This is a genomic window from Bacteroidales bacterium (genome assembly GCA_035299085.1).
GTDB lineage: Bacteria > Bacteroidota > Bacteroidia > Bacteroidales > UBA10428 > UBA5072.
The window spans coordinates 1-57,671 of the sequence record DATGXG010000009.1 but is presented as its reverse complement, the minus strand read 5'-3'; the positions used below and the strand labels follow the sequence as shown (position 1 = coordinate 57,671).

Here is a 57,671-nt window from a genome sequence, read left to right as displayed (position 1 = left end):
AATGGCACTCTTCTGCTGAATGCAGAAATTAGTCCTTCCGATGCAACGAATAAATCAGTATCCTGGTCTGTTGAAAACGGAACAGGACAAGCTTCTGTCAGTACCTCGGGATTACTTACAGCTATATCGAATGGTACGGTTACAGCCAGGGCAACGGCAAATGACGGTTCAGGAGTATTCGGAACTCTTTTGATAACTATTTCAAACCAGGTGGTTTCGGTTTCTTCAATATCAGTTACCGGTGCTGGCGGAGCTTCTATTATTACTTCGGATAACGGAACCCTGCAACTTACAGCAACAGTTTTACCCGAAAATGCTACCAATAAAACAATTACATGGTCTGTCCAGAATGGTACAGGGCAGGCTACCATAAATGCATCCGGTTTGGTTTCAGCTGTCAACAATGGTACAGTTACAGCAAGGGCTACTGCAAACGACGGTTCAGGTATATACGGTACACTTACAATTACCATTTCAAATCAGGTAATTCCCGTGTCCGGAATTACGGTTACCGGGGCAGAAGGGGCAACAACCATTTCAACAGATAATGGTTCACTTCAGCTCAGCGCAAACGTTACTCCGGCCAACGCTACCAATGCAACCGTTACCTGGTCAATCCAAAATGGTACCGGTCAAGCTGCAATCAGTACTTCCGGATTGGTTACAGCAGTATCTAATGGCACTGTTACAGCAAGGGCTACAGCTAATGATGGTTCTGGTATGTATGGGACTCTGACACTTACAATTTCAAACCAGGTAATTCCTGTGACCGGTATTACGGTTACCGGTTCCGGGGGAGCAACAACCATATCAACTGACGACGGCACTCTGCTGCTTACCTCAGCCGTTGTACCGACAGACGCCAGCAATAAAACCGTTACATGGTCAATACAGAATGGTACCGGGCAAGCCACTATAAGTACATCGGGTCTGGTTACAGCAATTAAAAACGGAATAGTAACAGCACGGGCCACAGCAAGAGATGGTTCGGGTGTATACGGAACACTTACAATTACTATTTCAAATCAAATCATTCCCGTGACCGGTATTACTCTTGCAGGAGCCGGGGGGGCAACATCAATCTCAGCCGATAATGGAACACTTCAGCTCAGTGCATCCGTTATACCGTCTGATGCGACCAACAAGACAGTCACATGGTCAATCCGGAACAATACAGGGAAAGCTACAATCAGTGCATCCGGTTTAGTTACGGCAGTTTCAAATGGAACAGTTACAGCGACGGCCACATCAAATGATGGTTCTGACATATCCGGATCTATGACAATTTCTATAACTGATCAAATCATATTTGTCAGCAGTGTTACTGTTCAAAGCGAAAATAATGTGTCTGAAATTTCTTCAGCAAACGGAACCCTTCCTCTGTCAGCATATCTCCTTCCTGGTGATGCAACGGATAAATCAGTTACATGGTCAATACTAAATGGTACAGGAGTTGCCTCAATAAGCGCAGCCGGAATCGTTACTGCAATTGCGGATGGTAACGTGACTGCAGTTGCCACAGCAAATGACGGCTCCGGAGTAAAGGGTACTTTTGAAATTTCAATTTCAAACCAGATTATTCCCGTAGATAGCATAATGATTTCATGTGTGGGAGGATTGCATGAAATTAAAACAAAGAATGGAAGTGTTCAATTAAATGCTATCGTTATGCCATTGAATGCTACTGACAGAACTGTTACCTGGTCTGTTCAAAACAGCTCAGGAATAGTCTTGCTTTCATCTGATGGTTTGGTAACTGCAATGTCAAACGGCACTGCAATAATAAAAGCCCTGGCTAACGACGGGTCCGGGAAATTCAGTACCATCACTTTAACAATAACGGGGCAAAATGTTGCAGTATCATCTATAATAGTATACTCTCCCAACTTAATAACTAATATTGACTCAATTAACGGAGAATTGCAGCTCTTAACAAATATCTATCCGGCTAACGCCTCTAAAAAAGAGGTAACTTGGGCAGTTGAAAAAGTTTCGGGAAGCGCAGAGATAGATCAAAATGGCCTTTTAACAGCGCTTGATTATGGTATGGTCAGGGTTCGGGCCACTGCAACCGATGGCTCCGGAACTTATGGTATACTTAATATTCAAATAAACTCGCCAACGATAGTTTCTGATCCGGATGAAACCAGAATTAAAATTATTTACTCCTCTGCCTTTCTCAGGGTGCTATTTCATGATCGTAAAATGGATCAGGTAAGGATATGCTCAATTGATGGAAAAATCCTTAAACAATTTGGTCCCGTTTACGAAACGCTTGAGATAGATCGCTCACTTTTACCTGCAGGTGTTTATCTTTTAATTCTATCTGAAAAAAAGTCATCCAGAGTTATCAAATTTATTTCTCAATAGTATTTGAATAACAGCTTCTTATTTGATAAACCTGTCATTTTTTTTGACAGATAATTTCTTTTAAAAACTGTTAAAAACTACTTTTGAGAGATAAAATTTATTCCAATATGAAAATCTCCAGAAGTTTCCTTTTTCTATTATTTATAGCAATAAGTGCGACTGTTGCAGCAATGAGTCCCCCTCCGGGAGGACATCATGGTGGCACTGTAAATACACCACTTGATGGTGGTTTGTTATCAATATTGGGCATTGCAGGTATTGTTTACTACCTGTTCAGAAAAAGAAACAGTAAAAAAGAATAATAATAACCTCTGGACCGGAGGTTTTTTATTAAGGAATGTTACTTCGAAAACTTCCAGGATCTGAAAAACAGATCTTAATCACTTCACTACTAATTTTTAGTATTGGATGTATTGTAGTATTTTTATTCGGTTTTAAAGGCATCCTGGATTTTATAGATCGTATACTTAGACCATACAGCCTTTTAATCCAGTTTATATGCAACAAGTTTTTTCAGTTTACTGGTCATAATATAAACTTAATTGATAACAAGGTCTATTCCAAAGGAATTGTTTTTGATTATGAACCGCAGATCTTGTTTAAAAAAATATTTCTGGGAGGATTTCTTCTTATTTGGTTAACCGCGTCAAAAATATCAGCTAAATTTTACTTTACATTTTTACTTCTCTTGCTACATTTATTTGTAGCATCAACTTATGTTATCACTGGTATTCTGCATATATCTGAAGGACTCTCCGAGAAGTTTCAGGGAAGCTTAACAGCTATTGCTTTTTGCATGGTAGGAATAGTTCTCCTTTTCTGGTACTGGTTAAATAAATACGCATGGAATACTACAAATAAAAAATTATTGGAAAAAAAATTTACGGAAATCATCACTGTGATCTTTGGTTATTCGATTATAATTTTTTTACTCGAATTCTTAAAATTTAAATATTGGATAGCTTTTTTATTCGGGACATCAAAACTAATTCTTCAAATCTTAGGTTATAATGTAATTCTGAAACCCTCACTGCTCATAGGCGACAATGGATCAATATCCCTTGGAAAGCCCTGTTTAGGGCTTATAACTATGTACATTTTTGCAGTTTTCGTATATTTTACTGCTAAAAGGAAACAAGACGCTATTAGGTACATACTAATCGGTATTATTATACTGAACTTTGTAAACATAATACGTTTTGTCTTGTTATTTATCCATTTACAATGGTTTGGCGATTACAGGTTAACCATGGATATTCATGATATTTACAATTATGTTACATATGGCATCGTGTTTATTCTGTGGTTCATATGGATTGAGAAATATGTCAGGAGAAAGGATTTACTGAAAACTCATTCGAAGAATCAATTACTAACTTAATCCTAAGATTTGTCATAGTTGTCAAAAATATATGTCGATTTAAAACTCTTGGACGTTAAATCGAATAAATTGCAACGTCCTAAATCACACCCAAATGGTTGAATATTTTTCACAGCGCTTTACCCGGTTAAAAATCGATATTTTTTCGTTTGTCAGGAAACATTATGTCCCCCGATGGATGGTGTTTATCATGGATAGCACCTCAGTTTTTTTGACATTCTGGATGGCCTATTTATTGCGTTTTAATTTTGTCAGTAGTGCTTTCCATCCTCAATTGGCATTATTTCACGCTTTACTTACCACTGGTATCTATATCATTCTTTCGTTTATGATAAGGCCATATTCAGGTATGATCAGACACACTACTATCATCGATGTGTTTTATGTCTTTCTGACCACTTCACTCACTTTTATCTGGCTTTTGCTTATTAGTATAGTATCAAGATCTTTGAACTACCCGGTTATATTCCAGATACCGATATCGATTTTAACAATTCACTATGTTTTGATAACTTTCTTCCTTTTTGGTGTACGTATTAGTATTAAAACATTTTACCACCTGATTACCAGTACTACACAAAAAAAACAACGTGTGCTGATCTATGGTGCCGGCGCTATGGGAATCATTGTTAAGCGTGTTTTAATGAGTGATATCAAAGGCTCATTTGTAATAACAGGCTTTGTTGATAAAAATCGAAACTTGCAGGCAAAAAAAATAAATGGAATACTTGTTTATTCACCCGAAAACATAAACAAGGAGTTTCTTGAAAAACACAGTATACAAACACTTGTCTTTGCTATAAAGGATATTTCTTCTTCAGAAAAAAGCGATATTATTAAATGGGCAATCGATCTTGGACTTGAAGTACGTGATACGCCGGCGGTTGACAAATGGCTGAATGGTGAATTGGAAATGAGGCAGATCGAGAGAGTGAAACTCGAAGACCTTTTAGGAAGGGAACCTATTGCACTTAATCTCAAAAAGATAGGTATTGGACTGGCAGGTAAAACAGTTTTGGTAACCGGTGCAGCAGGATCAATAGGGTCAGAAATCGTCAGACAACTCACCAAATTCAAAATAAAATTACTCGTATTAACTGACCAGGCCGAAACACCAATTTTTCACCTTGAAAATGAACTAAAGACTGCATACAGTCAATGTCCGGTGAAAATAATTCTGGCTGATGTATCCAATATGCAAAAAATGGAAAGCATTTTTAGGGAATATCAACCCGAAATTGTTTTTCATGCCGCCGCTTATAAACATGTTCCTATTATGGAACAGAATCCTCATGAAGCCATCAGAGTTAACATAGGCGGCACAAAAGTGGTCACCAATCTCTCGCTTAAATATGCAGTGAAGAAGTTCGTTATGATTTCTACTGATAAAGCTGTGAACCCCACCAACGTTATGGGTGCTTCCAAAAGGCTTTGCGAGATGATTGTGCAGCTGAAATCACAGAAATCAGACAGCAAAACCCAGTTTATTATTACTCGGTTCGGGAACGTGCTTGGTTCAAATGGTTCCGTCATTCCAATTTTCGAGAAACAAATCCGTGATGGAGGACCAATTACAGTTACTCATCCTGAAATTATGCGGTATTTTATGACTATTCCTGAAGCATGTCAGCTTGTACTTGAAGCCGGCTTTATGGGAAAAGGCGGTGAAATATTTGTATTTGACATGGGCAAACCTGTCAGAATTGCTGATCTGGCCCGTCAAATGATTAGACTTTCTGGTTTTGTACCGGATCAGGATATTAAAATTGAATATACAGGATTGAGACCAGGTGAAAAGTTATATGAAGAATTGTTGACCGATGGTGAAAACACAAAACCAACGCACCATCCAAAGATAAAGATTGCTGATGTCAAAATTCTAGAAGCTCCTGGCCTATTGCTTCAGGTTGAAAATATGGTAGAGTCACTATATTCAATGTCAAAACAGCAGGTTGTGGATGCATTCCGCGAACTGGTGCCTGAATACAATTGTATTAATGAAGAATACAATCATTCACTTATTAACTCTGAAAACAGCGAAGAACCTTCCGAAGAAAAGAACGTAAGAGACAACGCCTATAATGTTTTGAAACGTTTTGTAAATCCTGATTAGTTCTGGATAAATCACCAAATCTGCCAGGTTTTGAATCTAATTATGTTTAACTCGATTGACAAGGATATTGCAGACGCCTTTGAAGAAATACGTTATATCCGTAAGAACCGGGTGCTGTTTATATTTCTCGATATAAATTCTGTCTGCTTCAATGCTCTCTTTGTCACCAGGCATATTTAAGGCAACATATGGCGCTATACAACCCGGCTTAAGACGAATCCTTTCAGCCTTCAGATCATCCGGAAATTCATTATAACGAGTCGCACTAAGAGGCCGAACACCCACAAGTTTCATTTCACCCCTAAATACCTGGAGAAGTTGCGGGAATTCATCAATCCACAATTTTCTTAAGAGATTGCCCGACCTCGTAATTCTGAAATCATTTGCCGGTTTGCCGGCTTCATTATAGCCGTTTCTCCTGATAACATAATCCTGTATATACTCTGAGTATGGATGCATAGTACGTATTTTCCACACTTTCATCAGGCATCCGTTCCTTCCGACGCGTGGAAGCGAGATTATCGGATAATAGGAAGATTGCAGCTTAGTCATTGGAGAACTAACTTTCTTCGCAACAAAATAACTGATTCCATCTATTGACCGTATATCTACAATGCAGAAACCGCAGTAAACAAGTCTTCCCAATAATTCGGACGTTGACATGCAATGACGCCGTCCATTTGTAAGACCATAATATATCCTGTCAATATATTTTAACCTTGGTATAATACGATTTATAATGAAGTCAACAAACCATACCACCTGACCTTTTGTCCTGCCAAATCTCTTAAGAAAATTGATTTTTCGGTCGCCATATGTTTCTATCTTGCCTATATACACTCCAAATTTTGGCAACAACGTATTAACCGAACGGAAAAGTTTGTTTATTCGCTGAGTGGAGTTTATTTTACTCAGATTGATAATACTAGAGACTGAGTTAAAATCTACATTATCAATATATGAAGATGTATGGGTTGATAAAATTGTATTTCTATAATGCTTTTTCAGATTTACGAAACCGGTAATATAGCTTAAAACTTCCTCACTTGATTCATTAAGTATACATCTTTCCAATGCATTATAATCATCTATTTCTTTGATTAATAGTGATATTACCGTTTCTCTAATATTTGAACCGAATTGTTCAAACTTATTTCCCCAGCTTAAATTATGAACGTACTGAAAATAATCTGTCATTAAGGGTTAATTTGGAATGTAGGTATCCAAAGATAAATCGGAAATTAATTGCCCTATTAATTAATTAATCAATGATAACGTTTATTTGATAAACGTATAATTATGATTGATAAACGATATTATTTAAAATACAACCTTGCATTCTGATGAACTCCCCGATCGGTTAACACCTGTTCCACTGTCATCCACCTGAAACCGGTATGCTGGTGACGAAGGTTAAGGTTGGTTTCATCAAAGTTTCTTATTTCATAGGCCAGGTTGATGTAATGTGTATCCAGACCGGGCTCATCAAAAGTGTTCTCGCCGGGATAAAAATGTTCAAAGATTCCATAGAATTGACTATCGGTTAATTGCAAAACCTGTCCCAATTCATCCCCTGTAATCCGTTGAAAAGCTTTTTCAATGGTCTCATTCTTTCTGATTCTGCCTCCCGGCACAAACCATGTATTCCTGGCAGGAGAATTGTTCCTGAATCCCAGGAGCACTTCGCCCCTGCTATTCTTAACTATCAAATCAATGGCAATAAGCGGTGAATTCCTTATTACACCTGTAAAATCCTCCCGGGATAAGAATGAAGTACTTTCCATGTTAGTTTTTAGATTTTTTGTTATTAAAAATATTAACTACTTTTAAATTTAACAGTATAATATATCCAAATTCCACTACTATGGATACTCAAAATAAAAGGGAAAAATATACTGAATATACTGTTTTTGCAACTATTGCAGCAGTTCTGCTGTTCATATTCTCACTGTTTATAGCCCTTTCAGCCAGCAGGGAGGCCGACTTCTCATTCAAAGGCATCCAATGGCTTTTCAGAAATAATCCCGCAAGCTGGATCATAATTGCATTTACGCTTCTTTTCCCTGCTTCAGTTTTTTTCATCAGTAAACGATTCGTAATCAAACTTGAAGAGAAACAAACAATTATTGATAAAGAGCAATCCCGGATCGAACATGTGATGGAATTCAACCATCAACTGACACACGGCAATTTCAATGTAGACTGTAAACTCGAAGATAACGATGCTCTTGGCGATACGCTTGTCGATCTGAGGGAAACTCTTAAAACCAACGAAGATAACAGCCAGAAAATCCGAAAGGCGGAAGAAGAAAGGAATTGGATCGCTGACGGACTTGCTCATTTCAGTGAAATCCTCAGGAATTATATTCATGAGCCGGAACAGCTCTCATTTCATGTGATCAAGGATCTTACCAAGTATGTGAACGCCGTTCAGGGTGGATTCTACGTTCTTGACGACAGTGATTCCTATAACAGGTTTTTCAATCTGAACGCATTTTTTGCATACGACAGGCGCAAATTCGCCGACCAGAAAATAAAATGGGGAGATGGGCTCATTGGTACATGTGCGCTTGAAAAGAAAACCATTTACCTCAAAAATGTTCCACAGGAATATATCACGGTGACTTCAGGACTTGGAGAGGCTAATCCTGAAAGCCTCATTGTGGTTCCCATGATTTATGAGGATGAGATCTACGGGGTAATGGAATTTGCATCTTTTTCCAAGTTTGAACCCAACCACATCAGTCTTCTTGAAAAAACAGCTGAAAGTGTAGGAGCCACTCTTTCCGCCGTGAAAACCAATATCCGTACCGCCAGGCTGCTCGAAGAATCAAAGGCTCAAACCCAAATCCTCACTTCGCATGAAGAAGAAATGAGGCAGAATATGGAAGAATTGCAGGCTACCCAGGAAGAATCAGTCAGGCAAACCCAGCGCCTGGTGATGCTTGAAGATACATTGAAGAAAAATATTATCCAGGCTGAATTTGATCCCCAGGGATTGTTGCTTTCAGGAAACCAGTTGTTTTATTCAAAGTTTGAATACAGCTCCGATCTCAGGATTGAAGGAAAAGACCTGAAAGAACTGATCGATGAAGATTACCGTGAAGAATTTGCCCGGATATGGAGTGAATGCCTTTCAAACGGAATTCCATATAAAGGATATCTTAAGCATGTTACGCGTACCGGTAAAGAATTATGGTCCATGGCATCATTAAGCACTATTCTTTATGATGACAACTCGGTTTCAAGAGTAATGTATCTTGGCATTGATGCAACGGAAGAAAGAAGACAGCTCGAAAAACATGAAGTTATAGCCGATTCTGTTAAAGCAAGCGGAATTAGCCTGTCATTGGATATAAACGGAAATATACTGGACTGCAATAAAAATTTCACGGACCTCGTGAAGATTTCTCAGAAAGAAGCCCGGTCGATGGTTATTTTTGACCTGATAAATCCGGTTGAGACAGAATCTTTTAACCGGCATTGGGATACCATCATTAACGGAAATGCCCATACAGGAATTATAAAAGCGAAATCTTCAAAGGGAGATGACCTTTGGTTGAAAGGGACGTTCAATGTTACTCATAACGCTTCACATGAAACCGAGAATATCCTGTTTACCGGGCAGGACATCACTCATGAAAAGCATCTGGAAGCAGAATTACATACAGCTCTGGACACGCTAAAGAAACAGGAAAAGCAGATCAGGGAAGCTGAAAAAGAACTCGGTAATAAGTTACGTGAGACCCGGAATGAACTTATGGCTCAATATAAAGAGGTTGAAAAAGCAAAGAACCTGAATGAAAAAATCCTGGAAGAAATTGCCGATGCCGTGGTGACTACGGCTCATGATAACCGGATTGTATTCTTTAATAAAGCTGCTGAAAAGTTATGGGGTACCAAACGTGATGAGGTGGTTAACCAGGATGTCAGCATTCTTTTTCCTGAAATCCTTACCGAAAAGGATGAAATACTTGGAAGCTTTACCAGACCAGGCGAACAGAAGATAACAGGCATTCGAAGAAAGTCGCATATAATTGATAAAAACGGAAAAGAAAGGCACGTGTCAGTCATGCTGACAAAGGCACGTGCGGAGGGTGAAAATGCATATATGGCAATATTTCAAATAACGGATAAATAAATGGCATCGATTTCATTTTAAACCTGTCCATAAACATGGTATTGGGAAATAAAAAAAAGGAAATCACAGAACTAAAAGCAAGGTTAGCTGAAAAGGACAATGAAATTAACCGGCTCCGGGAGGTAATTGATAAGATCTCCATAGACGAAAACTCGTTTTTCAATCTTAAGTTTACTCTTAAACTGCTTGATACCGGCGGAATAGGTATAATAACCTACGATGGTGAAAAAGTATGGTTGTCGCAAGCGGCAAAGGAAATACTGGGTTATAAAGGTGAAGCACATATGTCCCTCGATCAGATCCGTAATTCTGTTTTACCCGAGGACAGGCAAGCATTCGAGAAAACCCTGAATGACATCTCCCAGGGATTCAAGATTCCGGAAACAGAAATGAAAATCGCACGGGCAGAAGGAGAAGGCCGTGAATTCAGAATGATCTCATTATCCTTTTTGCCCGTTGGCACCCGGAACGATTCATTCATTGCCACCATAAAGGATATTACCAAACAGGATAAAATAAAAAAGGAACTCATCCGGTCAAGAGATAAGGCCGAAGAATCAGAGAAACTTAAAAATACTCTTCTTACCAATATCTCTCATGATATCCGGACTCCTATGAATTCCATAATCGGTTTCAGCGAGTTGCTGAACATTGGCAATCTCCCGTACGACAAAAGAGTTGAGTATGTGAGAACCATTAAAAACCAGGGAATCCTTCTCCTTAAAATGATTGATGATGTGGTTGAGCTTACAAGGATGGAGACCGGAAAAATCACTATCCGAAAATCACCCTGCAACCTTGAATTGCTGATGAAAGAACTCCTGTCCTCTTTCAACCAGTATAAGGCAGCACAAAATAAAGAGCATCTTGATATACGGATTACCTATCCGGAAATCAAGGGAATTACCATTTACACTGATCCCGGCAGACTTCAGCAACTCATATGGAGCCTTATCAGCAATTCGGTGAAATTCACCGAAAAGGGAGGTATTGAGATCGGTTATAAACCCATAAGCGAACAACGAATTGAATTTTATGTGAAAGATACCGGTATCGGACTTTCACGCGATTTGCAAAAAAAATTGTTCAGCAGGTCCTCTGAAGAAGAAGTTAATGGCAAATCAGAAGGGTCAGGACTTGGATTGAACATTGCTAAAAATCTTATCCGGCTCATGGGTGGTAAAATCTGGGTTGAATCAGAACTCGGTCAGGGATCTACATTCTTTTTTACGATTCCCTTTGAGGCAGTTCCCGAATCCTATCATGTGCTGGCCCCTGAAGAGGAATATGTTATACCTTCCTACATGTGGAAAGATAAGGTGATTCTTGTTGCAGAGGATGATGAAATCAATTTTAAGTTTCTTGAAGCTGTACTTCATGATACTTCGGCGCAGGTATTGCTCGCCAGGAATGGCATGGAAGCAGTTGAACTATGCAGAACCATAAATAAAATCGATTTAATCCTGATGGATATCAAGATGCCTGAAATGGACGGTTTCGAGGCAACAAAAATGATCCGACAATTCAATCGGAAAGTTCCGATTATTGCCCAGACTGCTTTTGTAATGCAGGATGACCTTGTCAAATGCCAAAAACTGGGTTGTAACGATTATATTACAAAACCTATCGATATTAAAGAGTTTTTTGAAAAGGTGGATGGGTTTTTGAAGGAGAGCTGAGAATGAATAATGAAATAATGAAAAAATGAATGAGAAGGCTATAAGCTAGTGGCTAAAACAAAGCCTCCACCAACTGCGGGTAATCTTTTCTTTCTACATTCTTCATTCTTCATTCTTCATTTTTCATTCTTCATTCTTCATTCTTCATTCATTTAACATGCCACAAGACCTTCAGCAGTATGGAATCATTTACAGGGTGAACCGGATCAAGGTAATTTACCTTGTTTTTTGTGAATTCGTTGGTTGTATCCATGTTGTAAAGCGGGCCCAATTTTCCGATATCAGTTATAAAATGTTGCTGTTCCTTCAAGAGACCGAAATCAGCAACTCTTTTCTGCCAGTCGATATGATTGGGGGGCATAAAAAACACAAGCCTGATGTCTTTCTTATGGCAGTAATCCGCGATCTGAATTAACTGTTCATGATAGTTGTCAGGGTACTTATATTTCTGATAGTATCTTGTGGCAACTTCCTCCAATTCATAATTCCAAAATTCATCTTTATTCATATCGGGTAAACCTACAGTCATTTTCTTTGAAAAAAACTGCTTGCCAATGCATTTAATGGTGCTGATGAATGTAATTTTACTGAAAGAATAGGTGAAGAAATTTTTCATAATAGCTGAAGCCTGCTTTACATGATTGTTGGTTTCAAAACCGTTGTAAAGATTAAAGCTAACACCTATGTATACTTCTTTTAAGTCAACTATTTTATCAGCTATCCAGAACGTTTCAATCATATCGGAAAGAGTTCCGCCCGGATAACTGAAATTATAATACCTGTTACCTGTAATTTCTGTTACATGGGCGCTTTGGATTTTATTCGCCCTCGAGTCCCCCAGGATAATGCAGTGTGATGTATCATGCTTGTATTGCAGCATCTTCCATAAGAAGGGATCCATTTTTTCTGCAATCTGTAACTTTATGTCATACGAAATCAGATGGCTTTTATCGGCAAAGTTATACGGATCCACTATGTATATAAAGCCCATGTATAGCGGAAGAGGGATGAGGTAAACCAAAAACCGGATTAAAAATTTTCTCATCGGGTTTACTTTAGAACTGAAAATAAATAAAGGTTCGCTGATCGCCAAGATATATAAGGCAAAAGAAACTGATTATCCAATATAGGCTCCATCTCAATGGTTTAGGATAATTGCTGATTTCAAGTCCGTGTTGTTTGTCCCGCTGTATATATTCAATTATTATCACAGCCATAATGGCAATGGTACCGTCAATCAGTGTTGATGTAATACCACGTCCTCTCAAATCAAGTATGGAAATGGTAAACAACCCGTGAGTAAACATATTGTTAATGTAACTCAGGGCTTCATTTACAGATGACGCTTTGAAGAATATCCAGGCAAAAGCAACTACAGCCAGGGTAACAATTGATTCAGGAATAGTAATGGCAAGGCTGTCCGCTTTAATACCGGCCTTTTTAAGCATTTTCTTCCTGGGGGCTTTTTGCCACTGATACAGGATCAGCATGAACCCATGGATCATACCCCAGACAATGAAAGTGAAATTGGCTCCATGCCACAAACCTGTAAGGAACCATGTGATAAGGCTGGCGATTATGTATATGTAAAGGTCAGCTTTCATGAAGAACACTTTTTCACTGTGGAGTCCCGACGAAACAGCAAAAGATATGGGCAGAAAAACATAATCCCTGAACCAGGTTGTAAGGGATATGTGCCACCTTTGCCAGAACATGGCTATATTGGTTGAGAAATACGGAAAGGCAAAATTTCTCATCAGGTCAAATCCGAATAACCGGCCTATTCCTATTGCAATATCCGAGTATCCTGAAAAATCACCATAAATCTGGAAGGCAAAAAACACAGCTCCCAACGCCAGGACGCTTCCGTTCAATGTGCCATGGTTAGCGAAAATGTAATCAGCATTAACCGCACACGTATCAGCAAGCACAATCTTTTTAAAAAGTCCCCAAAGAATTTGCCTTAGCCCGTCAGCGGCTTTATATTGATCAAACTGCCGTTCAGTGCCGATCTGTGGCAGCAGGGTAACAGGCCGCTGGATAGGACCGGCTAAAACAATCGGGAAAAAACCAAGCGTCAGCAATACATCAATAACATTCCGGTTTGCCTGTAACTTTTCTTTATAAATGTCGATAATATAACTGATTGACAAAAAGGTATAGAAACTTATACCTATCGGTAGGATTATCCTTGTGGATGATCTCGGCAGATGATATCCCGTAAGAGATACAAGGTTAATAAAACTGTCAATGAAAAAATTATAATATTTGAAAACGCAAAGAGTCCCGATATTTGCTATTAGAGCAGCCAGCAGCCAGAATTTCCTGCTTTTCTCAGGCCGGCCGGGTTCAACAGCAATTCCTGCAAAATAATTAAGAATGGCTATGCCAAAAAGCAGGAACAGGAAGCGCCAGTCCCACCAGGCATAAAAGACATAACTGGCAGTGAGCAGAAAGGCATTCTGTACCTTAAGTTGCCTGTATACGATGAACCAGTAGATGACAAAAACTACAGGCAGGAAAACAAGAAATTCAATTGAATTGAAAAGCATGTAAAAGGTTATTTATGATACTGCTTAACAAGCGCCACAATGTTGTTCACACTATCAAAGGCCTCAGGAGTGGCCTTGTTGGATGGAATTTTAATTTTAAACCTGTTTTCAATGAATACAAGCAACGATACCATTGAAAATGAATCGACGAATCCCCCCGAAATCAAAGGAGTATCATAAGTGATCTTAGCATCGTCATCATCAATGTATTCGTTGATAACATATTGCAATATCAGATCTTTTGTTTCTTTTTCATTAAAATTTTCCATGTGGTTTTTTGAATTGGTTTAATCATCTTCAAGTGTGGATATATCTCCTGTATCTTCATTCCATTCTTTGGCGTGCAATACTCTTCGCATTATTTTTCCGCTTCTTGTTTTGGGTAATGATGCGACAAATTCAATATGCTGAGGCATCGCAAAGGAGGAAAGCTTTTTGCGTATAAAGTTCATTATTTCGAGTTCAAGATTCTGATCGGATTCACACCCGGGCTTCAAGGTTATAAAAGCTTTGACAACTTCCATGTTGATATCATCAGGTGTTGAAACAACAGCAGATTCAGCTACTGCAGGGTGCTCCAGCAAGGCAGATTCAACTTCAAAGGGACTTACAAGGTGTCCGCCTGTGTTTATCACATCATCATCCCTACCGATGAACCAGAAGTATCCTTCATAGTCAATTGATGCCTTATCACCTGTGAGATACCATCCGTTTACAAATTTCCTGTTATATACTTCAGGATTGTTCCAATAAGCGCGCATAAGTGATGGCCAATCCGGTTTAAAAGCAATAAGTCCGGGCTTCCCGGGCTCATAAAATGGTTCATATGATTCCGGATCCAATACAGTTGCTGTAATTCCCGGAAATGGTTTCCCCATTGACCCTGGTTTTACTTTCATTCCCGGATAATTAGAAATCATAATCGATCCGGTTTCAGTCTGCCAGAAGGTATCTAGAAATGGCAACCCGAAATGCCTTTGTCCCCAGATCACAGCTTCAGAATTCAAGGGTTCACCCACACTGGCCAGGTTCCGCAGTGAAGAAAAGTCGTGTTGTTTAATAATATCATCCCCCGCTTTCATTAGGGAGCGAATCGCTGTGGGAGCGGTATACCATACTGTGATCCTGTTTCTTTCAATAAAATCATACCATGCATTGGCAGAAAATCCCGAATCAAAAACACACTGTGTTATTCCTAGGCTCCATGGTCCGATAATGCCGTATGAAGTTCCGGTAACCCATCCCGGGTCGGCAGTGCACCAGTAGATATCATCGTCCTTAAGATCAAGTATCCATTTGGCTGTCAGGTACTGTGACAAAATGGATTTATGAACATGCCTGACCCCTTTCGGTTGCCCGGTGGTTCCTGATGTGTAATGCAATACCGAAGGATGTTCAGGATGGCTTGGATAAACTTCAATGGTTTCGGGTTTAAGAGAGGTGGAAAAATCAAAAGCAATTTCATTGACAAGATCAGACGGATTCGGAGCATCAACTACAATGACAAATTCAAGATCAGGCAGTTTATTTCTGATTTTGCGGACTCTCGAAAGATATTTCTTTTGTGTAATGATAGCACGTGTCCCGGCATTTTCAAGACGCACAAACAATGATTCTTCACCAAAAGCTGAAAACAGAGGTTGAACTACAGCACCCATCTTCAGAATTCCAAGGAATGAAAAATACAATTCAGGTATCCGGTCCATGAAAAGGCATATCCTGTCTCCCGGTATAATTCCGGCATCAGTCATAAATAATGCTATTGCATTGCTTTCAAGCCTGATGTCATTGAAAGTAAACTCTTTTCGGATGCCACCGAATCCTTCATAAATAAGAGCCGTCTTGCCTGCTTTTCCCATGCTGCAGATCCGATCGCTGCAGTGCCATCCTATGTTCAGAATATCTCCTTCAATGTAGTTGAGTTCTTTGGCAGCTAAGTCCCAACTAAAGCTTTTCAGACATGACTCGTAGGAGTCTATATTATACATTTAAAATAAATTACAAATTGTATTTACGAAATGAATTCTTTAATGTTACCGAATCTTTTTCCCATTTCTCTCGTTATATTTGTCAGTTAATTATTATTACATGTCGCGTTACATTTCATTTATTTTTCTTTTCGCGTTAATATCCGGTTTGGGCTTTTGTAATGATATGCCGGTTCATTCATCAAAAGTTGAAGTTTTGCCGAAAGTACTATTTGTTGGTAATTCCATACTGGCTCCGGTATACAATCTCTTCGTGGCTGACGGTGAACCTTATGAATGCACAAGCATTGCTTTTGCCGGTGCAAGTATTGAGCAACAGTATAATGCATGGAATGCCCTTTCATCATCCCAAAAACAAAGTTTCGATTACATTCTTCTTGAAGTCGGGATTAACAATCTTTATTCCGGGGCAACTAATTTTATATCCGTCTACCAGACCTTTGTAAACAGTCTGAATGCCGGCAAAAAGCCGGGTTGCCTCATAATTGCAGCGACACTCACCCCTTCAAAGGGATCGCCGAACGTTAATTTCAATAACTGGCTCGCAATGAATGAGGCAATCCGTGGTGAAGGTGATCAGCCGGTTACAGGTATCGACATTGTTATGACAACCAATACCACCGGACTTGATCTTGATCACGACTACTATCTTGATGCGGCTTATGACAGAGGAGATGCTATTCATCCAAACAGTGCCGGGCAGCTGATCATTAAGAATAATTTTTTATATGTACTGGGACAAAATCCGATTGATCCGGTAGATCCTCCTGTTGATACAACCGATCCGGTAGATCCTCCTGTAGATACGACCGATCCAGGAGATACTACTGTTGTTCTTCATCCGCCGCTTGCACCATCTCATTTACATTCGAATCCTATTTCGGAAAAAGGTATATCCTTTTCATGGGATGATAATTCAGATAATGAAGATGGATTTGTGATTTACCGAATTAATACTGACAATCCGGATATCGTGACTGAATTCCGGGCTTCTGAAAATGATACAACTTTCACCGACACACAGGCAGAACCGGGTAAAACCTATTATTACACTCTGAAAGCCATAAATACCGACGGAAGTTCGCTTGTTTGCAACAAGATAACAGCTGCCTCTTTTTCATCCTCTGAAGTCAGAAGAACAAAGGAAGGGCTTATTGCATATTATAATTTCAATTATAATCCCGAATACATTATATATGATGTATCGGGTATTTCAGGACCTGTCAACCTGTGTAAAACAGGTTCATCGCCTGTTTCCTGGACAACGGAAGAATTCTCCGTCGGAAATGGCAATCTTTTTACATCCGCACAAACAGCATCCAAGATATTAACCAGGGTTCAGAAATCGAATGAAATAACTGTTGATTGCTGGATAAAGGCTGCTGAACCGATCGCTGATGGCGTTACCCGATTATTTTCAATTAATGCGGACGAGGATAATGCCGGATTCATTCTTGAACAAAAATGCTTAAGCGACGCTGAAAAACGGACATTGTCCTATAACACTCGGATGAATACATCGGCAACTGCTCCCACAGGTTTCCCTGAACTCGTTCAGCAACAGGGCCATCTCACACATATGAGCATGCATCATATCTGCTATGTAAGGAAAGCAGATGGCAATGAAGCATTATTTATTGACGGCAAGAAAACTGGCGAAAGCTACAGACCTGGCACACTGGATACATGGAACAGCGATTTCAAAGTAAGACTTGCCAATAGTATAGACGGAAGCCTTTCATGGCATGGCATTATGTATTTGCTTGCCATTTATGACAGGGCTTTGAATGAAAACGAGGTAGCTGCTAATTTTAATGCCGGGCCCCGCACGGATGTAGTAAAAAGCAGCATGGATTATACAGTGGAAGTAGGACCTAATCCTGCTACAACGCAAATTAATGTTAAAATTACTGCAAGTGCGATTCCCGATATCATCCTCTCGTCAGCGTTTATAAGAATAGCCAATGTTTATGGAAATATCGTTTATAATGAAGAATTATTCAGCACGGAACTTGAATATTATAAAACAATTGATGTCAGCCATTTAACTCCGGGAATATACTTTTTACAGGTAATATCAGGGAAGGACATTCAGTCATCAAAGATCATCAAGAATTGATAGTTTACACGGTTTAGCGGTTATTTCAAAGCGGCCTATTCCCCGGCGCAAGTTAATCGGTAATTCAAACTTATTATTTAAATTAGGGATGTATTATCAATCCCTTTCTAAAATGAAAACCCGATTATTTATTGCCGTTTTGTCCTTATTTGGTGCCGCCATAACCACGGTTCACTCACAGGATGACTATAAAAAAGGACATGAGTTTATGGAGGTTAAGACATATACCTCCGCAGAAAATGAAGCTTTACTGAAATTATATGAAGGACTGCGGGTCGCCGATGTATCGGATGGAATGGATATGGCAGGACTTCCCAATACAGGGCTTGTTATTCCCGCCATTCACCCGTTGTGGGTAGATGTGCAGGGGATGACTCATGTTATCCGGGGTATTGCCGTAACCGCACGGTATGTACCTACCCAGAAACCCGACAGGCCTGCTGCAGGAGAGGATTTTTCAGCCTGGGAAGGTAACTTTTACAGTACTTATTCTTCTGAAGCCTTTGCTCCGCTCATAGAAAAAGGTACGGTTGTGGTTATCGACGACGTGGAAGATAAGGATATCGGTTCCATAGGTTCGAATAATATCCTGGCATGGGTTAAAGCAGGGGCAGTAGGTGTAGTTACTGATGCCAATGCCAGGGACCTCGATGAAATTATGCTTGAAAAGGTTCCGCTGTATTTAAGGGATCGGGGACGTGGCATAAGACCGGGAAGGAATGAACTGGAATCGGTCAATCTCCCGGTAGTCATCGGAGGTGTGTTGGTATGCCCGGGAGATGTAGTGGTGGCCGACGGAGATGGTGTCATAGTAGTTCCGAGGGCAGTAGCCGCCAAAGTAGCGGAGTATGGACGAAAAGTACTGGATAAGGATAAAGCGGGAAGAAAAAGTTTATATAATAGTTTGGGAATGCCGTTGGACAGAACCGTAGAGTAAAAGTACCCGGAGCCGGAATCGAACCGGCAAGGGAAAACTCCCACTGGTTTTTGAGACCAGCGCGTCTACCTATTCCGCCATCCGGGCAAACTTTTCAAACAACTTTGAAGAGTTTGCGAAGATATAGAAATGTTTTTGATTGCACAAATTCGTTTGATTTCCTGCCAGAAACATTGTCCGGGGTTTCACCCCGAACCCCATTTCTTTCTTTGTCCTGTCACAAAGAAAGAAACAAAGAAAAGACCAGACAAAACGACTCCCACCGCTCTCTGCCGCATGGCAAGAATTTCTAACAAACGGTCGCAAGCTCGTTTGTAAGAAATTCTATGCCATGCGGCATTCACCGCTTCGTCTCCTCCGCGTTTTGTCCCTGCCCGCCCGCGGCGCTTCGATTATCGTTGTGGTTTAAGACAAAGCAGTGAGATGGTGTTATTGACTATACACTTCATTGAACTTAGTAATTACGACTAGGGACCGCTCAGTCCGCCTCTGAAAAAACGCGTTAAAAAAATTAATTCACGAAGCGTTAAAAAAGAAAAGATGTCTGATCCCGATTTAGAATCTGTAGAATTTCAGGACATTGAAATTCACAGAATTCTTGATCGGGAGAGTTCTTTTCTTTTAGCGCAGTGAATTAATTTTTAGCGATTTTTTCAGCAGCGGCGGCATTTTTTGGTTACTTTTTTTTGCTGCAGAAAAAAAGTAACTCAGGGTTCGGGGTGAAGCCCCGATAAAATACCGGCTCCGGGTACTGTTACCAACTGTCATCAGGTTTATAATTCTCCAGAAAACTTACGAATTGAGACGTGAACTCTTTGATGTAACTATTGCTCTCCAAAAGAAATTTACCTACGAGTAATTTATCATCATCCGTCTCCACTTCTTCAAATTCCCTTTTTCTTGCACCTATATAAGAAAATTCCGTAAACCTGTATCTGAACCTTCCGTCTTTGAATTCAAGGTATAACACAAACCTTACTTTAGAATTGAAAGTCACAGGCGAACTCATGAAATACTGATTAACAGAAATCTTTTTCATAAAAGCCTCATCCGTTATAATACCCTTGCTTCCCAGTGAATTAACAAATTTGACTTCGGAGAGCCACTTAAATGCTGCTTCCATCATCATATCACCTGGCATTGAATCAATATGAACAACACCGGTTGTGGAATATCTGCCTGTGGAACCATCTATGGCAAGAGGCATCGGAGAAAATGAGTTCTGTGCTAAGACAGGAATCGCTGTAAGCAATGAAAGTAAACAAAACAAGGTTTTCATAGGGTGTGATTATTAGAAAGATAAAATTAGACAACCTCCTCATACGGCACTATTTTTGCTTATAAAAAATATAAGGACAAATCAAAAACTATTTACGGCAATTAACAGGGAGTTCTTATCTGAACAAACCGTTTGATAAGGCTTTGATTAAAATTTAAACATGTTATCAGACATTAAAAACGTTAATATCTTTTTTTAGGGAATCGAATAAAAACTACGTTCAGTTTTTATAAATTTTAAGGGGTTTGATCCCGCTTGAAAAGCAAAAGCCAGTTTCTCAATCCCTTATCTGACGGGGTTAATAACTCCACGGGAATGTTAATAAATACGATAGAACACTTTTTGTCGGGCAGGGTTACTGTTATTAACTTGCAGTACTGTCTGAAGAATTCTTCTAAGATTTGTACCGGACAAGTTTCCAACGATTTAAATTGAAACCCATGCAGGCTGACGACTCAAAAATTAAGAATTTGACAATTAACATGACCGCAAGCACTGAACCCGTGAAAAAAGTTATGATTGAAAAGGAAAAAAACGTTACTTATTCATACGAAGAGGCTTACCAGAGCACGCTTGAATATTTCAACGGTGACGAGCTGGCAGCCACTGTCTGGGTGAATAAGTATGCGCTTAAGGATTCATTTGGTAAGATTTATGAAAAGAATCCGGAACAGATGCATTGGAGGATCGCCAACGAAATTTACAGGATTGAACAAAAATACCCCAATCCCACTCCATTGATTGTTATCCATTCTCTCCTTAAGGATTTTAAGTATATAGTTCCCCAGGGAAGCCCAATGACAGGCATCGGCAATAATTTCCAGATTGCCTCGCTTTCGAATTGCTTTGTTATAGGTAACCCGGGCGTATCGGATTCCTACGGCGGTATCATGAAGATCGACCAGGAACAGGTACAACTGATGAAACGCCGCGGAGGTGTGGGTCACGATCTTTCACACATCAGGCCCAAAGGTACACCGGTTTTGAACAGCGCCCTTACATCAACAGGCGTGGTACCTTTTATGGAAAGGTATTCAAATTCTACGCGCGAAGTTGCCCAGGACGGCCGCCGTGGTGCCCTCATGCTCAGCATTTCAATCAAGCATCCTGATTCGGAAAAATTCATTGATGCCAAACTTGAAAAAGGGAAGGTTACCGGCGCCAACATATCCGTAAGGATTAACGATGAATTCATGAAAGCGGTGGTTAATGACACCACCTATACTCAGCAATATCCGGTTGATTCAACCAACCCGGTATTCAGTAAAGATATTGAAGCCCGTAAACTGTGGAATAAGATTGTTCACAATGCATGGAAATCGGCTGAACCCGGGATCCTGTTCTGGGATACCATTATCCGTGAATCGGTTCCCGATTGCTATGCCGATATGGGTTACCGCACCGTATCAACCAATCCGTGCGGCGAAATTCCCCTGTGCCCTTATGATTCATGCCGACTGCTGGCAATCAACCTTTACAGCTATGTGAATGATCCGTTCACTCCCAACGCAAAGTTTGATTTTGACCTGTTCAGAAAGCATGTTCATTATGCCCAGCGTATGATGGATGATATCATCGACCTGGAACTCGAAAAAATAGATGCCATCCTTGATAAAGTTAACCGCGACCCCGAGGATGCCGAATTAAAGAGAGTAGAGAAAAAACTGTGGGAAAATATCCGGGTTAAGGCTGAAGAAGGCCGTCGTACCGGAATAGGCATTACAGCCGAGGGCGATATGCTTGCTGCCCTGGGACTTCGTTACGGCAGTGATGATGCTATCGATTTCTCGGTTGAAGTACAGAAAACGCTTGCCCTCGAAGCCTATCGTTCATCGGTTGAAGTGGCCAAGGAACGCGGTGCCTTTACTATATATGATGCTCACCTTGAAAAGGACAATCCTTTTATCAACAGGCTGAAGGCCGAGGATGAACAGATGTACCGCGATATGGTAAAATACGGCAGAAGAAATATTGCGCTGCTTACCATTGCACCCACCGGAACCACAAGTCTCATGACTCAGACCACTTCAGGTATTGAGCCCGTTTTCCTGCCGGTATACAAACGTCGTCGTAAGGTTAACCCCAACGATGCCAATATCAAGATTTCGTTTACAGATGAAGTGGGCGACAAATGGGAAGAATATAATGTCTTCCATCATAAGTTCATTACCTGGCTCGAAGTGAACGGCTATGATGTAGCCGAAGTAATGCAGATGAATGACGAAAAACTGCAGGAAGTAGTGGCCCAATCCCCTTATTACAAAGCCACATCCAATGATGTCGACTGGATGAATAAGGTTCGCATGCAGGGTGAAGTACAGAAATGGGTTGATCATTCCATCAGCGTAACTATAAACCTTCCGAATCATGTTTCTGAAGAACTCGTCGGCAAACTTTATGTCACAGCCTGGCAGAGTGGGTGCAAGGGTGTAACCGTTTATCGCGACGGATCGCGTTCAGGTGTGCTGATCACCAATAATGACAAGGATAAAGATAATAGCAACGAAAACGACGCTATTAAATACAAACGTCCAAAGGTCCTGGATGCCGATATCATCCGTTTCAACAACAATGAGGAGAAATGGATTGCCTTTATAGGACTCAAGGATAACAAGCCTTACGAAATCTTTACCGGTATGGTGGATGATGAAATGTTTCCCATTCCGAAATCAATAACAAAAGGTCAGATCATTAAGAACCGCGACGAACATGGCCATTCAAGGTATGACTTCCAGTACACCGACAAATACGGTTACCTGAATACCATGGGCGGATTGTCGCACATGTTCAATAAGGAATACTGGAATTATGCCAAACTGTTTTCAAGCGTATTACGCCATGGAATGCCCATACCGGATGTGGTGAACCTTGTTGCATCGCTTCAGCTCGACAGCGATACGATCAATACATGGAAAAACGGCGTGGAAAGAGCGCTTAAGAAATACATTCCCAACGATACCAGGGCAAAGAAGGGCAAAACCTGCACCGAATGCGGATCAGAAAACCTGATCTACCAGGAAGGCTGCCTGAAATGCACCTCCTGCGGATCGTCGAAATGCGGATGAAAAGAGTGATTAGTGAATAGTGATTAGTGACTAGTAATATCAAGTTCGGCTAAGGCTCTGCATTAGTCGAACGTATCTCACCAGGCTCTGCCTGGTTTTTTATTGGTAGCAGGCTGAGCCTGCAAAGATATATTCGACTGAGGCAGAGCCTCAGCCGAACTGCGAGCTCCGATAGGTGCGACATTATGGTAGAAAATAGCTTGCTCAAAACCTTAAAAGCTCCGTCAGGAGCGGCATTATGGTTTATGCCAGAGGTTCTGAAATAACCCGAACAACCATAATATCGCTCCTAGCGGAGCTTTTGCCAATAAAACAATAACTCGTCTACCATAATGCCGCTCCTAACGGAGCTGGCCTTCCAAGTTATTCTTCCTTCTCCTCTGCCTCGTAAGCTTTCAGCAGTTCTTCCTGGACGTTGCCGGGAACGGGCTCATACTCGAGGAATTTCATCGAATACATGGCACGGCCGCCGGTGATTGAACTCAGTGCTGTGGAGTACTTGTTCATTTCAGCCAGGGGAACCTTTGCTGTGATCTTCTGGAATCCCATTTCAGATGACATACCCTGAACAATGGCACGGCGACCCTGAAGGTCACTCATCACATCACCCATTCGGTCACCCGGAACAAGTACATCTACAAGATACACCGGCTCAAGGATCTTCGGGGAAGCTTTTTTAAAGGCCTGGCTGAATGCATTCCTTCCGGCAAGCTTAAAGGAAATTTCGTTTGAATCAACGGGGTGCATCTTTCCGTCGTAAACATATACCCTGATATCCCGTGCATAGGAACCGGTAAGAGGCCCTGTTTCCATTTTTTCCATCAGACCTTTCAGAATGGCAGGCATAAAACGGGCGTCAATCGAACCACCCACTATGCAGTTGTAATATACAAGCTTGCCACCCCATGCCAGAGGAATTTCCTCCTTGTCACGAATGGATATCTTCTGGTCTTTACCGTCAATCTTGAACATTTCAGTATCCGGGGTGCCTTCCTTATGCGGCTCAATAACCATGTGAACTTCACCAAACTGTCCTGCTCCACCCGACTGCTTCTTATGGCGGTAGTCGGCCTGGGCGAACTTGGTTATGGTTTCACGGTAAGGAATCTTTGGTGCAACAAACTCAGTACCGATTTTGAAAATATTATCAAGATGCCATTTCAGTATATTGAGGTGATATTCACCCTGTCCTGAAAGGATGATCTGTTTCAGTTCTTTTGAGTATTCAATCTGGATGGTGGGATCCTCAAAATTCATACGCTGCAATGCTTCACCCATCTTTTCCTCATCACCTTCGCTCAGTGTCCTGATGGCAGTGCGGTATTTCGGCTCGGGGAATTCGATAGCCTTGAACTTAATTGAAGTATCCGTTGACAGAGTCTGATTTGTCTTAGTGGCTTTGAGTTTCACAGTAGCACCCAAATCACCAGCCAGCATATTCGGAACTTTTGTCCTGTTTTTACCGGCAACTACAAATATCTGGGCAATTCTTTCCTTGTTCTGAGTGGTGTTGTTGGTGAGGTCAATGCCTTCCTTTATTTCACCTGACATTACCTTGAAATAGTTGATTTCACCAATGTGAGTTTCAACAGCTGATTTGTAAATGAACAGGGTAGCGGGACCTGCAGGATCGCATTTTACTTCTTTTGTGCCGGCAACAGGGGCAGGAACTTCATTGGGACTGGGAGCTACCTGTGAGATAAAATCCAGGAGACGGCCTACCCCGATATTACGCTTGGCTGAAGTACAGAAAATGGGAAATAATCCGCGCTGCAAAACACCGGTTTTTATTCCTTTCTGCAGTTCCTCATCACTAAGCGTATCATTTGCAAAAAACTGTTCCATAAGTGCTTCATCACTCTCGGCAGCTCTTTCAACAAGGGCAGCACGGAGTTCATCGGCCTGGTCCTTCTGATCTGCCGGAATATCAAGAATCTGAGGCTTGCCACCATCTTTCGGGTATTTATACAGTTTCATGGCAAGTACATCAACGATTGAATCAAATCCTGATCCTGTGTTTACGGGATACTGCATTAGAACAGCATGGGCGCCGAATCTTTCCCTGATGGATTCAATTGACTTTTCCCAGTTTGCCTTTTCATGATCAAGCTGGTTCACAACAAAAATGATCGATTTATTGGCATTGGCAAGGTAACGGCCATGTATTTCGGCACCTACCTCAATACCGTTCTGGGCATTGATGACCATAAGGGCACTGTCGGTTACCGGAAGGGCTGAAACAATACCATTTACAAAGTCATCGAGACCGGGTACATCTATCAGATTGATCTTATTGTCATTATATATTGTGTACAATAACGAGGAAAATACAGAGCTCGTATTGTTTTGTTCTATTTCTTTAAAATCGGAAACGGTATTCTTGCTCTCCACATCGCCGCGTCTCTCAACAACACCGCCTTCAAAAAGCATGGCTTCCGAGAGAGTGGTTTTACCACAGCCTGAATTACCGACAATTACCAGGTTTTTAATCTGACCAGTTGAATATGTCTTCATGTGTTAAAATATTAGCTATTATAATCTAAATGAATGCCCTGCGGCAAGAGAAATGCAAAAATAACAAAATTTTGGAAAGTAGCAAGAAAGAAGTAGGGAGTAGGGAGTAGGGAGACAAAGACAAACACGTCATTGCGAGGAGCCTGAATTTTCATTGATTATGGCTGAATGTAATGCGACGAAGCAATCTGCCCGAACAGGAAGGACGCTTCAAAGACACACTGATGTGAAATTGTTTGTTGTCCTGGTAAAGTCCTGCCTGTGCTGAAAGATTGCTTCGTCGCAATAACTCTCTGCTATAATCATTTCCTATTCAAGCTTCCTCGCAATGACGGGCCTAGCCTAATTACATCATCTCATCCATTCCGCCGCCGCCTTCCTGGCCACCGTTATCGCGGCGGTTACCTGACTGTTTGTAATTATTCAGGCGCCATGAAAGATTCAGCATAATAACAGGGGATTCCCTGCGGAACGTATTTTTTGTATAGAACGTGCTGCCCTGTGAGGTAAAAGAGAATTTACCGGTTGAAAATATATCGCGGGCATTCAGCGACACGGTCATCTGTTTCTTAAATAACTCCTTCCGGATCGCTGCATTTGCGATGAAAAATCCCTTGCGCTCTCCCTGCAACGTATTTGAAGGCCCGTTATAAATGGTCGTAAATTGTAACCGCGTATCCCATTTCAGTTTGAACATGGTGTTCAGATTGGTTCTCCAGGTTGTAGAAGTTGAAGTCACATCCCGGCCTTCCACCTGGCCGTTTAGCTGGTACCGGAAGAGATTTCCGGTAAGGTTCAGTGACCACCATTTGGTCAAATCCACATTGGCCATGAGCTCCATTCCAAGTGAATGATCTTTATCCGCATTGGTCCGGGTAAATGTATAAACCTGCCTGCCTGAAATTGTATCCAGTCCGTTCAATTCGGTTATCTTGTCATAAGTCGACCTGTAATAGGTTTCAAGCGAAACAAATCCTTTACCAATGTTATACTGGTAATTCAACTCAAAAGCATTCGTGAATTCGGGCCGCAGTGCCGGATTTCCGTAAAACACGTTGTTTGCACCCCTGAATTCCCTGAACGGATTCAGATCCCGTTCATCCGGTCGCTGAATCCTGCGGGAATAGGTAAACTGAACCTGGTTTTTTTCGCCCAGCTTTCTTGTCAGAAAAAAAGACGGGAAAAAGTGCAGCTTCTCGTATTTGAAGGATTCATTCGTTGTTTTCTGATCCAGTGTGCGATTGTCATACTCTGACCGTAAACCGACCTGGTATTCAAATTTGCCAAGCGGGGCTGACCATGTCAGGTAAACCGACTGCAGCGCATCGAGGTATTTAAGCCGGTTGCTTATTGAATCATCGCGCAGCCACTCAGAGCCAAGCGGTAAATAGTTTTCATATATGTAATCGGCCTGGTCCTGGTCGAATCGCGATTGAAACCCGGCTTCCATTTTGGCCTTTCCTACAGGTTTCGTATAATCAAGCTCTATCCTCAGTTCGCTTTCAGGATGTTCAATCCTTGAACGTGTCCTCCCGGTTTGTGTATCCACAGGCACAAACACATCGTTCGTTTTCCGGATATTGTCCTCTTCCTTTTCGGATTCCTTTGCCGCCGAAAAATAAACAGAGGCTTCCAGTTTATGATTGGGCTCGCTAAAGCGCTTCTGGTAATCAAGATTAAGATTGTAATATTTATCCTGGTCGCCTGAATGATTATCTTCGAGATAAAACGAGTCAATGGATGCAGGAAGAGTATACCATCTGTTGTTGGAGGTAAAATCACGGTTAAAATTGCGGGTTCCCACAGTGCCGTTCAATGAGAGCGTCGATTTATCGTTTAGCGAGTATTCAAATCCGCCTTTTACACTCATCGATTTCCTGGCGAAAGTGCCTTTGGAATTGGTAAGAGTATACGTTGTTGTATCACTGATGCTTCTTCTCTCGCTTACGCCTTTGTTTAAAAATTGCTGATCAGAAAATTCACCGCCGATAAAATAGTTCGTTTTATTTCTTTTCATATTCAGCAGAAAATCGCCCGTGTATTTATTGCGTGTACCAATGGATGCGTTGATCACACCATTGATACCGGTGATCTTCTGCTTTTTCATAATTACGTTGATAATACCGGCCTCACCATCAGGATCATATTTTGCCGAAGGGCTTGTTATAATCTCCAGGCTCTGCACAGCGCTTGCCGGTATCTGCTGCAATCCTTCACTACCCTGCACCACACTTGGCTTGCCGTCGATGAGCAGCTGAAAATTGCCGCTTCCCCGCAATGTAACGTTACCTTCCACATCCACATCCACTGAGGGAGTGTTCTCAAGTACGTTTACAAGACTGCCTCCTGAACTCGAAATATCCTGTGCCACGTTAACCACTTTCTTATCGACTTTGTATTCGAGCCGCTGGTTCTGGGCCACGACCTGTACTTCCCCTATCTGTGTAAGTTCAGGGTGAAGCACAACCACTCCCAGGTCAGCCGAAGGAGATTGTGCCGTGAGGTTAACCTGAACCTTACGACGGGTATATCCAAGGAAGCTGGCATCAAGATAATAATTGCCGGCCGGAATGCCCCTGAATGAAAAGGCCCCGTTTGCATCTGTAACCACCCCGTTTACAAGCGATGAATCGGATGATTTGTATAAGCCTACAGTGGCGTATTCAATACCGCCCCTTGTTGTGGAATCCTGGATTAAGCCTCTGACATCACCGGGTTTTATGGCAACAGGTGTTGCGGTTGCAGGCCTGGGAGGCTGAGCCGCTATTGTTAATGTTAGAAACACGGATATTAGCGGAATAAAAACTTTTTTCATTTTCTTTAGATTAATGTGTTTGCCTTATTTAATAGAACTGTTAAACACAAAAATCCTTCAAACGATTGTTAAAGAAATGCCAAAATCGACAAATGGGAAGTTAGTCCTGATCAAAACCGGTATTTTGCCTGTCTAAAAGGTAACGGACAAACGGAATTTGATGTCGTTCTTTGAATCCGATTTGATCTCGTCATATCCTGTACCTATACTCTCACGATCGTAATAATGTGTATTTGAATAACGAAAAGTGAATGCAACCTGCTGCGAGATTTTCCATGAAGCCATTATGTAACTTCTGAGGCCGTTTCCATACAATGGGGAAAATGAATAACCCGAGGAGAGGTCGTTTTCATAAGCATAGATGCGGGTTGCGTAATCAGCGGTTTTAAACCATGCTGCTCTCAGATTTAGCTGGATATGAGCTTTCGGAATTCTGTAAGCAATATCATGATAAACCATATACCCGTCGGTAGAATTGCCTGAACTAACATTGCTGAACGAATACTCAACCCGGTCCTGCATAGTTAACACAGATGACACAGCATAGGATATATGATAACGCACGCCTGAATGCTGCATTTCAGATACTTCAGGTATATTGGAGGAATCGCGCAATATATCTACAGGGTCGTTTTTAAATTTAAACCGGAGATACATTGTTGTTTTTTTACCTGCCGGGTAATCAGCCTGCAGTAAATAATCATTTCCATTACACGGTGCGCTTTGCTTGTATTTCAGCCAGGGAAAGCGATAGAAGTCGGCGTAACCGGATATCTTCAGATGCGGTAAAGGATGCAAAACAAGTCCGGTATAAAAGCCTTCTTCATTTGAATCTTCAGACCCTTCAGAAAAAGCCGAGGAATAACGGGCATAAAATCCTTTACCGAATTTCCGGTAGAGAACTGATACGGCAGCATATTTATTCAGACTGAAAAGAAGGCCGTCAATTGTTGCCCAGGACGAATTTCCGGTTGACGTTTCACCAAAAAACTGGAACCGGGGTAAATTCAGAAGATAATCGAAACCCCAGTCGACAAGTGAATTTCCTGAAAAATCATAAATGTCTTTCAGTTCGTTCCCGGGTTCCAGGTATTTATCAGTTCTGTAATAAACAAGGGTTGAACCTGCTTTCATGAAATTATTCCGGTATCCTATATTGGCTCCTGCGGCTGTTTCTTTTACCGACTTCTCATCGGATATTTCGGAAGAAGTGCGGTGATAACCGTCTTCGCGGAGTGATGAAAAATAGATCTTTCCGTCAATGGTGTCAGTTATGTTCGCATCCCTGTTTTTAACCGAAATAAAAACAGAGCCGCTGAACTTACCAAATCCCGCTGAAGCGGCCGCACCCCTGAAAAAATTGTTTTCATCATTTGAATTGAAAGGTTTAACTGCATCCTGCCTTTTCACTGTGTTAAGTGACAGCGATGATTTTCCGGGCGCATTTCCTGAAAACAGGGTCAGACCCTGCCCGAAAGCAAGCCTGTAATCGCCAATTACAGCGGTTTTCAGTTTTCCCCTGCCGCTTAGCAGCACATAACCGGAATTGAAATCGAATCCCGCCCTGTTGGATGATCTGAAAAGATCCTCTCCTGGATCCTTTTCCACAGTGAAGGCTGCCTTAAGGTTTTGACCTGCTGACAATTCATAATGTGCGTTTAAAAGCCATGGACTGCCCGGGTATGCTTTACCCGGTTTATCGTCCTTTTTAATAAATCCATCCTGTTTTTCAAGGATCCGCTGAACCCTAATCACTGCCTGATGTCTTACATTCCTGAAGACAGCGGTATCTGATTGCAGTTTTGAAATACCCGGAACCGTAACAAAGGGGAGCAGCATTTCAATGATGTCAGGCGTAAAGCCGTAAATCACCTGAAGCTCATAAACAGACAAAAGCCTTCCTTTCTCTTTCCGGTAGTCGATTAGACTTGAAATCTGGAAATCGGTAAGAAATGGTATCTTCTCAAAATCTCCTCTTGTGGCAGTGTTCAGATCAAGCGGATTTTTCTGCAGTTCCTCCAGTTCGTTGAGAAGGGATTCATAATCGGCTGCTTCGCCATTAACCGATTCAATCGATTCTATTAATGATTCATTTAAAGTAAAGCTTCCGGGAACTCCAGATTGTGCCTGCACATTACCCCACATAGTTATCCCGGTTGCCACGATTAAAAGGCAACGGTATATCATGGTTGAGAAAAATAAGCAAATTACATTGCTTCTGCCGGCTCAATTATCGCTGTAAAACCTCCGTTTGCCTTAGCCTCCACCTTTAACTCCGAATTATTACCACACGTCTCCGATTTTTCAACCAGTTTCCGGGGATTCCGGTCTGAATCGGGAGCATCATTCCATATCCGAGCCTTGTATGTTTTGTCTTCAAGAAATGAAGTATTAATCACAAATGTACGGTTTGTAAGGGTCATCCCCCCGATATACCATTTATCGCCTGATCTGCGTGCAACAGCAATATATTCGCCGGGCATTCCTTCGAGTACCCTTGTTTCGTCCCATGATGAAGGAATACCCTTAAGAAAATCACTGCCTGCCTGGTTTCTTACATTATAGGGTGATTCACAGAATACAGTGAAAGCGCTCTCATACACAACGAACATCGCTAGCTGGAAACAGCGGGTTCCCATCACATGGGGAGCGGGACTGTCGCCGCCGACTATTTTAAAGTTTTCAGGCATGTCGTTGAGGAATCCGCCGGGTGTGAAATCCATCTCCCCGGGGATCATCCTGGTGAACGGCAGGGTAAGGCAATGAAGCGGAGTGATCCGGTTGCTCCATTTGTTATATTCGTTCCCCAGTACACCTTCGCGTGTAATGAGGTTGGGATAGGTCCTGCTGAACCCGTCAGGCACATAAGCCCCGTGGAAATCCACCAGGAGATGATGTTTCGCGGCTGTTTTTGCCACCCTGTGGTAAAAATCTACCATCTCCTGGTCATTCCTGTCCATAAAGTCGATCTTAACACCTTTCACTCCCCATTTTTCATAAAGCGCAAAAGCTTCTTCCATCTGTTTGTCGGCATTCGGCCATAACAGCCATACAAATATCCCTATGTTCTTGCCGGCAGCGTATCTGACTATTTCAGGAATATCAATTTCAGGGATCATTTTGGTAATATCGGCCTCCATGTTGAATGATCCGTCAGGCCTGAAAGGAGCTCCATACCACTGCCAGTCGACAATCTGGTACTGCCAGCCCATTTCTGCTGCAAAATCCACAAAGTATTTCATGGTTTGGGTATTCGGGCCGACTTTGAACTTTACATCCGGGGCATACGATCCGCTCCACCACCAGTCCCATGCAGATACCCCAGGTTTAATCCATGAAACATCATCAAGGGCACAAGGCTCATTAAGGTTCTGCATAATGTCTGATTCCAGGAAACGTCCCGGCTTGTCAGCGATCATGACAACCTTCCACGGGGATAACCTCTGAGCGGTAGCCTTTACTGCAATTGTAGTATCTTGAGACAGCCATGAAGTTCTTGTAACCAGGCTGTTCGGGTAATCACCTGCCGAGAGGCCTGAACAAGCCCAGTTTGTAACATTCGCATCAAGGAATGCAACCCATGCATCACCTGCATTTACAAGCAAAGGAGTTCCAATAATGTTCTCTTTTTTGATGTCGGATATTTTCGCTTTGGTGAATTCCACCTCCTGCGACAAATGGAATTTGTTCCAGAATGCAGGCCATGCTTCATGATCAGCAGCAAAACGATAGGTAATCTTTTCATCACTGAGAACAATAGTATCCAATCCCTTTTGCTGAGGTAATTCATACCGGATAGCCACTCCGTCATTATAGGCCCTGAAAAACAGATTGAGTCTCCGTTTGGGACTACGGTTCTCCTGCAATTCTATCTTTACCTGGTTATAACGATTGATAACATGCTTATTCCTGCCCCATAACCGATCCCATGTTTCGTTCACTGAATCATTTGTAACGGAAAGTATCCGCAGGTCTTTTCCCAGTGGCGGCATTGATTTAAACTGCAATTCCACCGCCGATGGAAGGATCAGTTCTTTTTCCCTGTATCTGACAGTATATTCCAGCTGGCCGGCAGAATCACTGACCATGCACTGAACCTTTATCAGGCTGTCGGGTGAATTCACATATGCACTCATGTTGTTCTTCTTTGAGCAAGAAAACAGAACAACTACAAGGGATACCAGGATTGTCCGGAAGAACAGGTTTTTATTCATAAAGTGGAAATTATTTCTTTATCATTCGCAGCATGAGTACATCATGGCCCGGCAATATGGCCTTAAGCGATTTTTTTGTTGTACCGGCTGAAGCCTTTGTCCATATATTATAAAGCTCATATTGAACCGAAGCGGCATCCAGGTCTCTGCCTGAGAGCTCGTCATACACTTTCGTTTTCCAGTCGAATTCAATATTGGCCGGGGACTGTGCCCTGTTCAGGAAGCAAACTGCCCAGTCGCCATTCTTAAGAGGCTTAAACCATGTTTCAACACTATCAGCTTTCTGAAACCTGAACCCCTGTATTCCCAGTGAATCCTGGTCAACAGCTATGGCCTCCTTATTAGTGAGTATTTCAAGGGTTTCCCGGCTCATATTCAAAATATCATTACCAGCCATCAGCGGGGCTGCCAGCATGCACCATATCGAAAAATGGGCACGGTCCTCGTTTACCCTCATGCCGTTACCCACTTCAAGCATATCAGGATCATTCCAATGATCGGGGCCTGCATATTTCCGAAGTCCGTCCTGCAGATCAATAATATGCAGAATTGAAAGGGCAGTCCAGGTACCATGATGAAGGTCATTATTGAAGTTAGCTGTAATATCGCCGGTTGTCCGCCACAAGTGGCCCACTTTCGGTCCCCACAGCCAGGGTTTATTGTTTCCCCATTCGCAAAGGCTGAATACTATAGGTCTTCCGGCGTTATGCAAGGCATCACACATGGTTGCGTATGCACCCTCGGCATTCAAACCCTGGGTATCGCACCAATCATATTTCAGATAATCCACTCCCCATTTGGCATACTGCAGGGCATCCTGGTACTCATGACCTCTGCTGGCTGGCCTGCCGGCGCATGTTGTATTGCCGGCACATGAATATATTCCGAATTTCAGGCCTTTTGAATGCACATAATCGGTAACAGATTTTATACCTGAAGGAAAATTCACCGGGTCTGCCTGGATAAAACCAAGGGTGTCACGTTTGCCATGCCAGCAATCATCCACAACAAGGTATTTATAACCGGCATCTCTCATTCCGCTTGATACCATGGCATCAGCTACTTCACGGAGCATTTTTTCATTCACGTTGCAGCCGAATTTGTTCCAGCTGTTCCACCCCATAGGAGGTGTGGGAGCCAGGTTTTCAAATTTCTGGCCAAAGCTGAATGCGCACAGCATCAGCAATCCGATGATCAGGATATTTTTCATAAAGTATGTTGGTTATTATTTGCATTCCAGATTCCGGAAGCCACTTCAAACACTTTTCCTCCAACGAAAATATCGTATTCGTCGTGCTTCTTCTCAGCCCTGATATACAATTCGGAAGGTCTGCCCATTTCATAGCCCTGGCCGGCTGTTACTTCAATTTGCGTTGATCCAAACACCGAGTAATTAACCAGGTAAGCAGCCAGGCACCCTGTTGCACTGCCCGTGGCCGGGTCTTCAGGAATACCGTAATAATCGACATATACTCTTGAAGAAATTCCATGGCCTTTTTCCCTGCCCTCTGTTGAAAACACGAGAATACCCTTGGCCCTGCTGTTCTCTATAAATTTCCAGTAGATTTCGTGATTGATTCCGGATCGCTTAACCGCATCCAGTGAGGTAAGCGGAACTATAAGAAAATGCAAACCGGTTGAAACTTCCTGTACCGGGAATCGGGTGTTAATATCTCCTGGTTTCAGTTTGAGCATGGAAGCCATCATATCGGCGTCAACTGTATCTCCGAATTCGGGCTGGTTTTGTTTCATCCACAGAAGGTCACCGGTAGTGGTCACCGGTATCTGTCCGGCTTTCAAATTAAGGCTTACTGAATTGGACTGACCATTCTCAATATATTTCTGAAGAATATAAGCTGTGCCAAGAGTAGGATGGCCGGCAAAGGCAACCTCACTGCCCGGAGTAAATATCCTCACGGGATAGCCACCGTTTGTTTTATCAGGTGATGTGATAAATGTAGTTTCCGAAAAATTGATTTCCCGGGCAATTTGTTGCATCTCTGTTTCATTCAGCCGTCCGGAATCCATAAAAACAGCAAGCTGGTTGCCGCTGTATCGCTTATTTCCGAAAACATCAAGGATATAAAATGTCATAGCTTACTATTTCAGCATAAAACTAATAAAAAATGTGCAGTCATCACAAATATAAAACCAACACGCCTTTTTTATATCTTTACGTTAAAAGATACCATATGAAGTCGAGGCGTGATTTTGTTAAACTGGCCGGAACGGGAGTAATAACCGCCGGAATTCCTTCAGGGTTCACCATGCCGGAATCATCATCCTCAAATGTGGATGATGCCTTTAAGCTGGGAATTGCAGGATATACATTTAAGGAATTCACCGTGGAACAGGCTATTGAAATGATGAAACGGATCAAGGTTTCCAATCTTTCACTGAAGGATTTTCACCTTCCCTACGATAGCAGCCAGGATAAAATAAATGAGGTGCTTCATAGGTTTTCGGATGCCGGAATTATGGTGTACACCCTCGGCGTTATTTATATGAAAACAAAGGAATTTGTGGACCAGGCGTTTCATTACGCTTCAATGGCCGGTGTAAAAATGATCGTTGGCGCACCCGATTATGAACTGCTGGATTATGTCGAAGAGAAAGTGCGTAAAACCGGCATCCGCATTGCCATTCATAATCATGGTCCCGACAACCCGCTGTACCCGAATGCCACAGATATCTGGAATCACATCAAAGACAGGGATCCTGGGATGGGAATCTGCATTGACATAGGCCATACGGTTCGTGATGGAAAAGATCCATCTGCAGATATTGAGAAATACAGCAGGCGCATATTCGACATGCATATAAAAGACGTGGATGCAGCCAGTAAAGAGGGTAAGACTGTTGAAATGGGCAGGGGAATCATTGACATTCCTAAGGTCGTCGCCTCTTTACGCCGCATAAAATACAACGGCATGTGCAGCCTCGAATTCGAAAAAGATATGAAAGATCCCCTTCCCGGAATAGCCGAATCAATAGGGTATTGGAAAGGGGTAACCGCATGCCGGATGTAATCGAACGTAGAGACGCGATTTTTCGCGTCTTGGAATCATGTTCGAAAGAGATGCGATAAATCGCGTCTCTACGCAGGTATCAAAATAACATTAATTAATATTTCTTCAACAGCGCCAGCAATTTCCCGTCCAGTTTATGCCCGTACCAATCGGTATACGGGGCATCGTCCCTGCCGGAATCGAGAATTCCGAAATCACCCCTGAAATTCCATAGGGCATAACCTATGTTGTTTTCAGTAAGGATGCTTATTACATCCTCAAACCATGCCAGGAAAACATCGTGCGGCGTTTTCTTCCAGCACCCGCATTCACCGCAATGAACACCTACACCCTGTTTGATGAGTTCAATCCATGGAGTATAAAGTTTTACCACGTCTTCCTTTCCGTAATGCTGCCCCCCGATTACACCCGGCCAAACCGGTGTAGGGGCATCGGAAGGATTCTTCCAAACCCAGGGAGCCTGGTAGTGCGACACCACATGCGGAAAATATCCCCTGCAGCTCTGTCCCACATTAAGGTCGGTGAGCTCAGGAGTGACAAGGTGGCCGCCACTGTTGCCATCCGCAACAATTAACCGGTCGGGTGAAATTTTGCGTATAGCCTCCACCGCACCTTTTGCAACCTTCCTGTACTGTTCACCATTTAAAGGGCCGCTTTTTGAAAATTGGTCATTCATATCCTCCCTGTAAGCAGGCTCATTCAGCAGATCAAAGCTTACTTTTTCCTTTGACACGTTCTTAAATCGTTCAGCCCACATTCCCCAGTGGTAATTAAAAGCTTCCTGGGCTTCTGTATCTTTCCATAAATTATAAGGTTCATTAAAACCTGCATTGATGCAATAACCGGGAGCCCTGTGCAAATTGAGGCTTACGTGAAGGCTGTATTTATTGGCCGCTTCCACAAGCTTTTCAACCTCTTCAACCACTTTGTAATCGATTTTGTAGAAATCCTCTTTTGTTATCGGTTTTGACGGATCAAAAGACAGGTACCGCGGATAAGCCATCGGTATTCTTACAAAATCAAATCCCCAGTCCCTCATCCATTTGAAATCTTGTTCAGTGGATGCACTGTGATTAATACCTTTAGGTCTTTCGGGACTGAAAAAATCAAGAAGATTGAATCCCTTCCATCTTGGCAACTTATTTTTGGGCTTGGCGTCGGATAATGCAGCCATTGCTGCGGTTCCGCTCAGGGCAAATGCGGCTGCTGCAGCAGCGGTGGTCTTGAGAAATGCTCTTCTGTTATTGCTTTTCATTATGTGAGAATATTTATTTCTGTTCCATTGTTTCAGTCATCTTTTGAACCACCCTGAATTGCTGGAAAAATTCACGGGCAATGACACGCAGAATGGTATAAACCGGCACGGCCAAAAGCATGCCAAGAAAACCAGCCAGGCTGCCGCCCATCACAATCACAAGGAAGATTTCGAGCGGGTGCGATTTGACGCTTTTGGCATAAATCAGCGGAACCAGCACATTGTTGTCGATCACCTGCACGACAGCAAAGACGGATACCATTTTTATAACCGCGGGTAAAAGATCATTATAATTGCCGCCCGATAAAGTAGCGGTTATTCCGATGATAAGCCCCATAGTGGATCCCAGAACAGGTCCCAGGTAAGGGATAATATTCATGACTCCTCCAAAAAAGCCGACAAGCAGGGCGTTTTTAATACCTAAGATCCACAGTCCAAGGGTAATTAACATCATTACACTGAATACTTCTGCAAGGACACCGATGAAATATCTTTTTAAGAGGCCTTTTGAATCTTCAACCACAATATGAGTGGCTTTGTGATGCTTTTCAGGGATGAAAAGCAAAAGATCGTCTTCAAACATGTTTTCATCCTTGATAAAGAAAAAGGATATAAAAAAGATTGAAAAAATACCTATAAATATGTTCCCTGCTGCGCTTATAAAGCCTGTAAGTGCTGTTCCCACACTACCGAGACCGACATACGATTTGGCCTGTTTTATTACAAAATTCTGAAGGGTTTGTTTATCGTCAATTACTCCAAATGCATGAAGTTTCTCATCAAGCCAGTGAGTAGGTTGCTGAAGATTCTCAGTAAGCTTGTCCACATCAATCTCTGAAATGGTTTGCGCCTGGTTTACAATCATCGGTACAAAAATGGCGATAAAGCCCGCAAATATGAGGATAATGAACAACACCGAGAGGAAAGCACTTACAGCATGAGGAATTCTGAATTTCCCGATGTGCACCCGGGAGTCAAGAAAGTGCGTAATCGGCTGTCCGAAGAAAGAAATAACTGCCGCAGCCAGTATCCAGATAATGATAAAATAAAACCGGTAAAGGAGGAAGCCGATTAGTACCACCAGCGCCACGTAACCGGCGTATTTAAAAACTTGTTTCATGTTTTTGCTCATGGGTCTTAACAAATATAATAAAATTAGGGAAGCCATATCTTGCCAAAAACTTCCCTATTGATACTATATAAAACAAAAGCGGCCCTGCTTTGGTAAACAGGGCCGCTTAAAAAACACAGCCGGCAAAATCACTGTGCAAAAATTACCTTCTTCCGGTGCTCCTTGCGTTTTTCTCTGAACTTTTTGTATTATTATCAGATTTTGACGTAGAAGAACTTCCGCTGCTTCTGCGGCCTGAAGGCGAACCGGATCTTTCCGAACTCCTGGATGCCTGTCCGGATGATCCCGAAGTGCTTTTCTGAGTATTCACCGAAGTTCCACCTGAACGACGGTCAGAACCTGATGATCTTTCAGTAGATGTACTGCGGCTTTCGGTGTTTTTACTGCGGGTCATTTCACGGTTTGAACTGCTGCCCGACTGCCTTCCGGTTGTTGTGGTGGTATTACCCGACTGCCTTGAGCTGCCCGATTGGCTTGACTGCCTTGTGGTAGTTCCGGATTGTCTTGAATTACCGGTTGAGGTTGAAGTACTGGTTGAACTTGAGCCACCGGATGTTCCTCTTCTTCCGTTGGTGGTTTCCGTGCTTTTCATAGTACCGGTTGATCCGCCTGATTCTCTTGTCCTTGTATTTCCCGTTGTGCGGGTACCACTTGATGTCGAATGATTTTCACGTGATCCTGATCCGGTTGAAGTTCTTCTACCGTTATAGTTATTATCAGTCGATTTCGATTTTACATACACCGGTGCATCTGAGCCGCTCGATGTCCTTCTGCCTCCCGATGAACTTACACCGGTCCTGTTATTGCTTTCACGGGTTCTGTAATAAAGATCTGTACCTTCCCTGCGTGATTCAGGTCTAGAATAGGTCGTTTTATAATAACCCTGGTGAATGTTGTTGTAAACATAGGGTGAATGCGAATGATAATGGGTGTAATAGGTGTCGTGCCATCCGTCGTAGCGGTAGTGATTCCAATGCCTGTAGTGGCCATAATACCAGGAATAGTAATTATAGTGGAATCCGTAATAAGTATGCCAGTAAAAGGGATTCCAGGGCCTCCAGTAATTGGGGTAGTAATCCCAGTGCCAGGGTGAATGCCATACAATGTAAGTGGGTGCAAACATGAACCGCACTACCGGCCAGTAAGCTACCTCGTAGGATGTGGTATGGACAACGGTGACACGGTTACCGTTAACCCTTTGACCGGTGTAGCCGGGGTTCGGAGTCTCATCGTAGATAGGCTCAACAATGTAATCTTTGCCATACAGTGCTTCGTCGCCTATGAGCTGGACCTGTACATCGCCGTCAGCACGTTTTATAACAGTGAATACAGCAACGTCCTGCATTTCACGGGGATTCACTGAAACCTGGAGCACTATAAAGTGAACATTGCGGTCAACGTTATCTGCAACGCGGATATAGTCTACATAACCGTCTCCGTTCAGGTCGAGGTTGTTAATATGATTGTCTGAATTATTCAGCTCTCTTTCAAAACCTTCAAGGGTTTCAGATTCCTGAAAAAGGCTCATTACTGCGAAAAGATTCAGGTTATCACCGGGTAATCCGAGATATTCCTGCTGGTCCTGTGCTTTGAGGCTCGTCAATGAGGCGAGAAGCAGTACCAAAACCGGTGTGTAAAAGTATTTTTTCATGGCTAAAAAGTTTAAGAACACTTGTTCTGTTATACTAATACCAAATTCTGTACCAATTATTTCGGAACAAGGATGATTTAGGTCAGCGGGCATGTCTGATGCGGGTTTCATTCCTATTTAGGTTTCTCGCTTCGCTCGAAATGACAACATCGGACGAAACGCAGCGGGGAATCAGGGGGCGGCTCTGCCGCCCCCTGATTCCCCCATTATCAATCCTGTAACCCCTGTCATTTCGAGCGAAGCGAGAAACCCCATTTCGAGCAGCGAGAAACCCCATTTCGAGCGAAGCGAGAAACCCCATTTCGATCGAAGCGAGAAATGCCTACTTCACCTTGTACTCATTATCCGCCGGTACAGCATCTGGCGTAATGTTATTTCCCAGCTTTACCTTTTTTATTTCCCTGCCACTTTTAAGTTTGATCACACACTGTGTCTGTCCGTCCTTCCAGATATCGAGGTTCCTGAATATCTTTTCAGTGGTTTTATCGGCGTACGTAATATCAAGGTAAACCGGCTCGGGGATATTTCCTTTCTTTTCAATTACAATCGCTTTCTTATCCACACTCTTAATAGCCAGGTCAGCATATCCCCTTTCGAAATAACAGGCTTTCCAGAACCAGTTCAGGTTCTGCCCTGAACTATGGCTGTATGAATAAAACATATCATAAGGAGTCGGATGCTTTCCGTTCCAGTTTTTCATGAACTCAAGAGTGGCTTTTTTGAACAAAGCCGGTCCCAGCAACGTCTCCAGCAATATAAGGTTATTGCAGGGTTTAAAGTAACTGGCAAAATCAAGATAGCGCATATTATAATCCACCGAAAAATCCATCAGCGGGTGATCATCAATTTTTCCTGCCTGACCGGGATAATTCATGATGCTCATGGCCTGAAGCGACATCTTATCCCCTTTGAATTTGTCCTCATTGAACTGGGTAAATCCTTCGTCCATCCACATATACCGCGTTTCATTAAAGCCCATATAGAACGGCATATAGTTGTGATACAATTCGTGAGCTATAACAGCATTGTACAAATAAGGAAAGGAATAATCGCTGTTGTTCACCATCATCGGGAATTCCATGGATGAACTGTTCAACTGTGAGTTGATAAATACTGTGGCATGTTCATAAGGAAAAGGAACTCCGGGGAATGAATCAGATGACCATTTCAGCGCATCTTTTGTAACACTTACGGCATTGTAATTTCTCAGGGAATCGGTCGGTCTCACAAGATCAATCTGTACGCGCCTTCCCGTCTGATGGTCGGCCACAAAAGAAGTGCTTTCCCATACATAATCAGGTGCCGTGGCAAAAGCAAAATCGGGTACATGAGTAGCTGTGAAATGCCATTTGTTACCTGCTGTCACTCCAGTTTTATAATCTGCCTTAGTTATGACTTTTACATTATCATCGCCTGAAGCGGCTTTCTGAATCCTGTCAAGAATTTCAGGCTTCAATACTTCTGCCGGATTGCTGCATGTGCCGGTTGCCCATACCACATAGCCATCCGGAACAGTAATGGTGACGTCATAATTGCTGAAATCATTGTAAAACTCAAGGATACCAAGATGCGGAATAACATCCCACCCCTCAAGATCATCATAAACAGACATCTGCGGATACCACAAACCGGCAAAAAAAGCTTTGCCGTATCGTCCCATCCTGTCGATATCGTCGCTCCGTATGGCAGGCACCTTAAACTGCCAGGCCAGCTCTATTTTTGCCGTGCTGTCACTCTTCAAAGTCTTCACTGACCTTATGGATAACAGGGTGTTCTGACGAACCACCTGCCTTTCATCAAGCGTTTTGTTATCCTTAATATATAACCTGCCGTTGATCTTCAGGCTGTCGATAATCACGCCATCTGTAAGGTTCTCTGCAGGAATCGGTGAAAGCCTTGCATTTTCCTTATTGTATAGTTCCTGGTATACTCTCATTGTGAGGTTCTTAAGGGTATCCAGACTATTATTGTGATACATAATGGTTTCAGTTCCACGGATAATGCTGGTAGCTGTATCGAGGGTTGCCACGATTTTATATTCAGATGAATTCTGCCGGTAACGGGGGCCGGGTATACCATCACGGGTCCTTGTTCCCTTCTGTACTGCTTTTTGGAATTCACGGTATTCAGGCAGACCTGTTTGTTGTGCATCCATGGAACCGGCGAGAAGTAATGTTATTAAACATGTGCTGATGAAATAATTGAATAGGGTTTTCATTTGATATGGTTAAAGAATTGATTACTGAATTTACCAGAGCTTTATAATATTTTCTCCTTCTTTCACGACAGCAAAGGGACCCGGAATTATCTGGTCAGCTGGTCTTGGGTTTCCGAAATAATCCAGGTTCGACTTATAGGAAGTTCCGTCACTGTTTTCAAAAACGGCACGGGGAATCTTGGCCTGCCCGAGCTTTTCTGAATCAATTATATTCAGTGACGCATTTTTGACAGCACTGCTGAAAGAGATTGTCAGGTAGCCTTCATTTCCTTTATCATCCAGTTGTATGCAAGGATCGAATGTTCCTTCATAAATCATGTTCAATTCCTTTCGTGAAGGTACGGCACAATTAAGGTAGGCATTGTCCTCAATCCATACCGGAAGTTTGGCATTATCGTAGGTTTTCAGACCGTATTCATTTTGCTTGTTGCCTCTTCCCACGATGAGGTTATTGTATAACCGGTCATCACCACCCAAAACAATAGTTAACCCTGCAATATCAGTGGAATGTGGAAGAAAATAAGGCGTGAACCGGCCGGGATCCGGCCATGTCTGGAACTTGCCGGTGATGAGATTATGAATATAGGCGCCACCTTCTGACTGCGATCTGACCGACACTTCGGAAAGAAATAGGTTGTTATCCACAATGAAAGGGCCATGATCTACTTCAAAGAAAATATCTTCCATATCATTATTGTAAAAAAGGTTGGATGATACCCTTGTACCCTGAGTCATCCAATCGAGCCAGATTCCCCTGCCTGCATTGTGGATCCGGTTATGCCGGATAATGGCATCAACGGCGGCATGGAATTTTATTCCCCCGATTTCAGCACCGCTGAATTGCCTTTTGGTGTATATATTGTAAATGTGATTGTTCTCGATCAGGCTGAATGCCGCTCCCATGCTTCCGCAAATTCCGGTCTGCTCACAGTTGAATATTGTGTTGTTTCTTACGATGTGACTTCCGATATTGCCCTTTCGCCAGCCATTCCGAAGTACCCTGAAAAGGACCTCGATATAATGGATATTGCCGTCGTTATATATGTTTCCCTGGTCGGCCGACCATACATTGTGGCCCGTGCCACGCTCTTTGCCCAGTGTGATTCCCGAGCATTTTGAATCGCTTATTACATTGTTTTCAATAATCCATCCCATATTCCAGTGTGTGGCGACCATTCCCACCTGTTCGGCCGTAGGTGCGCCCCACTGCGTGGCGGCCTGGCTTATATAAAAACCGCTGATGGTAATAAAGTTCAATCCCTGAATTTCAGGGTAAAAACAGGTCTTGCGGGCACTGGCTTCGATGAGTTCATTGTTGGGATTGAATTCATGAAAGTTTGCCCATATGGTTGTCGACTGATCATTGCTTTCGCAATACCAGGTATAAGTAGAGCCTTTAGGATCGGCGATTGACGAATCGGCTGAAGGAAAAAACACTTTCTGTTGCGATTCTTTTTCATAAAGTGATTTCCCGTTAAGGAACACTTCACCGGTATGATGAATACGGCCATGATCATTGAACCAGTCGCCGTAAATCGAATCTTTATAGGGATTATAATCACCGAAAAAGGAATTCGGGATTGTAACCATCCATACTCCCGGTATCTTATCGACCTTCTTCCACCCCTTTACTACTTCTGATCCTTTGATTTCTGCCTTCTCACCGGGAGCTGCCCGGAATACAATTCTTTTCGCATCACTTTCACCACCGCGTATGGGTTTTACCCATTCCCTGTAAACACCGGTATGAACGGTTACCGTATCACCCGGCATGGCTAAATACACAGCCCGGTTTATAGTGAGGAAAGGCCTGCTTTTTGATCCGTCATTCGAATCATTACCTGATTTTGACACATGGTATTCACCGGCTGAAATGTTGAAGGCTGCAATGGTAAGGGAAACCAGCAAGCCGATGATTTTTGAATTCATATATGAGGAGGATTTAATTCAAAGCCGGAGAATCTGGTCAAATATAATAAATAGCACGAAATTTCAGCTCTTCTTTTCCTTTATCAGGAAAACAAGTGCCCAGATATTCAGCACGCATGCCATGAGTCCGAGATAATTGCTTTTATTCGCCTGCCATGAGAAATCGTCATGATTCATATATAAGATGATCAGAACGATTAATACAGCAGAAAGAACAGCTAAGATATGACGGATCTGTTTCATATTTTGGGTATTTCGTTTTGTTTCTTTTTAAAATCGAACCGGATCACTTTATGATTACAGTGATCGATGCAATTTCCACAAAGAATGCATTCGGTGTGGGAGAGGTTATTGTTTTGGGCCTGTTGCATCACATCAATATTCATGGGGCAATGCCGGTTGCAGCTACCGCAATTTTTACATTCGGCTCCGGTTGTCACGAGCCGGAGTTTACTAATCTTCATGAAGTCGCCGAGTTTGTGCCCAAGGATCATAAAAGGTGCCTGCCAGCAAACATATTTACAGGATGCAAACCTGCCAAAGATACCGGTAAGGGGAACAATGATCATTACGGCGCCGATTGTCAGAATGATCTTTCGCTTCAGTGTTATATCAGACATCCCATACGAAAGGTCAACCGAATGAAAACCGTTTATTATATATCCTGTAATTACTGAACCGATCCAGACCGAAAAAATTACATACTTGATATTATTGGCCTTTGAATTCCGGGCTTTCCTTTTGATGAAAACGGCCAGCATTTCCTGGATACCGCAGCCCGGGCAAAACCACGAACAATAAGCCCTTCCAGAAAAGATTGACAGGACAGAGATCAGTATAAAAGCAATAAAACTTGCATTGATTATGCCTTTCCAGGAAGCAAGAACAATAATGACAGGAGAAAAGAATAAATGAAAAATTAGCAGCAGGTGAAATAAAACGGCTGTTGTTAGTACAATTGGCTTGCGGATTACCTGGTAACTCATTTTTCAGCAATTACCGTTTTTTCGGGCCAGACTGTAAAACTGTTTCAATTCTTGTTTGCGTTCAGCCGGAATCTCATTGTATTTTACACCCAGAATGGCGCCTTCAAGCCCGTACAGCAGGCTCAGGCATGCTCCGGGATCAACCGTCTGGATCTTCAGGAATGCCTTTTCACTGCCCAATGCAACCAGTTTTTTCATCGAATCAATACCAACGCTGACCAGTTTGGCCTCCGTGTCCTTGCCGATATTCACATGGTAGGTAAGATCTGTTGCCATAAATAGCTATTTACCAGTAGACCATTTTAACAGAAAAAATCCTATTATTATAGCTGTTTTTAATGGATCAAATCTACAAAAATATTTTTGCCGGGCTGGTGTTCCGGTAACTCCTTTACTGGTCCCTCCTAATCAAAACTCAGATTGCTGTCCCCTGTAATCGGAATGGGAGGCCCGCCAAAATGAGGCTTGCGACGGATGGTTACTTCAAGAAACGCTTTAACATTGGCCAGCACTTCACGGATCTGAACATATAAACGCGAATCCTTATGCGGGTTATCAGCCCTTATGCCGTATACCTTCAAACCATAACTCCGCGCTATATATATCGCCCTTGGCAAATGAAAATCCTGGGTCACCACTATGGCATCGGCAACATTGAATATCTTCTTAGCCCTTACCATGGTGTTATAGGTATCAAACCCGGCATGATCCAAAAATACATCGCTTACATTCACATCATGTTCCAAAATGTATTGCTTCATCCCATTGACTTCATCATACTGCACCCGGCCATGATCGCCGCTTAAGAGCAGCCTCTTGACTTTTCCCTTCCGATACAACGCAATCGCCAAATCAAGCCTTTCTTTCAGAAACCTCATTGGTTTTCCCGAAGATGAAACCATCGCACCCGGAACTATCGCCGTGTAACAAACCGGCAACTCATCAATAGTGCTGCAGATATAATGCCTGCTTTTAAAGTAGACCATGCCATTTGAAACCACCACCAGCACGGTCACTGCAGTGGCCGAATATAGAATGGCTCTCCTCAGCCACTTCACTTTAAAAGGAGACCGGAGTTTCACAATACCTACCTGCTTTTAAAAACATACCTCACCAGGTTGGCAAAGGTAGGCTTCTGTCCCTGCATCAGGATTCCGGTGCGGAAGATCCTGGAGCCGGCCCATACTGCAAAAAGGGTGAACAATATAACCCCTGCTAACCCCGCATAGGGCTGCCATACCGGAAGCGTCACCGGTGTTGCCTGCCGTACAATCATCACCATGGGTGTGAACGGCGGTATAAGAGACATAACGGTTGCAAGGCTTCCAAGGGGATTCCTTAAAACCGGCATGATCACAAACAAAGGCAATAACATGGGCAACATGGCAGGAAACGACATGTTCTGAGCATCCTTGTTGTCGTTGCAGGCTGAACCCAGTGCAGCCATGATCGAGCCGGCCATGATCAGGAATAATACCAGGAATATGAAAAACCAGGGCAGAATATCATAAGGAATCATATTTCCACCACCCAATTGTTTACCCGTAAATACTCCTCCGACAATATAAATAGTAGCCGTGGTAAGTGCCACACCGGTACTCCCTAACACTTTCCCGGCCATAAACTGGAATGGAGTTACCGTGCCCAGGAGCACCTCGGCAATCCGCTCCATTTTTTCTTCCATCACCGCAGTAAGTAACGGCATTGATCCCACCATCCCCATCATAAACATCATCATCACCAGGATATACGGGATCAGTAACGACGTCACCGGGTTGCTCTTCTCCGCATCCTTTATTTGTCCCGAATTCACATCCTTTTTTAACAAACCCAGCCCTTCTATATTCGTCCAGTAAAACAATTCCTTTGTACTGTCAGGCGACAAATGTAAATCAGCAATCCGAAGTTCCCGGAGATGATTGTTTATAGGATTCGAAAACCAGTTCTGGGTTTCATCCAGTATACTCGTTTCCGAATAAAATCGAACATAGGCATTTTGAGGGTCCGCATCGGGATGAAGTACTGAAGAACCGATTTCAAGAAAACCGGTAAGATCCTTGCTGCTTACCCTGTCTGATAGTTCAAGCTTCTGCTTTACAAGATCAGTATTATCCGGAGTAATAAATTCAACCTGGTAAGCAGGCTTGATTTTCTCTTTTGTGTCCGGTTTGTAAATCTCCACTTCATTATGAAATTTTACACTTTGTTTCAGTGATTCCTCAAAAAGTCCGGAATGATCAATCACCGCAAACTTCTTATCGGTTGTGTCCACCTTTTTTTCAGCAATGATCGACACGGCCACGCTGCCACCCATAAGCACCGGAAGCATGACCAGGCTTATAATGAAACTTTTGGTCTTAACAGCGGCTTTATATTCCCTGAGGGCTATTATCAGTATTTTACGCATGGGTTTCTGCTTTTTTATCGGGTGCTGCAATACGAATGAAAATATCGTTCAAAGAGGGTTTTGTAACCTCGAACTTCAGAATTCTTGTCTTTGATGCCAGTTGCATCAAAACCTGTTGGGTGTCGGTACCCGTTGAGAGCCTGAGCTCCTGCATCTGCCCGAAATCATTGATCTTTTCAATACCCCTGATGTCATTCAGCACGTCAAGACCTCCTTCGGTCTGCAACCGCACCGTATCATTGCCATACTTGTCCTGGATACTGTCCAGCGTACCATCCAGCACTTTATGGCCTTTGTGAATCATAAAAATATAATCACACATCCTTTCGGCCATATTCATATCGTGTGTGCTAAATATAATGGTGGCACCGCTTTTCTGAAGATCAAGAAGTGACTCTTTCAATATATCTGCGTTAACAGGATCCAGTCCGCTGAAAGGCTCATCAAGGATGATGATTTCAGGCCTGTCGATTACTGTGGCAATGAACTGCAGTTTCTGCGTCATCCCTTTGCTTAACGTTTCAACCTTTTTGTCAGCCCTGTCTGCAAGGTTCAATTTAGTCAGCCAATAGTTGATCTCTTTCCTGGGGTCGGCGGTTTTTTTCAGATCTGCATGAAATTTAAGCACATCATACACTTTCATCTTTTTGTATAACCCGCGCTCTTCAGGCAGGTATCCCACCCTGTCTAGCCTCGATGCGCCCTGTTCAATTCCCCTGATGAATACTTTTCCCGAATCAGGATAAAAAATATTCAGGATCATCCTGATTGTGGTGGTTTTGCCTGAACCGTTAGGTCCGATGAAGCCGTAAATGGTGCCGCCCGGCACTTTCAGATCAAGTTCACTTACAGCAGTTACCGCACCAAAGGTTTTGGTAACATTTTGAAGTTCGATTATTTCCATCAGATATGGGTATGATGTTAAAGTACCATCAAATATAATGGGTTTGAAATCAAGTTTTGTTAAACGGACTGTTTTCTTTCACCAAAGACGATCCGGTCGGTTGAAAATCTTCCGGGCCCGCTCAACAACAGCATAACAGCTATGACAAGAAATAAGAGTGGGTGATCATAGGCGCCTCCCCCTGTGAAACTCACAAATGGATCGCCTCCCGAGATGTGCGTGTATGTGGCAACAGTCATTGTACAGGCAATCCCGAAAGAGGCAAGCGGTGTGAGAAATCCTATGATCCAGGCTATGCCGCCACAAAATTCTGAAATGGCTGCAAGCATTTGGAAAAACGCAGGATAACCGGAATCTGGACCCATCCAGTGCAACGGATCTTTGATTTTAAACGACCCGTAGAAGGCAAAGGAAAGACCGGCCACCATGCGGATCAGAAGCAGGGCCAAATCGACCCGGGCAGGATTTACCGGAATTGAAAACAGCTTCAGTTTCATAATGCAAAACCGTATAACACATGGTATCCCGATTTGTTGATTATTCGTAGTCAGCCAGCAGACTGTATGCAAACCACAGCACAGGCGCCTGGCCGTGCAGATCCCCGGTTGACCTTGGCCGCGTCAGGTAAAAATTCAGGTCATTGGTCTGGCCGGTTCCCACGCACACATCCCTGAGCTTGCCGTCTTCATTGATATAGGTAACCAACCCTTCCCATGCCTTATCAGAGGCTGTCTTAAATACTTCCTCGGGTAACAGACCCTTTTTATATCCTACCGTTATGGCATAACCAAACATGGCAGTACATGATGTTTCCTTGTACGATTCGGGATGGTCAACAAGCTGGTGCCACATGCCGTCCTCATCCTGCAGGAAAAGCAGTGTCTTCATCATTTTCCGGTAACCCTCCAGTATACTTTTGTAATGGGAATTGGCTTTCGGAAGCTCGGTCAGTAATTCAGCCAGCCCGGCTGCAACCCATCCGTTTCCCCGGCCCCAGAAAAAGGGATAGGCTTCCCCATGAAAAAACAAACCATTCGGCTGTTGTAGCTTTTTTAAATAGGCATCAATCTCGAGAGCGGCCCGCTCTATGTACTCTTTGCGTCCCGTTGCCCTGTATGCCTGTATTTGCAGGGCACCAATCATCCATACATCATCAATCCAGAACCGGGTCTGCCAGGTTAATCCGCCTTCAAGTGTATCCTTCCACTGTCCGTCTGCCAGGTTCAATCCCTGTTTCAGAAACTTCTCATCCCTGCCCAGCATATACAATTCAAGCGGCAGAATGCCAAATACATTCACATCCACATGATTGGCCGTATTTTCAATGTTCTCATCAATAACCCGTGAATAACGCTCTTCCAGTTTCTTTACTGTTTCGTGGTCGCCGAGCAAGGCGGCCAGCCGGGCGGCTCCAAAACCGGCACAGGCCTCGGCATAATGGACACCCCTCACTTCATCCGTTTTATACATCATGAAGTCAGGGCGCGACATCAAATCCTTGATAACAAGCCTGCCGGCCGCTTCAGGGGTTTTCACGGTATCTGATTCCGAAAATGAGCACAGGCCCAGGAAAGCAACAAAAAGGGTTACAACAGTGGTTTTCATGCGGGTTAAGGTTTTATTTTTCAGGTGAATCTAAAATTATAAATCATTTTACAATCCTGTGACAATTCATGACAATTATTTACGTGGCTGTGACAGTGATCTTTTCAGGCTAGCCTACTTTTGACCTGTCTGAATCAACAAAAAATACGACAATGAAGCTTACCGTTTTTATGTTAACCGTCCTTTTTCTTGGCATCGTCATTCTTCCTAAATCCGGAAATAAATCACAGGTACAGGAAACAGAATGGCAGTGCAAGGTTCCGGCCCAAAAGGTTTCACTTGATATTTCAGGTGAAACAACTGCAAACAAGGATCAATCTGCTCCTGTAAGCTCAGAATTTTCAGGCAAACATGCCAACACCGTATTCTTTATATTATAAATCAATTAACAAACTATGAAATCAAAATTACTCCTTGTATTGATACTGCTGACTGCTGCTGCAGGCACAAAGGCAGAAGACCTCAGGAAACTGCTTTCTCTTTCCGGAACCTGGATGTTCAGCATCGGCGATGATATGCAGTGGGCATCCCCCGCTTACGATGATTCAAAATGGGACCGGATCAATGTTCCGGATAAATGGGAAGACCAGGGTTATGAGGACTATAACGGCTATGCCTGGTACCGTAAGGAATTCAGGCCGGCCGACATTCCTAAAAACGTTCAGGTGATCCTTATGCTGGGCAGAATCGACGATGCAGACGCCGTATACCTCAACGGGAAACTGCTGGCACGCAGTGGTGATTTTCCACCGTACCCTGAAACGGCTTATGACAGGACAAGAAGATATGTAATTCCTGACGGACTTCTTAAGGTGGATGCTGAAAACATTATTGCCGTGAGGGTTTATGACAGCCAGCAGGACGGAGGCATTGTAGACGGACCCGTAGGTTTGTTTTATGACGCCGATGTGGAACTTATGAATCTCAACCTTACGGGAAAATGGAAAATTCACGAAGGCGATAACAAGGAATGGAAAGAGCCTGGTTTTAATGATAACGACTGGAAACGAATCCAGGTGCCATCAGAATGGGAATCCGGACCCCTGCACAATTACGACGGGTATGCCTGGTACCGGGTGAATTTCAGGGTGCCGGCCAATTTCACAGGGTCAACACTTTACCTGTCGCTCGGAAAAATCGACGACGTGGATGATGTTTACCTGAACGGAAGATACGTAGGTTCGGTTTACGATATTCGCACCAATCACCGCCACTGGGGTGACGGTTGGGAATGGAATATAAGAAGGGTATACAAAATCAGCGGCTCATGGCTGAAACCCGGTGAGATCAATAATATTGCCGTAAGGGTTTACGACGGCCAGGGCGTTGGCGGTATTTACCAGGGCCCTGTGGGTATCATGTCGCCCGAAAACTACAGGAGATACAAGGACAAGCACCCGTCTTATGAAAATTCATTCTGGGAATTCATTTTCGGAGATTATTATGAGAGATAACGGGCGGAGTGAAATGAAAGAATGAAGAAATGAAGGAATGAAAGAATGAAGAAATGAAGGAATGAAAGAATAATAAAAGTTCAATTATGAAAACGCTTATTTACACAACTATATTCCTGCTTGCACTGGCCTCGGGAAAAGCGATGGCGATGGATAACCGGCTGACAATGCTGATCAATCTGAAGGGCAACTGGGCATTTACAATCGGAATTAACGATGACTGGATATCGCCGAAATTTAACGACAGCAACTGGGAGACCATTAAGGTACCGTCCTCATGGGAAGACCAGGGTTTCAACGGATATAACGGCTATGCCTTTTACAGGAAAAAATTTACCATTCCCTCCACACTTAAAGGACGCATGCTTTACCTCTATATGGGCTATATTGATGATGTGGACGCAGTATATTTCAATGGTAAAAAAATAGGATCCACAGGAGGATTTCCTCCTAACTATCACACCGCTTATGACGCCGAAAGAATTTACTATGTGCCCGAAGAACTCATCAGCTTTGACGGAACCAATGTGATAGCAGTTAAGGTATATGATACCGAACAGGCAGGAGGAATTGTAGGTGGCGAAATCGGACTGTACGGCGGAAAAACCTCCGTAAATCTGGATGTGAATTTGCAGACTCCCTGGAAATTCAAAACCGGTGACGATATGAAACGCAGGGATATCGCCTATGACGACAGCAAATGGGGTGATATTATGGTTCCGGGTCGCTGGGAAGACCAGGGATACCGCGACTATGACGGCTATGCCTGGTACCGGAAGACATTTGTTTACAATGGAACAGCCACAGAAGACCGTATGGTTCTGATTATGGGCAAAATTGATGACATGGACCAGGTTTATATTAACGGCGTACTGGTAGGATCAACCGGTAACTTCCCGGCAAACGGCGACAGGGCTTATTCCGGATCGGAATATGATGCCTTCAGGGGCTATTATTTACCGGCAGGCGTGCTGAAGAAGGGACAGAAGAATGTGATCGCGGTGAGAGTCGTTGACACAGGCGGAGAAGGCGGTATTTATGAAGGGCCTGTCGGATTGCTTTCCCAGACAAAATATATCGAATACTGGAGATCCATGAAGAAAAGCAGGTACCCTCGCTAAAGATGAATAATTAAAATCCCTATATTTATTCAAACTAAACAGGAATGCATTCAGTAAGGAAAATAGGCATGCTGATTATTGCCGTAATACTTGTGCCTGTTCTCTTTATATCGGTTTATGAGATCGGAAACCTCAAGAATAATGAAAAGGTTATCCAGGACATTTACCGGAACCAGCTGAATGCAATCCTGTTTTCCATCAATCAATACTCGGACGATGTAATCAGCAACTTCGCAAGCCGGTTGGAAAATCAGCTGAATAAGCAGGACACCGGATCTGATGAACTCCTCCGTATGGTGAGCGAAAAACCGGCAATAAAATGTCTACTTGTTTATGATAAGTCCTTCCGCTTTAAGTTTGCGGTTCCTGAATGTGACAGCGCCGCAACCCATTATGCAGAGAAACTTTCAGGTATCGGCAGTAATATAAAAAGGCTGGAGACTTACTACAGGGGAAATTACAGGAAGATTGAACCGGTGAATGATACGGCAGGTAATCAACTTATTGTTTTTCTGCTGGGAAATATAAACGATCCGCTGATTGCCGTTGTGGTTCTTGACCCGGAGAAATTCATAAGTGAAGTGCTTGATCCCAAGATACAGGAAATAGCACGGAACCAGTTTCATATCGCGGCGTACAGGGCCGGTGAGCCGGATGCTTTTTATAATTCCGACAAACAGTACACACCGGGTGCCCACATTGAGAAAAAGCCTTTCTGGTTGCTTCAGAATTACCAGATGGGAATTGAACTTAAAAATGTCACGATTGCCGACCTGGCAGGTAAAAGGGCAAGGAGGAGCCTTATACTGATAGGCCTCATGGACATTATTCTCCTTGCAGGCGCCTTTATTATTTTCAGGAATATCCGCAAACAGATTGAGCTTTCGCAGCTTAAAAATGATTTTGTTGCCAACGTATCCCACGAAATACGAACTCCGCTGGCCCTTATAAGCATGTACATCGAAACACTTGAAATGGGAAGGGTTAAAAGTCCGGAAAAAATCAAAGAGTATTATTCAGTCATAATGAACGAGACATCCCGGTTATCGGCCATGGTAAACCGGATTCTCAATTTCTCGCAAATCGAAAACAAGAAAAGGAAATACACCTTCGCTCAAACTAATCTGAATGACGCGGCCGAAAGCGTGTTTACGACCTTCCGGTACACCCTTGAAAACAAGGGATTCCGGTTTATGCTTGAAACAGATCCCGATGTTCCTTTGCTGAATGCCGACAGGGATGCTGTGTGTGATGCCCTGGTGAACCTGGTTGACAATGCCATGAAGTACAGTGCCGAAACAAAAGAAATCACAATCAGAACCGGTCAAACCGGGCAACAGGCTTTTGTGGAAGTCCAGGATAAGGGAGTGGGCATTTTGCAGAAACATCAGAAATATATCTTTGATAAATTTTACCGGGTTACCGAAAAGAACCTGGCAAACCGGATAAAAGGCTCAGGATTGGGACTTGCCATTGTGAAGCATATCATGGAAGCGCATGAAGGGCAGATCACCGTTCAAAGTGAACCCGGCGCCGGTTCCACGTTCCGGTTACTATTCCCGCTTAAGTAAAATACCGATATGAAAAAGATACTGATAGTCGAAGACGAACCCAACATGGTAAACGGGTTGAAGGACAACCTTGAATTTGAAGGGTATGAAATTGACACGGCCATGGAAGGCAACCTGGGACTGCAGAAGGCCACAGAAAACAAGTATGACCTGATCCTGCTCGATATCATGCTGCCGGGCATGTCGGGTCTCGATATCTGCAAATCGGTAAGAAAAAAAGGAATCAACACTCCCATCATTTTATTGACGGCAAAAGGTGAAGAAATTGATAAAGTGCTGGGACTTGAGCTTGGCGCCGACGATTACATCACAAAGCCTTTCAGCCTGAGGGAACTGCTGGCAAGGATCAAAGCGATACTCAGGAGGAGCATAAATGAAAATAACGGGTCTTCCGAAGAACTGACTGTCATTGGCAACCTGAAGGTGAATTTTAAAAATTACGCCGCCTTCGTCGGAACGCAGGAAACTAAAATGTCATACAAGGAATTTGAAATCCTGCACTACCTGTATAAAAATGCCGGTACCACGGTGGATCGTGATAACCTCATGAGCGCTGTGTGGGGTATTGATTACGACATCACCACCCGCACCGTTGACAACTTCATCCTCAAACTCCGCCAGAAAATCGAAACCGACCCCAACAACCCGAAAATTATATTAACGGTGCATGGGATTGGGTACAGGATGGTTATTTAGGGTGACCAATCCACCCCCGCTTTCCTCGCCTGCTGGTGCTGAAACTGCCTTTTAATGGAATACAATTTCCCGTCCTTCACAAATTTCGCCCCGGTTTGCTTGAACCAAAACGGCACGTTGTGAGTGACACATTGTTCACGGATGCCCAAAACCCAATCAAAATGGCATTCCCTCGCCTGCGGTCCGGACTCCCCTCCTACTACAACCTGTTCAATCTGCGGGCTAAGCCACCCTGATATATCAACAGGCTCCAGCAGCGGTTCGCATATGATGGCCTTATGCTTAACGGGTATCCTGGTAAGGATCGGCAACCTGAAATCCACCCTATCCTGTGTTTCACAGGTAGAACATACTGTAACATTCGGGTAGCCTTCACCCCAGTCAGGAGGCAGATTCACCTCAAACCGGTGGATCCGTTTGGTGATGATGAAGAAATGCAGGTCGCTCCGGATTTTCATCATTTCCCAGGCTTCAATCCTCCACTCATCGGCCTCATCCAGGAAAAAATCAGAAGAAAAGCAGGTATAAATAATTTCACCGGGTTTCAGTTTATAGTAACCTTTCCGGTCCTTTTTCAGCGGCAGGTTGAACGCTGTATTTTTAGTAACCAGTGAAGCATCCTTTTCATAGGCCGAATCCATCCTGTATACATAACAGTTTTTACAACCCGCACTGATCTTGCGGCACCCGTGCCATGGATTCCATTGAGCCATAAAAGGAGGAAATGATATTGCAAGTATAGGCAATTTCATTATTCCCACAGAATAAAAAATTCTCTCGCAGATGTCGCTGATAAACGCAGATACTGCCTGCAGCAGTGATCTCCGGCGGTTTCTCGCAGAGCCGCAGAGAACAGCCAGACTGCCGTAGGCAGTCATTATTTTAATCTTTATTAGTCTTTAATTCGTGCATTCGTGGTTATTTTTTCTTCGTGCTCTTCGTGTTCTTCGTGTTCTTAGTGGTTAAATTCCAAACTGCCGCAGGCAGTCATTCGAGAAATTCGTTATCTTTTTTTTCGTCTTTAATTCGGGCATTCGTGGTTATTTTTTTGTGCTCTTAATGGTCTTATAGGAATTCTTCGTGTTCTTTCTTCGTGCCGGCGTTTGTAGAGGCGCCAGACCAGCCAGGTTATTACCAGGATCAGTACCAGAATGATGTAACCCACATTGGTAAATACCCACAATATGGTCTGGATCATTTTTCTGAATTTTTGACCTTTTTCTATTGTCTTTCCGGTAATGAGTACGGACTGATTCCAGTCAAAATTTTTCAACTTGGGTAAAAATCCCTGTTGCACGCAACCTTCGAGACTGAAAATTCCGATATCCTTTGTAAAATGACTGGCAACAATCAGGTCTCTGGATAACTCATTCCAATTCAAAGGAACATTTTTAGATGCTGTATCTGCTCCCCCGCCAGTAATACCCAAAATGATTGCCTCTGCATCACCGCCATAACTCCAGACAGCAGCTGCACCGGATTCATGGTCAAAACTGGTATAAATCATCAGGGCTTCTTTATCGCCTTTTGTAGTTACGACATCAATAACCCTGTCAAGTAAGGTGGAATTAATCCTGCGTTCATCCGCGACAAAATTAAGCTGGTAGGTTTGAACCGGGTAACCGCGACTTTGAATGTGCCGGATTAGCTTTGAATAAGCTTTGCGGGCCTCCCTGGCACGTTTTAATCTTTTAAGGCTTAAGGAACGACCTACTAAAGTAGAAATAAGTTTCCCCTTGCCCGCTTTCAATATCTCCCCGAATTCTTTGATGTTTGGTTCCACATCAATACCTACCGCCGCCCACTTGAGGTCATATTTTTTAGTCCATTTTTCGAAATTCTCAAAACAAACAGCTGATTGAGGGGCATTACTGGCGTTCATGTAATAGCCCTGTTCACGCGGCAAAACCAACCAGGCAATTACCGGTATACCGGCCTTATTTAAACGACGAACAATTTCTGCACGCTCTGGACTATAGTCGATCAATGCCATACTGATGTTGCTGTTCATAGCTTTAATATCGCTAATTAGCCCTGGCGTATCAAACAATTTCTGCAAAGGCTCGGTTTCAAGTTCGCAGGCAAATCCAAACTTAGGCAAATCACCCGGTTTACGTTTTACCTCAATGCCTGAAGTATCCTTTGCTGAAGAAGCATGAACATCCAAGCCTCTTCCGGTATTGCAGATAATTAGCAATACGATGCAAACAACCTTTATTTTCATCGATTACATAGTTAAATCATTCAGGAATACCATTTTATCATCTGATATTTTGACGCTGAATGTTGGAGCTGGTTACAAATAGGGGCCGAAGCGGGACAAGCTCTTGCAGTGGAAGTGTAAGAACCGGGGTAGAGCCTTTTAGACTGCCGCAGGCAGTCATTAGTGAAATTCGTAATAATTTTTTTCGTCTTCAATTCGCGCATTCGTGGTTATTTTTCTTCGTGCTCTTCGTGCTCTTGGTGTTCATCGTGTTCTTGGTGGTTAAATTCTCAAACTACCGCAGGCAGTAACTCTGCGTCTCCGCGCCTCTGCGAGAAACAAT

At 42.9% G+C, this 57,671-nt stretch carries 43 protein-coding genes and 1 tRNA gene (1 of these 44 running past the window's edge); 15 read left to right on the top strand and 29 right to left on the bottom strand.

The features are described 5' to 3' along the window. The 4 genes from VK179_01770 to VK179_01755 all read left to right on the top strand — a co-directional run. Positions 1 to 2,370, top strand: the final stretch of a protein-coding gene (locus VK179_01770; protein HLO57447.1) for an Ig-like domain-containing protein. Its footprint begins 3,159 nt before the window's first position; 2,370 of the gene's 5,529 nt are visible here — the last part of the coding sequence; the start codon falls outside the window, past its left edge; the stop codon is at positions 2,368 to 2,370. 107 nt (positions 2,371 to 2,477) lie between these two features. Then, the gene (locus VK179_01765; protein HLO57446.1) at positions 2,478 to 2,672 is read left to right on the top strand and encodes a hypothetical protein; all 195 of its coding nucleotides are present in this window, start codon (positions 2,478 to 2,480) and stop codon (positions 2,670 to 2,672) included. 35 nt (positions 2,673 to 2,707) lie between these two features. Next, positions 2,708 to 3,751: an archaeosortase/exosortase family protein gene (locus tag VK179_01760; GenBank protein HLO57445.1), complete on the top strand. Its 1,044-nt coding sequence runs from the start codon at positions 2,708 to 2,710 to the stop codon at positions 3,749 to 3,751. Between the two features lie 94 nt (positions 3,752 to 3,845). Next, entirely contained in the window at positions 3,846 to 5,864 is a 2,019-nt protein-coding gene (locus tag VK179_01755; GenBank protein ID HLO57444.1) for a nucleoside-diphosphate sugar epimerase/dehydratase, read from the top strand. 36 nt (positions 5,865 to 5,900) lie between these two features. Here the strand turns inward: VK179_01755 and VK179_01750 are convergent, their stop codons facing one another. Beyond that, positions 5,901 to 7,061 carry a sugar transferase gene (locus tag VK179_01750; protein HLO57443.1) on the bottom strand — a complete coding sequence of 387 codons (1,161 nt, stop codon included), beginning with the start codon at positions 7,059 to 7,061 and terminating at the stop codon, positions 5,901 to 5,903. A 119-nt stretch (positions 7,062 to 7,180) separates the two neighbouring features. Then, the gene (locus VK179_01745) at positions 7,181 to 7,648 is read right to left on the bottom strand and encodes a GDP-mannose mannosyl hydrolase (GenBank protein HLO57442.1); all 468 of its coding nucleotides are present in this window, start codon (positions 7,646 to 7,648) and stop codon (positions 7,181 to 7,183) included. A gap of 80 nt (positions 7,649 to 7,728) precedes the next feature. On the opposite strand from VK179_01745, the gene VK179_01740 reads away from it, so the two are divergent. Both VK179_01740 and VK179_01735 read left to right on the top strand, forming a co-directional pair. Then, positions 7,729 to 10,005 carry a PAS domain S-box protein gene (locus tag VK179_01740; protein HLO57441.1) on the top strand — a complete coding sequence of 759 codons (2,277 nt, stop codon included), beginning with the start codon at positions 7,729 to 7,731 and terminating at the stop codon, positions 10,003 to 10,005. Positions 10,006 to 10,040: 35 nt separating this feature from the next. Further along, positions 10,041 to 11,684, top strand: coding sequence for a response regulator (locus tag VK179_01735; GenBank protein HLO57440.1), 1,644 nt, complete (start codon positions 10,041 to 10,043; stop codon positions 11,682 to 11,684). Between the two features lie 148 nt (positions 11,685 to 11,832). Here VK179_01735 and VK179_01730 read toward each other — a convergent pair whose 3' ends face one another. From VK179_01730 to acsA, 4 genes are read right to left on the bottom strand one after another with little or no spacing between them, the layout of a single operon-like run. Further along, entirely contained in the window at positions 11,833 to 12,729 is an 897-nt protein-coding gene (locus VK179_01730; GenBank protein ID HLO57439.1) for a hypothetical protein, read from the bottom strand. Between the two features lie 10 nt (positions 12,730 to 12,739). Then, the gene (locus VK179_01725; protein HLO57438.1) at positions 12,740 to 14,236 is read right to left on the bottom strand and encodes an MBOAT family O-acyltransferase; all 1,497 of its coding nucleotides are present in this window, start codon (positions 14,234 to 14,236) and stop codon (positions 12,740 to 12,742) included. An 8-nt stretch (positions 14,237 to 14,244) separates the two neighbouring features. Continuing rightward, positions 14,245 to 14,505, bottom strand: coding sequence for an acyl carrier protein (locus VK179_01720; GenBank protein HLO57437.1), 261 nt, complete (start codon positions 14,503 to 14,505; stop codon positions 14,245 to 14,247). Positions 14,506 to 14,523: 18 nt separating this feature from the next. Then, a complete protein-coding gene (gene acsA, locus VK179_01715) occupies positions 14,524 to 16,224 on the bottom strand; it encodes an acetate--CoA ligase (GenBank protein HLO57436.1) in 1,701 nt (566 codons plus the stop codon). A 100-nt stretch (positions 16,225 to 16,324) separates the two neighbouring features. Here acsA and VK179_01710 point away from each other — a divergent pair, with 100 nt between their 5' ends. Together VK179_01710 and VK179_01705 are read left to right on the top strand one after the other, a co-directional pair. Continuing rightward, positions 16,325 to 18,343, top strand: a complete 2,019-nt coding sequence (locus VK179_01710) for a LamG-like jellyroll fold domain-containing protein (protein HLO57435.1) — start codon at positions 16,325 to 16,327, stop codon at positions 18,341 to 18,343. Positions 18,344 to 18,455: 112 nt separating this feature from the next. After that, a complete protein-coding gene (locus VK179_01705) occupies positions 18,456 to 19,280 on the top strand; it encodes a hypothetical protein (GenBank protein HLO57434.1) in 825 nt (274 codons plus the stop codon). 3 nt (positions 19,281 to 19,283) lie between these two features. Here VK179_01705 and VK179_01700 read toward each other — a convergent pair. Both VK179_01700 and VK179_01695 read right to left on the bottom strand, forming a co-directional pair. Then, positions 19,284 to 19,367: transfer RNA gene (locus tag VK179_01700), tRNA-Leu, on the bottom strand. A 667-nt stretch (positions 19,368 to 20,034) separates the two neighbouring features. Further along, positions 20,035 to 20,559, bottom strand: coding sequence for a hypothetical protein (locus VK179_01695; GenBank protein HLO57433.1), 525 nt, complete (start codon positions 20,557 to 20,559; stop codon positions 20,035 to 20,037). A gap of 482 nt (positions 20,560 to 21,041) precedes the next feature. Between VK179_01695 and VK179_01690 the strand changes: the two genes are divergently transcribed. Next, on the top strand, positions 21,042 to 23,624 hold the full coding sequence (locus tag VK179_01690) for an adenosylcobalamin-dependent ribonucleoside-diphosphate reductase (GenBank protein ID HLO57432.1): 2,583 nt from the start codon (positions 21,042 to 21,044) through the stop codon (positions 23,622 to 23,624). Between the two features lie 363 nt (positions 23,625 to 23,987). On the opposite strand, the gene VK179_01685 is transcribed toward VK179_01690, so the two are convergent. From VK179_01685 to VK179_01660, 6 genes are all read right to left on the bottom strand, one after another. Continuing rightward, positions 23,988 to 26,138, bottom strand: a complete 2,151-nt coding sequence (locus VK179_01685; GenBank protein HLO57431.1) for an elongation factor G — start codon at positions 26,136 to 26,138, stop codon at positions 23,988 to 23,990. Between the two features lie 346 nt (positions 26,139 to 26,484). Beyond that, positions 26,485 to 28,953 carry an outer membrane beta-barrel family protein gene (locus tag VK179_01680; protein HLO57430.1) on the bottom strand — a complete coding sequence of 823 codons (2,469 nt, stop codon included), beginning with the start codon at positions 28,951 to 28,953 and terminating at the stop codon, positions 26,485 to 26,487. A gap of 132 nt (positions 28,954 to 29,085) precedes the next feature. Beyond that, complete coding sequence (locus tag VK179_01675; GenBank protein HLO57429.1) at positions 29,086 to 31,140, bottom strand: helix-hairpin-helix domain-containing protein; 2,055 nt, start codon at positions 31,138 to 31,140, stop codon at positions 29,086 to 29,088. 20 nt (positions 31,141 to 31,160) lie between these two features. After that, entirely contained in the window at positions 31,161 to 33,167 is a 2,007-nt protein-coding gene (locus VK179_01670) for a glycoside hydrolase family 97 protein (protein HLO57428.1), read from the bottom strand. 10 nt (positions 33,168 to 33,177) lie between these two features. Next, on the bottom strand, positions 33,178 to 34,377 hold the full coding sequence (locus tag VK179_01665) for a glycoside hydrolase family 27 protein (GenBank protein HLO57427.1): 1,200 nt from the start codon (positions 34,375 to 34,377) through the stop codon (positions 33,178 to 33,180). After that, positions 34,374 to 35,261 carry a PhzF family phenazine biosynthesis protein gene (locus VK179_01660; protein HLO57426.1) on the bottom strand — a complete coding sequence of 296 codons (888 nt, stop codon included), beginning with the start codon at positions 35,259 to 35,261 and terminating at the stop codon, positions 34,374 to 34,376. Before VK179_01660 ends, VK179_01665 begins: the two co-directional genes overlap by 4 nt. 98 nt (positions 35,262 to 35,359) lie before the next feature. On the opposite strand from VK179_01660, the gene VK179_01655 reads away from it, so the two are divergent. Next, positions 35,360 to 36,196 (top strand): sugar phosphate isomerase/epimerase family protein, encoded by an 837-nt coding sequence (locus VK179_01655; protein ID HLO57425.1) that lies wholly within the window; start codon positions 35,360 to 35,362, stop codon positions 36,194 to 36,196. Positions 36,197 to 36,290: 94 nt separating this feature from the next. Here VK179_01655 and VK179_01650 read toward each other — a convergent pair whose 3' ends face one another. The 13 genes from VK179_01650 to VK179_01590 form a co-directional block, all read right to left on the bottom strand. Next, complete coding sequence (locus VK179_01650; protein ID HLO57424.1) at positions 36,291 to 37,451, bottom strand: cellulase family glycosylhydrolase; 1,161 nt, start codon at positions 37,449 to 37,451, stop codon at positions 36,291 to 36,293. Positions 37,452 to 37,464: 13 nt separating this feature from the next. Next, entirely contained in the window at positions 37,465 to 38,571 is a 1,107-nt protein-coding gene (locus VK179_01645) for an AI-2E family transporter (GenBank protein ID HLO57423.1), read from the bottom strand. 154 nt (positions 38,572 to 38,725) lie between these two features. Then, entirely contained in the window at positions 38,726 to 40,234 is a 1,509-nt protein-coding gene (locus VK179_01640) for a hypothetical protein (protein HLO57422.1), read from the bottom strand. A 322-nt stretch (positions 40,235 to 40,556) separates the two neighbouring features. Next, entirely contained in the window at positions 40,557 to 42,452 is a 1,896-nt protein-coding gene (locus VK179_01635; protein ID HLO57421.1) for a M1 family metallopeptidase, read from the bottom strand. Positions 42,453 to 42,482: 30 nt separating this feature from the next. Next, positions 42,483 to 44,381 carry a right-handed parallel beta-helix repeat-containing protein gene (locus VK179_01630; GenBank protein HLO57420.1) on the bottom strand — a complete coding sequence of 633 codons (1,899 nt, stop codon included), beginning with the start codon at positions 44,379 to 44,381 and terminating at the stop codon, positions 42,483 to 42,485. 63 nt (positions 44,382 to 44,444) lie between these two features. Then, positions 44,445 to 44,624 (bottom strand): hypothetical protein, encoded by a 180-nt coding sequence (locus VK179_01625; protein ID HLO57419.1) that lies wholly within the window; start codon positions 44,622 to 44,624, stop codon positions 44,445 to 44,447. Beyond that, on the bottom strand, positions 44,621 to 45,367 hold the full coding sequence (locus tag VK179_01620) for a 4Fe-4S binding protein (protein HLO57418.1): 747 nt from the start codon (positions 45,365 to 45,367) through the stop codon (positions 44,621 to 44,623). Before VK179_01620 ends, VK179_01625 begins: the two co-directional genes overlap by 4 nt. A 3-nt stretch (positions 45,368 to 45,370) precedes the next feature. Then, entirely contained in the window at positions 45,371 to 45,643 is a 273-nt protein-coding gene (locus tag VK179_01615) for a TfoX/Sxy family protein (GenBank protein HLO57417.1), read from the bottom strand. A 128-nt stretch (positions 45,644 to 45,771) separates the two neighbouring features. Beyond that, on the bottom strand, positions 45,772 to 46,449 hold the full coding sequence (locus VK179_01610; protein ID HLO57416.1) for an ElyC/SanA/YdcF family protein: 678 nt from the start codon (positions 46,447 to 46,449) through the stop codon (positions 45,772 to 45,774). A 5-nt stretch (positions 46,450 to 46,454) separates the two neighbouring features. Beyond that, complete coding sequence (locus VK179_01605) at positions 46,455 to 47,774, bottom strand: ABC transporter permease (GenBank protein ID HLO57415.1); 1,320 nt, start codon at positions 47,772 to 47,774, stop codon at positions 46,455 to 46,457. Continuing rightward, a complete protein-coding gene (locus VK179_01600; GenBank protein ID HLO57414.1) occupies positions 47,767 to 48,678 on the bottom strand; it encodes an ATP-binding cassette domain-containing protein in 912 nt (303 codons plus the stop codon). Before VK179_01600 ends, VK179_01605 begins: the two co-directional genes overlap by 8 nt. Positions 48,679 to 48,737: 59 nt before the next feature. Then, entirely contained in the window at positions 48,738 to 49,175 is a 438-nt protein-coding gene (locus tag VK179_01595; protein HLO57413.1) for a DoxX family protein, read from the bottom strand. Between the two features lie 40 nt (positions 49,176 to 49,215). Further along, complete coding sequence (locus VK179_01590; protein ID HLO57412.1) at positions 49,216 to 50,283, bottom strand: glycoside hydrolase family 88 protein; 1,068 nt, start codon at positions 50,281 to 50,283, stop codon at positions 49,216 to 49,218. A gap of 152 nt (positions 50,284 to 50,435) precedes the next feature. Here VK179_01590 and VK179_01585 point away from each other — a divergent pair, with 152 nt between their 5' ends. The 5 genes from VK179_01585 to VK179_01565 all read left to right on the top strand — a co-directional run bounded on the left by VK179_01585 (position 50,436) and on the right by VK179_01565 (position 55,125). Further along, positions 50,436 to 50,663 (top strand): hypothetical protein, encoded by a 228-nt coding sequence (locus tag VK179_01585; GenBank protein ID HLO57411.1) that lies wholly within the window; start codon positions 50,436 to 50,438, stop codon positions 50,661 to 50,663. A 15-nt stretch (positions 50,664 to 50,678) separates the two neighbouring features. Further along, the gene (locus tag VK179_01580; protein ID HLO57410.1) at positions 50,679 to 51,737 is read left to right on the top strand and encodes a beta galactosidase jelly roll domain-containing protein; all 1,059 of its coding nucleotides are present in this window, start codon (positions 50,679 to 50,681) and stop codon (positions 51,735 to 51,737) included. A gap of 86 nt (positions 51,738 to 51,823) precedes the next feature. Further along, the gene (locus tag VK179_01575; protein HLO57409.1) at positions 51,824 to 52,858 is read left to right on the top strand and encodes a beta galactosidase jelly roll domain-containing protein; all 1,035 of its coding nucleotides are present in this window, start codon (positions 51,824 to 51,826) and stop codon (positions 52,856 to 52,858) included. A gap of 44 nt (positions 52,859 to 52,902) precedes the next feature. Further along, on the top strand, positions 52,903 to 54,429 hold the full coding sequence (locus tag VK179_01570) for an ATP-binding protein (GenBank protein ID HLO57408.1): 1,527 nt from the start codon (positions 52,903 to 52,905) through the stop codon (positions 54,427 to 54,429). 9 nt (positions 54,430 to 54,438) lie between these two features. Continuing rightward, the gene (locus VK179_01565) at positions 54,439 to 55,125 is read left to right on the top strand and encodes a response regulator transcription factor (GenBank protein HLO57407.1); all 687 of its coding nucleotides are present in this window, start codon (positions 54,439 to 54,441) and stop codon (positions 55,123 to 55,125) included. Here the strand turns inward: VK179_01565 and VK179_01560 are convergent. Continuing rightward, the gene (locus VK179_01560; protein ID HLO57406.1) at positions 55,122 to 56,003 is read right to left on the bottom strand and encodes a DUF5131 family protein; all 882 of its coding nucleotides are present in this window, start codon (positions 56,001 to 56,003) and stop codon (positions 55,122 to 55,124) included. The two genes, VK179_01565 and VK179_01560, sit on opposite strands and share 4 nt — an antisense overlap. A gap of 143 nt (positions 56,004 to 56,146) precedes the next feature. Next, positions 56,147 to 57,349, bottom strand: coding sequence for a hypothetical protein (locus VK179_01555; protein HLO57405.1), 1,203 nt, complete (start codon positions 57,347 to 57,349; stop codon positions 56,147 to 56,149). Positions 57,350 to 57,671: the final 322 nt, after the last annotated feature.

Bases quoted from the DNA above. Each gene is read 5' to 3' on its own strand.
- VK179_01740 (HLO57441.1), top strand. From the start codon at position 7,729: ATGGATACTCAAAATAAAAGGGAAAAATATACTGAATATACTGTTTTT.
- VK179_01745 (HLO57442.1), bottom strand. From the start codon at position 7,648: ATGGAAAGTACTTCATTCTTATCCCGGGAGGATTTTACAGGTGTAATA.
- VK179_01760 (HLO57445.1), top strand. From the start codon at position 2,708: ATGTTACTTCGAAAACTTCCAGGATCTGAAAAACAGATCTTAATCACT.
- VK179_01615 (HLO57417.1), bottom strand. From the start codon at position 45,643: ATGGCAACAGATCTTACCTACCATGTGAATATCGGCAAGGACACGGAG.
- acsA (HLO57436.1), bottom strand. From the start codon at position 16,224: ATGTATAATATAGACTCCTACGAGTCATGTCTGAAAAGCTTTAGTTGG.
- VK179_01630 (HLO57420.1), bottom strand. From the start codon at position 44,381: ATGAATTCAAAAATCATCGGCTTGCTGGTTTCCCTTACCATTGCAGCC.
- VK179_01595 (HLO57413.1), bottom strand. From the start codon at position 49,175: ATGAAACTGAAGCTGTTTTCAATTCCGGTAAATCCTGCCCGGGTCGAT.
- VK179_01685 (HLO57431.1), bottom strand. From the start codon at position 26,138: ATGAAGACATATTCAACTGGTCAGATTAAAAACCTGGTAATTGTCGGT.
- VK179_01625 (HLO57419.1), bottom strand. From the start codon at position 44,624: ATGAAACAGATCCGTCATATCTTAGCTGTTCTTTCTGCTGTATTAATC.
- VK179_01570 (HLO57408.1), top strand. From the start codon at position 52,903: ATGCATTCAGTAAGGAAAATAGGCATGCTGATTATTGCCGTAATACTT.
- VK179_01735 (HLO57440.1), top strand. From the start codon at position 10,041: ATGGTATTGGGAAATAAAAAAAAGGAAATCACAGAACTAAAAGCAAGG.
- VK179_01690 (HLO57432.1), top strand. From the start codon at position 21,042: ATGACCGCAAGCACTGAACCCGTGAAAAAAGTTATGATTGAAAAGGAA.
- VK179_01720 (HLO57437.1), bottom strand. From the start codon at position 14,505: ATGGAAAATTTTAATGAAAAAGAAACAAAAGATCTGATATTGCAATAT.
- VK179_01755 (HLO57444.1), top strand. From the start codon at position 3,846: ATGGTTGAATATTTTTCACAGCGCTTTACCCGGTTAAAAATCGATATT.
- VK179_01725 (HLO57438.1), bottom strand. From the start codon at position 14,236: ATGCTTTTCAATTCAATTGAATTTCTTGTTTTCCTGCCTGTAGTTTTT.
- VK179_01655 (HLO57425.1), top strand. From the start codon at position 35,360: ATGAAGTCGAGGCGTGATTTTGTTAAACTGGCCGGAACGGGAGTAATA.
- VK179_01675 (HLO57429.1), bottom strand. From the start codon at position 31,140: ATGATATACCGTTGCCTTTTAATCGTGGCAACCGGGATAACTATGTGG.
- VK179_01620 (HLO57418.1), bottom strand. From the start codon at position 45,367: ATGAGTTACCAGGTAATCCGCAAGCCAATTGTACTAACAACAGCCGTT.
- VK179_01680 (HLO57430.1), bottom strand. From the start codon at position 28,953: ATGAAAAAAGTTTTTATTCCGCTAATATCCGTGTTTCTAACATTAACA.
- VK179_01730 (HLO57439.1), bottom strand. From the start codon at position 12,729: ATGAGAAAATTTTTAATCCGGTTTTTGGTTTACCTCATCCCTCTTCCG.
- VK179_01660 (HLO57426.1), bottom strand. From the start codon at position 35,261: ATGACATTTTATATCCTTGATGTTTTCGGAAATAAGCGATACAGCGGC.
- VK179_01565 (HLO57407.1), top strand. From the start codon at position 54,439: ATGAAAAAGATACTGATAGTCGAAGACGAACCCAACATGGTAAACGGG.
- VK179_01710 (HLO57435.1), top strand. From the start codon at position 16,325: ATGTCGCGTTACATTTCATTTATTTTTCTTTTCGCGTTAATATCCGGT.
- VK179_01635 (HLO57421.1), bottom strand. From the start codon at position 42,452: ATGAAAACCCTATTCAATTATTTCATCAGCACATGTTTAATAACATTA.
- VK179_01650 (HLO57424.1), bottom strand. From the start codon at position 37,451: ATGAAAAGCAATAACAGAAGAGCATTTCTCAAGACCACCGCTGCTGCA.
- VK179_01585 (HLO57411.1), top strand. From the start codon at position 50,436: ATGAAGCTTACCGTTTTTATGTTAACCGTCCTTTTTCTTGGCATCGTC.
- VK179_01560 (HLO57406.1), bottom strand. From the start codon at position 56,003: ATGACTGCCTACGGCAGTCTGGCTGTTCTCTGCGGCTCTGCGAGAAAC.
- VK179_01600 (HLO57414.1), bottom strand. From the start codon at position 48,678: ATGGAAATAATCGAACTTCAAAATGTTACCAAAACCTTTGGTGCGGTA.
- VK179_01705 (HLO57434.1), top strand. From the start codon at position 18,456: ATGAAAACCCGATTATTTATTGCCGTTTTGTCCTTATTTGGTGCCGCC.
- VK179_01580 (HLO57410.1), top strand. From the start codon at position 50,679: ATGAAATCAAAATTACTCCTTGTATTGATACTGCTGACTGCTGCTGCA.
- VK179_01640 (HLO57422.1), bottom strand. From the start codon at position 40,234: ATGAAAAAATACTTTTACACACCGGTTTTGGTACTGCTTCTCGCCTCA.
- VK179_01575 (HLO57409.1), top strand. From the start codon at position 51,824: ATGAAAACGCTTATTTACACAACTATATTCCTGCTTGCACTGGCCTCG.
- VK179_01750 (HLO57443.1), bottom strand. From the start codon at position 7,061: ATGACAGATTATTTTCAGTACGTTCATAATTTAAGCTGGGGAAATAAG.
- VK179_01590 (HLO57412.1), bottom strand. From the start codon at position 50,283: ATGAAAACCACTGTTGTAACCCTTTTTGTTGCTTTCCTGGGCCTGTGC.
- VK179_01765 (HLO57446.1), top strand. From the start codon at position 2,478: ATGAAAATCTCCAGAAGTTTCCTTTTTCTATTATTTATAGCAATAAGT.
- VK179_01665 (HLO57427.1), bottom strand. From the start codon at position 34,377: ATGAAAAATATCCTGATCATCGGATTGCTGATGCTGTGCGCATTCAGC.
- VK179_01605 (HLO57415.1), bottom strand. From the start codon at position 47,774: ATGCGTAAAATACTGATAATAGCCCTCAGGGAATATAAAGCCGCTGTT.
- VK179_01645 (HLO57423.1), bottom strand. From the start codon at position 38,571: ATGAAACAAGTTTTTAAATACGCCGGTTACGTGGCGCTGGTGGTACTA.
- VK179_01670 (HLO57428.1), bottom strand. From the start codon at position 33,167: ATGAATAAAAACCTGTTCTTCCGGACAATCCTGGTATCCCTTGTAGTT.
- VK179_01555 (HLO57405.1), bottom strand. From the start codon at position 57,349: ATGAAAATAAAGGTTGTTTGCATCGTATTGCTAATTATCTGCAATACC.
- VK179_01695 (HLO57433.1), bottom strand. From the start codon at position 20,559: ATGAAAACCTTGTTTTGTTTACTTTCATTGCTTACAGCGATTCCTGTC.